Below are 57,050 nucleotides of genomic sequence, written 5' to 3' on the forward strand. Positions count from 1 at the left end.
ATGGGCCGGAATTCTGCAGTGCGCCCCCGGTGCCAGCTGTAGGCGGACACCGGCTTATCGCCAGGCCTGGCGCGGCTTTGCGGCCGATCGCCGCAGCTGCTCAGTGCAGCATCAGGGCGCCGGAGGACTTGCTCTTGCCCGCGCGCGCCGGCGGGTTGCACAGGCCGCAGACGAAGTGGCGTGCGTTCTCGTAGGGCTCGGTGACGAAGTTGCCGCCGCACTGCGAGCACTTGGTCATGCTGAGCATCTGCGCGTCGACGAACTTCACCAGGCGCCAGGCGCGGGTGAAGGAGAGCAGGGCCTCGATCTCGGCGGACTCGACCTGTTCGGCATACAGGCGGTAGGCCTTGGTCAGCACGTCCACCGGGTCGAGCGATGCGCCCTTGGACAGGTATTCGTAGATGTTCAGGAACAGCGAGGAGTGGATGTTCTCCTGCCAGGTCAGGAACCAGTCGGTCGAGAAGGGCAGCTGGCCCTTGGAAGGCGACTTGCCGGCGATCTCCTTGTACAGGCGGATCAGGCGTTCGTAGGACAGCGTGGTTTCCGATTCCAGCACCTGCATGCGGGCACCCATGCGGATCAGCTCGGCGGCGCGTTCGATCTGGCGCGACTCGTTGAGCACACTCTTGACGACGGGGGTGGCGGCTGCGGTGGTCATGGCTTGCGTTCCTGAGGTCTGAAGGGCGGCGCTGTCTTTACCGGGATACCGTGGAGCCGGCTTTGCCGGGCCGCCGGTATCGCCCCTTGAGGGGGGGCCGAAGACACGAAGTGCGTAGGCTGGGGTGGGTCAAAGAACTTCGGAGACCCGGCCGGCCATCAGGATGTTGGCGTGCAGGCGGTTGGTGGCTTCGTTGCCCACCTTCTTCGGCGAATGGTTGGTCAGCAGGCTCCACACCATCTCGTCGTCCATGCGGAAGCGGCACAGCAGGGTGTTGCCCGAGGCCAGCTTCAGGATCTGCGCGGAGGACAGCGATGCCAGCAGGTCCGCGCTCTCTTCGTTCAGGCCCAGGCGGAACACGGCCTCGGCCTTGTCCTGGCGCACCAGGCCCTGGGCCAGCATCAGGTAGGTCAGGTTGGCTTCGCGGATCTCGGCAAGCATTTGTTCGCGGGTCATGGTGGTGGTCCCTCTGGAAGGCTTTTCGGATTCGCAAGCTGCCGTGACACGCTGTCTGCTGCTCGATCCGATGAAATGGATTGTGAAGATGGGCCAAACGGAAATTAAGTCGGGGAACCGTCATCCGCGTTGTCTGGTTTTGCGTCGCCCGTGTAGGAAGTTGCCCTACAGGATATGAAGCCTCTGTACCAGCCTTGCCCGCAGGCGTCACCAGCTGTGATCCGCGGATAACCACGGCTTATGCATGGCTTTTCCCGGTGCTGAAAAAGTAGGCTGCGTCCGACAAAAAAAATCCGGCCTCGGCCGGATTTCATGATCGATGCGACAGCGGCTCTTCAGCGCAGTCCGGCCTCGGGGCCCAGGGCCCGGCGATACCACTCGTGGAAGTGCTGCATGCCGTCTTCCATCGGGCTCTGGTAGGGACCGCGTTCGTCGTCGCCGCGTGCCAGCAGGGCCTGGCGGCCGGCGTCCATGCGCTCGGCGATCTCGTCGTCCTCCACGCAGGTCTCCATGTAGGCGGCCTGCTGGGCCTCGACGAACTCGCGCTCGAAGGCGGCGATCTCCTCGGGGTAGAAGAACTCCACCATGTTGATGGTCTTCGTCGGGCTGACCGGATGCAGCGTGGACACGGTCAGCACATGCGGGTACCACTCCACCATGATGTGCGGGTAGTAGGTCAGCCAGATCGCGCCGTGCTTGGGCGGCACGCCCTTGCGCCAGTTCAGCAGCTGTTCCTGCCAGCGCTGGTAGACCGGGCTGCCGGCCTTGCCCAGGCGGTTGGCGATGCCCACCGTCTGCACCGAGTACTGCTCGCCGAACTCCCAGCGCAGGTCCTCGCAGGTCACGAAGCCGCCCAGGCCGGGGTGGAAGGGGCCGACGTGGTAGTCCTCCAGATAGACCTCGATGAAGGTCTTCCAGTTGTAGTTGCACTCGTGCAGCACCACCCGGTCGCGCACCATGCCGGAGAAATCGAGGTCGGCGCGCGGGCCGAGCTGCGCCAGGTCGGCCGCCACATCGCGCGAGCCGGCTTCGAACAGCAGGCCGTTCCATTCCTGCAGCGGGTAGTTGCGCAGGTTCAGGCAGGGGTCTTCGGCGAAGTGCGGGGCGCCCAGCAAGTGGCCCTGGGGTGCGTAGGTCCAGCGGTGCAGCGGGCAGACGATGTTGCCGCCGGCATGGCCCGGCGCGGTCCGCGCCAGCGAGCCGGCGCCCTTGAGCATCACCGCCTGGCGGTGGCGGCAGATGTTGGAGACCAGTTCGACGCGGTCCTCGGCCGTGCGCACCAGGGCGCGGCCTTCGCCCTCCTGGGGCAGGGCGTAGTAATCGCCCTTCTCGGGAACCGACAGTGCATGGCCGACGTAGCGTGGGCCTTGCTGGAACAGCTGCTCCTTTTCCCGCTGGAACAGCGCTTCATCGAAATAAGTAGCTACAGAAAGTTGGCTTGCGGCCTGCTGCAGTCGAAGACTTAAATCAGACATGGGTGACCTGACCTAAAGACTCCCCACAGGGAGAAACACGGAAGAACAAAGCGTCGAAGCCGACCGGGGCGGCCCGGTCTGAAAAGCGGTGGCTGTTGGACGCGTCGAAAAGAAACGCCGGCTGCTATGGCCGGCGCTGGGAGGGGGATTGTACCCTTGCCCATCTGAAGGAGTGATCGAATGTTCGATATGTCCTGCAATGGTTACCGGAACGCGGGTCAGCCCCTCTAAAATGCCCGGTTTTGCCAAGCGCAAGCACCGTTGCCGTCCATGCCCAAGGCGCCCACCGCCCCCGATTCCGCCAACCCGCTGCAAGACCAGCCCGCCAGCTACGAGGCAGCGCTCGCAGAACTCGAACAGCTCGTGTCCCGGCTCGACGCCGGCCAACTGCCCCTGGACCAGCTGCTGGCCGGCTACCGCCGCGGCGCCGCGCTGCTGGCCTTCTGCCGCGAGCGTCTGCAGGCGGTCGAGGAGCAGGTGCAGGTGCTCGACGGGGCTTCGTCCAAGCCCTGGACGCCGGGCACATGAGTGCCGTGCTGCCCGCCTTCGACCTGCGCGCCTGGAGCCAGGCCGCCCTGTCCCAGGTCGAGTCCGCCATGGCGCTCTGGCTGGCCGAAGGCGCTGTGCCGCAGCTGGAAAGCCTCAATGCGCCGATCCGCTATTCGGTGCTGGACGGCGGCAAGCGGCTGCGGCCCTTGCTGGCGCTGGCCGCCCGCGCGGCCGTGGCCGCCCATGACGGCAAGGCCGCTCCCGCCGACTTCGACACCGCCGCATTGCGCGCGGGCTGTGCCGTCGAACTGATCCATGCCTATTCGCTGGTGCACGACGACATGCCCTGCATGGACAACGACGTGCTGCGCCGCGGCAAGCCCACGGTGCATGTGAAGTTCGGCGAGGCCGGCGCCCTGCTGGCCGGCGATGCGCTGCAGGCCCTGGCCTTCGAGTGGCTGACGCCGGCCGACGACTCCATTCCCGCCGCCACCCAGGCCGTGCTGTGCGCCCGGCTGGCGCGCGCGGCCGGCCGCAACGGCATGGCCGGCGGCCAGGCAATCGACCTGGCCAGTGTCGGTGTCGCGCTCGACGAATCCGCCCTGCGCCATATGCACAGCCTGAAGACCGGCGCACTGCTGCAAGCCAGTGTCGCCATGGGCGCGGCCTGCGGTGCCGCGCCGGCGCGTGCGCTGGCCGCGCTGGAGAGCTTCGGCGCCGCGCTGGGACTGGCCTTCCAGGTGGTCGACGACATCCTCGACGTCACCGCCGATTCGGCCACGCTGGGCAAGACGGCCGGCAAGGATGCCGCGGCCGACAAGCCCACCTATGTCTCGCTGCTCGGGCTCGATGGCGCCCGCGCACGCGCCCGCCAGCTGCATGCCGCCGCGATCTCCGCGCTGGCCGACAGCGGACTGGGCGACACCGCGGCGCTTGCCGCACTGGCCGGCCTGGTGATGAACCGCGACCACTGAAGAAAAAGATCATGTCCTCCGATTCCATCGATCCTTCCGCGCCGCGGCCGCTGCTCTCGCGCATCGACAGCCCCGCCGACCTGCGTGCGCTGCCGCGCGAGCAGCTCGACGCCCTGGCCGGGGAGCTGCGCAGCTATGTGCTGGAAAGCGTGGCGCGCACCGGCGGCCACCTCAGCTCCAACCTGGGCACGGTCGAGCTGACCGTGGCGCTGCACTATGTGTTCGACACGCCGCGCGACCGCATCGTGTGGGACGTGGGCCACCAGACCTATCCGCACAAGATCCTCACCGGCCGGCGCGAGCGCATGGCTACGTTGCGCCAGCAAGGCGGCCTGTCGGGTTTCCCGCAGCGCGCCGAGAGCGAGTACGACACCTTCGGCACGGCGCATTCCTCCACCAGCATCTCCGCCGCGCTGGGGATGGCGATGGCGGCGCGCCAGAAGGGCGAGGACCGCCATGCGATCGCCGTCATCGGCGACGGCGCCATGACCGCCGGCATGGCCTTCGAGGCCATGAACAACGCGGGTGTGACGGACGGCCGGCTGCTGGTGATCCTGAACGACAACGACATGTCGATCAGCCCGCCGGTGGGCGCGCTCAACCGCTACCTGGCGCAGCTGATGAGCGGGCGTTTCTACGCGGCGACCAAGAACGTCGGCAAGTCGGTGCTGCGCGCGGTGCCGCCCTTGTTCGAGCTGGCCAAGCGCTTCGAGCAGCATGCCAAGGGCATGGTGGTGCCGGCCACGCTGTTCGAACAGTTCGGCTTCAACTATGTCGGCCCGATCGACGGCCACGACCTCGAATCGCTGATCCCCACGCTGGAGAACCTGCGCGAGCTGCGCGGCCCGCAGTTCCTGCATGTGGTGACGAAGAAGGGCCAGGGCTACAAGCTGGCCGAGGCCGATCCGGTGGCCTATCACGGGCCGGGCAAGTTCGATCCGGCGGTGGGGCTGGTCAAGTCCGCAACGCCTTCCAAGCCGACCTTCACCAACGTCTTCGGCCAGTGGCTGTGCGACATGGCGGCGCAGGACACACGGCTCGTCGGCATCACGCCGGCGATGCGCGAGGGCTCGGGCCTGGTCGAATTCGAGAAGCGTTTTCCCGACCGCTACTACGACGTCGGCATCGCCGAGCAGCATGCGGTGACCTTCGCCGCCGGCATGGCCTGCGAGGGCGTCAAGCCGGTGGTCGCCATCTATTCGACCTTCCTGCAGCGCGGCTACGACCAGCTGGTGCACGACGTGGCGCTGCAGAACCTGCCGGTGCTGTTCGCGCTGGACCGCGCCGGGCTGGTCGGCGCCGACGGCGCCACCCATGCGGGCGCCTACGACATCCCCTTCCTGCGCTGCATCCCCAACATGGCCATCGCCTGCCCGGCCGACGAGCGCGAATGCCGCCAGCTGCTGAGCACCGCCTACGCGCAGAACGGCCCGGTGGCCGTGCGTTATCCGCGTGGCGCGGGTGTTGGCGCCATACCGCTGGCCTCGCTCGAAGGCCTGCCCTATGGCAAGGGCGAGATCCGCCGCCAGGGCGGCAGCGGCATCGCCATCCTGTGTTTCGGCACGCTGCTCTATCCGGCGCTGGAAGCCGGCGAGAAGCTCGATGCCACGGTCGTCAACATGCGCTGGGCCAAGCCGCTCGACCTGGAGCTGCTGCAGCAGGTCGCAGCCAGCCACCAGGGCCTGGTGACGGTGGAAGAGGGCGCCGTCATGGGCGGCGCCGGCAGCGCGGTCTCCGAAGCGCTGCAAGCCCATGGCATCGTGCGCCCGCTGCTGCAGCTGGGCCTGCCCGATGCCTTCATCGAGCATGGCGACCATGCCCGTCTCCTGTCCCTGGCCGGACTGGATGCGGCGGGCATCGAAGGCTCCATCGTGCAGCGATTCGGTCGCAAGACCATGCTTGCAGAAAGCTGAAGACCGCCGGTCCGCCGAGGGGAAACCCGACGCGGCCCATCGGAAGTCGATTCCTAGAATGCCTGCCGAGGCGCCAGCACGAGCGCCCGGTTCAACACATTCCGTGTCCAACACAGGAGGCATTCATGGATCGTCGTTTCATCATCAAGAACGCGGGTATCGCCGGGGTTCTGGCAGCCGGCGTCGCGCCGGCGGTCCATGCACAGGCGGCAGTGCGCTGGCGCCTGGCATCGAGCTTCCCGAAGTCGCTCGACACCATCTACGGCGGCGCCGAGACCTTCGCCAAGAAGGTCGGCGAAATGACCGGCGGCAAGTTCCAGGTCAGCGTGCATGCGGCCGGCGAACTGATGCCGGCCTTCGGTGTGGTGGACGGGGTGCAGCAGGGCTCGATCGAGGCCGCGCATACCGCGGGCTACTACTTCTTCGGCAAGAACGAGGCCTTTGCCATCGGCGCGGCGATCCCCTTCGGCATGAACTCGCGCCAGCTCACCTCCTGGATGTTCGAGGGCAATGGCCTGAAGCTCACTCGCGAGTTCTACGCCAAGTACAATGCGGTGAACTTCCCCTGCGGCAATACCGGCGCCCAGATGGGCGGCTGGTTCCGCAAGGAGATCAAGGCGCCGGAAGACATCAAGGGCCTGAAGTTCCGCATCGGCGGCTTCGCCGGCCGGGTGATCGAACGCATGGGCGGCGTGCCGCAGAACATCCCTGGCGGCGAGATCTACCAGTCGCTGGAAAAGGGCACCATCGACGCGGCCGAATGGATCGGCCCCTACGACGACCAGAAGCTGGGCTTCAACAAGGTCGCCCCCTTCTACTACTACCCCGGCTGGTGGGAAGGTGCGCTGCAGCTCGATCTCCTGGTCAACCAGAAGGCCTACGACGCGCTCTCGCCCGAGTACAAGGCCATCGTGGAGACTGCCGCTTCCGAAGCCCATGTGGTGATGCAGGCCCGCTACGACGCCCGCAACCCCACCGCACTCAAGCAGTTGGTGGGCGCCAAGACCAAGGTGGTGGCCTTCCCCAAGACGGTGCTGGACGCGTCCTTCAAGACGGCGATGGAGGTCTATGCCGATCTCGACAAGAACAACCCCGACTGGAAGAAGATCTACGGCGACTACCGTACCTTCCAGAAGGACCAGCTGCTCTGGTCGCGTTTCGCCGAAGCGCGTTTCGACAGCTATATGCAGGGCGTGCAGCTGCCCTGAGCGTGTGCGGGCCGCCTGCGGCCGGCGGCTATTTCCAGGCGGCCAGGAAGATCCTGGCCGAGGCGTCCTGCCGGCAGGTCACGGTGGAGAAACCGACCAGCCTGAGCCAATAGAGGTATTGCTCGGCCGAATATCTCACCGAGATGCCAGCCGGGAGCGCCAGCGCCTGAAACGGGAAAGTCGGCGCTTGTTGCACCGCGGGCGGCTCCTCATTGGCCGCGCTGGCCTGGCCATACACCAGCAATCTGCCGTTACGCGGCAAGGCGTCGAAGGATTTCTTCAGCAGCAGGCCAATGCGGTCCGGCGTGAACAGCTCCAGCACGTGCGAGAACTGCATGGCGCGAAAGCCGGTGGGAAACGGGTCGTGGAAAAAATCGCCGGCATGCGCGCCGAGTTCCGCGCCCTGGCCGCTTTCCCGAAAGATATCCAGTGCCCGGTCGCATACCGGCGGCAAATCGAAAACCGTGATGCGTATCGGGGGGTGCTCTTCCTTGAGCAGGCTGGCCACGTAGCCGGGGCCGCCGCCGATGTCGAGCATCTGGTCGATGCGGCCGAATTCGGGGGCGTCGAAATAGAAGGGCCGACAACTGCGATGCACCGGCGGCGGGGCGGTTTCGCAAAGCCCCTCCTGGAATGCGATCGCGGGAATCAGCTGCCTGATTTTCTCGAGCTTTGCGGTGTGGTTCGACACGGCGGGTCCATTCCATCAAAACGAAGATATGTCCTGAACCGCGAAAACGGCCGCCCCGCATTTGCGGGGCGGCCGAGCCGTGGCCAGGTTTCTGGCTCCATTTTGATTCGCGCCCGGCGCCGCATCACCCTCCGGTGCGAGAAAAAACCATTGAGAGACAAATGCTTGCGTAATCGCTTGCTGTAAATATTCGAAGATATTTAATGTTTATCTAGTTGTTTTAAATCCATGGGAGTATGTACGGCGCCGCGGTAATCAGTAACTGCTGCTGGCGCCCGGTTTCGCTGCCGCCTGCGTGCGAAACCGCGCCGCCGCCGCATCCAGGCCGTTGCGCAGGATCAGCAGGTCGAGCGCCACGGCGACGAACTGGGCGCCGAGCGCCAGGCATTCGCGGGCCCGGGTCTCATCCACCATCAGGATGCCCGGCGCCTTGCCGCAGGCGCGGATGCGGCCGATAGCATCGTCGATCGCGGCATCGACTTCCGGATGCCGGGCTTGGCCCGGATGGCCCATGCTGGCCGACAGGTCGGCCGGTCCTATGAAGATGCCGTCCACGCCATCGACCGCCGCGATGGCCTCGATCTCGGCCAGCGCCTCGCGTGTCTCCACCTGCACCAGCACGCAGATTTCCTCGTTCGCCCGGGCGATGTAGTCGGCGGTGCGGCCGTAGTTGGAAGCGCGGGTGGAGCCGCCCATGCCGCGGATGCCGTGCGGCGGATAGCGGGTGGCGCGCACGGCGGCGCGGGCTTCCTCGGCGTTCTGCACGAAGGGCAGCAGCAGGTTCTGCGCGCCGATGTCGAGGTAACGCTTGATCAGCACCGGATCGTTCCAGGCCGGCCGCACCACCGCGGCGATCGGCGAGCTGCCATCGAGCGTGACGGCCGCGGCGGTGGCCTGCAGCTGCTGGGCCATCAAGGGCACATCGCTCGGCGTGTGTTCGGTGTCCAGCAGCACCCAGTCGTAGCCGGCGCCGCCGATGAGTTCCGAGACATAGGGCGAGGGCAGGGTGGACCAGAGTCCGATCTGCGCCTGTCCGGCGGCGAGGGCTTGCTTGAAACGGTTGGCGGGATGTCGCATTTGTCCTGGTTCTGCTGAGTTGTTCCAGCCCACATCCTAGGCACTATTGGTCTGGCACAACGCTTGCGTGGCTTGCTGTACGCCGGGTACAGAAATATTCTTTCCGAAGCCCGCGCAGCACAGGACACCAGAATGAGCTCCACCATCCCGATCCAGACGCCCGGCCAGGAGCGTGTGGTGCACGGCACCTGTCCGCACGATTGCCCCGACACCTGCGCCATGCTGATCACCGTGAAGGACGGGGTGGCGACCAAGGTGAAGGGCGACCCGGCGCATCCGACCACGCAGGGCGCCCTGTGCACCAAGGTGTCGCGCTACCTGGAGCGCACCTACAGCCCGGACCGCCTGCTGCATCCCATGCGCCGCGTCGGCCCCAAGGGACCGGGGCAGGGCCGCTTCGAACGCATCGGCTGGGACGAGGCGCTGGACACCATCGCCGCGCGCTTCAAGGCCATCGCCGCCGAGGACCCGCAGGCCATCCTGCCCTATGCCTATTCCGGCACCCTGGGCCTGGTGCACAACTTCGGCATGCCGCGCCGCTTCTTCCACCGCCTGGGCGCTTCGCTGCCCGAGCGGGTGCTGTGCGCCACGGCCGGCCGGCTGGGCTACAACACGGTGATCGGCGCGCAGGTCGGCATCGACATCGTGCATTTCCCCGAGGCCCGGCTGATCCTGCTGTGGGGCACCAACCCCATCACCTCCAACCTGCACCTGTGGACCCGCATCGCCGAGGCCAAGCGCAACGGGGCGCGCATCATCGCCATCGACCCCTACCGTTCGCTGTCCGCCGACAAGGCCGACTGGCACATCGCGCCGCTGCCCGGCACCGACGGCGCGCTGGCCTTCGGGCTGATGCACCTGCTGATCCGCGACGGAAATCTCGACCGCGACTACATCGAACAACACACCCTGGGCTTCGACGCACTCGCCGCCCGCGCCGCCGAATTCCCGCCGGAACGCGTCGCCGAACTCACCGGCCTGCCGGCCGAGACCATCCTGCGCCTGGCCGCCGAATACGGCGCCGAACGCCGCTCGGCCATCCGCGTCAACTTCGGCATGCAGCGCCATGCCGGCGGCGGCAACGCCATGCGCGCCATCGCCTGCCTGCCGGCGCTGACCGGCGCCTGGCGCGAGGTCGGCGGCGGCGTGCTGATGGATGTGGCCGGCGCGCATGCGGTCGACCTGGCCGCGCTCGACGGCCGCCACATGCTGCCCGACCCGCCACCGCGCAACGTCAACATGGCGCAGATCGGCAAGGCCCTGACCGAGCTGAACGATCCGCCGCTGAAGGCGCTCTTCGTCTACGCCTCCAACCCGGTGGCGGTGGCGCCGAACAACGCCCTGCTGCGCCAGGGCCTGCTGCGGCCGGACCTGTTCACGGTGGTGCACGAGATCTTCCTGACCGACACCTGCGACTACGCCGACATCGTGCTGCCCGCCACCACCCAGCTGGAGCAGTTCGACGTGCACCGGCCCTACGGCACTCTGTACACCATGCTCAACCAGCAGGCCATTGCGCCGCTGGGCGAGGCCTGCTCCAACGCCGAACTGTTCCGTCGCCTGGCCGCGCGCATGGGCTTCGACGAGCCCTGCTTCCGGCAGTCCGACGAGGAGATCGCCCAGCAGGCGCATGACCGCGGCGCGGCCGTCAATGCCACGCTGGACTTCGAGCTGCTGCATCGCCAGGGCTGGCAGCGGCTCGACCTGCCCGAGCGCTACGCGCCCTTCGCCGAGGGCCGCTTTCCCACGCCGTCGGGCAAATGCGAGTTCGAAAGCGCCTCGGCCGCGGCCCAGGGCTGGAGCGCGGTGCCCGAGTTCATACCGCCGCGCGAGTCGGCCGCCGGCGATCCGGCCCTGGCCGCGCGTTTTCCGCTGATGCTGCTGACCCCGCCGGCCCGGCACTACCTCAACTCGAGCTTTTCCGGCGTCGCCTCGCTGGTGCGCGACGTGGGCGAGCCCTGGGTGGAGATCAGCGCGGGCGATGCGGCCCGCCGCTGCATCGCCGAAGGCGACCGGGTGCAGGTCTTCAACGAGCGCGGCGCCTTCTCGGTGCGGGCCGTCGTGAACGACCGCACGCGCGACGGCGTGCTGGTCGCCCCCTCGATCTGGTGGCTGAAGAAATCGGCCGACGGCGAGAACGCCAATGCCGTCACTTCCGACGGCCTGACCGACATCGGCCGCGGCGCCACTTACTACGACACGGCGGTGGAGATCCGCAAGCTGCCGGCACTGTCATGAGCCCGGCTGAAGCTCCTGCACGCAATAGGCGATGAGCGCCTCGGTTTCGCTGGCCTTGTCGAAGAAGGCGTTCGCGCCCAGCCGCAGGCAGCGCTCGCGCAGATCGGAAGTGGCATGCGAGGTGAGAACCACCACCCGCTGTCCCGGCTGGCGGCTGTCGCGGCAGGCGGCCAGCACGCCCAGGCCGGTGCCTTCCTTGAGGAACATGTCCACGATCGCCAGCATCCAGCCGGACGGGTTCTCGTTGAGCCAGGCCACCGCGCCGCGTTCGGTTTCGGCGAAATCCACCACTTCCATCGCGCCAGCGTCGGCCAGGCCCAGCGTCAGGGCCATGCGGACCGTGGCGCTGTCTTCGACCAAGAACACTTTTTGGCCCATGCCAGCCCCTTCTTTGCTGATCGGCAGTATGAGGCCCCGCCGCATGTCCACCCAGGCGGCCATCCCGGGGTCTTAGCGCGCCGGCCCTGCCGTGAAATGCCGATACAGCCTATGCTACCCGCCATGATCGCCGGTGCACGCTTGTACGCCATCCAGGCCGCCCTGGCTCAGGGCAGTCTGGCCGATGCGCTGTCCCTGCTCAACAAGGGGGTGGTGCACCGCTTCACGGCCGCGTATCACCTGCAGGACGGCGTGCTCTACAACCGCGGCCTGGTCGACAAGCTGGGCAAGCCCATGCCCGAACTCATGCGGGCGGTGCCGGTGGAGCACAGCTTCTGCCAGTTCGTGATGCGCGACAACTTCTTCCAGACCACCGACTCCACCCGTGACCCGCGCCTGCAGGGCCACCGCCTGCAGGGCGTGATCCACTCCTATACCGCCGCGCCCATCACCGATTCGAGCGGGCATTTCGTGATCGGCAGCATCTGCCACTTCGATTTCGTGAGGCAGGTGCTGTCGCTGGACGAGGTCGATCTGCTCAAGCGCGCCGGGCGGCTGGTGACCGGCCGCATGCTGTTCGAGGCCGGGGCGCCGTCGGCCTGACTCAGATCGGCTGGAAGTGGTGGGTGCCGTCGCGCCGCAGCTGCGCGACCAGGCCGAACTCCAGGAAGCGCCCATATGGCATGAACCCTGTGGGTGCTGCGCGCCGAAGTCGGGTAAAAGTCCGGGCACCATGCCTGCATCCCCCGTATCCCCGGACATCGCCCCGCTGCGCGAATTCGTCACCGCCTTCGGCCGCCTCCTCGACGAGGCCCCCGACGAACCCCGTGTGCTGCGGGAGGGCGGCGCGCTGCTGCGCCGCCTGGTCTCGCGCGACGACTGGCTGCCCGAGGCCTTCGCCCAGCCGCATCCCGAGTACTACCGGCAGTACCTGCTGCATGCCGACTCGACCGAGCGCTTTTCCGTGGTGAGTTTCGTCTGGGGTCCGGGCCAGGCCACGCCGGTGCACGACCACACGGTGTGGGGCCTGATCGGCATGCTGAGGGGTTCGGAAGAGAGCCAGGGCTATGCCGAGCAGGACGGCCGCTGGCTGCCCCATGGGGCAGCGTCGCGGTTGGCGCCGGGCGATGTGGAACCGGTCTCGCCCACCGTGGGCGATGTGCACCGGGTGCGCAACCTGTTCGAGGACCGGGTGTCGGTCAGCATCCATGTCTACGGCGCCAACATCGGTGCGGTGCGCCGGCACACCTATCCGGCCGAGGGTGGACGCAAGCCCTTCGTCTCGGGTTATTCGAACAGCCTGCTGCCCAATCTCTGGGACCGTTCGGCCGAGCTGCGCGGCGCCTGAAACCCGAGGCGCGGCCTCAGACCAGCGGCGGCAGCAGATTCAGCAAGAGCACCATCACCAGCCCGACCACGGCCACGATGGACTGCACCACCGAGATGGTCTTGGTCGCCTCGCCCATGCTCATGCCGAAGGATTCCTTCACCAGCCAGAAGCCGGCGTGGTTGGCATAGTTGAAGAACAGCGAGCCGCAGCCGATGGACAGCGCCAGCAGCGGCTGGTTGACCGCCGCGCCCGAGGCCGCCAGCGGCGCCAGCAGCCCCGCCGCGCCCACGATGCCGACGGTGGCTGAGCCGGTGGACACCGACAGCAGCATCGAGATCAGCCAGCCGAGCACCAGCGGCGACAGCGCCAGCTGGTGGCTCATGTGCACGATGGCATCGCCCACATGGGCATCGGTCAGCACCTGCTGGAAGGCGCCGCCGCCGGCGATGATCAGCAGCACGTTGGCGACCGGCTTGACGCTCTGGCTGAGCGCCTTGCGCACCGCTTCGGGCTGACCCGGACGCAGCACCAGCACCGCGAAGATCACGCCCAGCAGCATCGCCACGATCGGGTTGCCCACGAAGGCGGCGACATGCAGCAGGGAGGAGTCCTTGGCCAGCATCACTTCGCCCAGCGCATGCAGCAGCATCAGCACGGCGGGCAGCAGCGCCGTCAGCAGGCCCAGGCCGATGCCGGGGGGCGACTTGCGCGGCGCGGCGTCCGGGCTGTCGGCATCCGGCGCGTACTGGGCCACCAGGGCGTCGTCGGGGCGCACCGTCATGCGCGGCGCGATGAAGGCGCCGTAGATCGGGCCGGCCAGCACGATGGCCGGGATCGCGCAGATGAAGCCGTAGAGCATGGTCGCGCCCACGCTGGTCTTGAGCGTGGCGATGGCGGTCAGCGGCCCGGGGTGCGGCGGCACCATGCCGTGCATGGCCGCCAGCGCGGCGATCACCGGCACACCCACATACACATAGGCCGAGCCCTTGCCGGGCTGTTCGGCTTCGAGCTTGCGCGCCACGCCGAAGACCAGCGGCAGCAGCACCACCAGGCCGACCTCGAAGAACATCGGAATGCCGATGATGAAGGCCACGCCCGTCATGGCCCAGGGCAGGGCCTTGCGCGATGCGCGGCTCACGATGGCATTGGCCACGCTGTCGGTGACGCCCGAATCCGCCAGGATCTTGCCCAGCATGGCGCCCAGCGCCACCACCAGCCCGACGGCGCCCAGCGTCTTGCCGGCGCCGCCGGAAATCGCGTGGACCAGCTTGTCCAGCGGCATGCCGGTGGCCAGGCCCACGGCCGCCGAGACGATCAGCAGGGCCAGCAGCGGATGCAGTTTCGGCTTGAGCACGATGAGCGCGACCAGCCCGAGAACGCTGGCCAGTGCCGTGACCAGCAGCGCAATATCCTGTGAATTCATGTTGAGAGGCTTGGTTTGCGTGAGAAGCGTCGGTGCCGGTGTGGACCGTACGCGAATGCAGGGAAAGAGGAGCGACCGGGTTTTCACCGATGCGGCGCCCATGCGGCGCCGGTCGCTTATTGTGCTGCGCGTGAAGCCGGCGTTCCGGATGCGGGGGTTTCGGGCCCTGCGCTTTCGGCGTATGGTGGTCCGATGCATGAAAAAGACCCGGTCAAGCCTCCTGCCCGCAAGCCTTCCCGGCCGTCGTGGGTGGACTCGGCCTATCTCAAACGCATGACCGAGGCCGGCAACGAAACCTGGCTGGACCGCCCGGTCACCCGCTGGATTCTCGGCATCGTGGCGGCGCTGCTCGTGTTGGCGATCCTGACCCATGCGCTCGATCTCTGGAACTTCCCCGGCGAGGCCTAGTCGTCCAGCCGCTACAATGCGGACGCTTCGGGCTCGCCGCCAGCGTTCAGCGGCGGCCAGATGCGGGTGTAGTTCAATGGCAGAACGGCAGCTTCCCAAGCTTCATACGAGGGTTCGATTCCCTTCACCCGCTCCAGGCTTCTATTCCTCCCCATATTCGACGACGCAAAAAAAGAGCCGCGTGAGCGGCTCGTAACGAATGCAGTATGGCTCAGCTAAGAAGGAATGGAGTCCCGTCCGTCCTCATCAGCCGCGGAATATCACGCTGCGCTTCGGATAAATCGTTGCACTAGTCAACGACGGTTGCGTCTCCGTTGGACGACGGCTCCCATCATACCCAGTCCTGCGAGCAACATGGCAAGGGTTTCGGGTTCCGGAACTGGTGCGAGCGCAATCACGCCGGCGTAGCTCGAATTGCCTATTCCGGTACCCGTAACGAACAAGGTGTAGTCCTGACCGGCCGTGAGGACTGGCGTACTCCCGGCCAGGGTTTGCACCAGGAAGGTCGCGCCGCCAGTGCCGACCGGGTTGCTGGTCGATACGGTTCCTGTCGCTATTGCCGGGCCCAAGGCATCGGCGACGCTGCTCAAGTCTCCCGCGTACAGCGCGGCGCCCGAGATGCCGGCGGAAGCGCTCGAATCGATCTCCAGCAGAACAAAAACAGTGCTGTTGCTTGTCGCCAGCGAGAAGCTGAAGGGCTGATCGTACGGGCCTGCCGTCGTGCTGCCGGAGAAAGTCGTCGTACCCGAGATGACCCCCAGTGACGTTGCCTGGGCTCCTGTTGCCATCGCTAACGAAAATATCAGAGAACCGACTATAGTGGCCTTCTTCACTAATGATTTCATGGTGATATTCCTTTGGTTAAATGGGGCGGGTAGAAACACCCGCCAAGGAAATGTCACATACACCACCAGTGAGGCTCAATAGACCGTCCGGCTTAGTAACTCATTAATCGAGATGCTCGCAATTGAATAATCGCGTGCATTGAGTAAGTAAATGCGTATATTCCGCCATTCGAGACACTGGCCCAAGCGAATGCCTGCCGGAAGCCGGCCAGCGCCGGCAGCGCTCAGAACTCGCTGTGCAGGCGCATCGAGAAAATGCGCACCGGTCCGCGGTCGGCGTTGTAGCCGGGGTTGCGGATGTGCTGGAAGCCGAAGCTGATCGCGTTCTCCAGCTTCTTGATCGCCGGCAGGGCGAAGCGGTAGTACACCTCGGCGATGGTCTCGGGCTTGTAGTTCAGCCGGCCGTCGCCGACGAAGAAGCCCGCGCCGCCCGCGGCCAGGAAGGCCCTGTGCTCCTGGGACAGCCCGTTCTGCGCCAGCGCCACGCCCAGCGCATCCTGCGCGCGGCCCCAGCGGCCACCTTCGAGGGTGGCGCCGAAGGAGACCGAGCGGTCGATCTCGGCGAAGGCATAGGTCTCCGACTTGCCGTCGTTGCGCGCCAGCCGGGTGAACACACCCAGGCCGTCGGCGACTTCCTGCTCCAGGTTGATGCCCGCGCCGATCTTGGTGCGGCGCTCGCGCACCGGCGCCACGTCGGGCACGGTGCCGTTGGCAGCGGCGTAGTTCAGCGCGTCCTGGAAGCCGCCCATCACCGCCACGTTGCGAAAGGCCAGCAGCCGCAGCGTGCCCGGCCGGTTCCAGGCGGTGTAGCGCCGCTCCAGCTCGACCTGGTCGCCGTAGTGGCTGAAGAACTTGTGGTCCAGCTTCAGGCCGTTGGATTCGATCGGCTGCAGCGAGCGGCCGGCGCGCAGAGTCCAGTCGTCGTCGTGGCGGTATTCCAGCGCCACGCCCCAGGAGTAGCCGCGCGAATCGGCGGCGAAGTCGTAGGCGCCGTGGGTCAGCAGCGACCAGTTGAGGAACTGGGTGCGCGCGTCGTGCGCATGGGCGCTGTTGTCGAAGATGTCGGAGACGGCGAAGTTGCCGGCCGTCAGCGTCAGCCGGCGCTTGTCGTAGCGGCTGGCCAGCTGGTTGGCATCGCCCTCGACGAATTCGCTGCCGCCGCCCAGGCCCCAGGTGTGGCGCACGAAGAGCCGGGCGCGGTAGATGACGGGGTTGGTGCCGGCGGTCTTCTGCAGCTCGCCGTTGGTCAGGCCGCCCAGGCCGGTCAGGCGCGACAGCGGCAGGCCCTGCACCAGTTCGGGGTTGAAATACAGCTCGGTCTGCGGCGCCAGGCGCATGCCCAGGTAGGCGGTCGAGGTGAAGGAGTAGCTGCGTTCGGCCTCGGGCGAGAGGCTGTTGACGCCGGAGTAGGCCGCGTCGAAGGAGGGCTTCTTCTGGAAGACGTAGGTCGCCTGCCCGTGCACCGAGAAGTCCTCGACCTCCTGCTCCCCGGGTCGGCCGTCTGTGCCCGCGAGGACGACGGGAAGAAGCTGGCGGCGAGCAGCAGCACCAGAAAGGCGTGCTTCGAAAAAGGGGGGCGAGACACGCGGTGGCTTGACATGGGCGGCGGAGTATAGGCGGCGGGCCGTGGCGCCCATGTGACACGGGGCTGCAAACAAAAAAGGCCGGCACCCCCAGGGGCACCGGCCGTGAACTCCGACGAGCGGAGAGAGCTATCTCTTCAGGTGGCTTGTTCGATCTGGCGCGCCGCCACATGGGCGCTGGCCAGGACCTCTTCGGCCACGGATTCATCCGGCTTGCCGCGCTTCCTGCCGCGCCAGGCCGACCAGGTCACGCCGATCAGCAGCATGCAGCTGATGGCGATGAAGGTGCCGCTGATCGGACGCTGCACGAAGATCGCCAGGTCGCCGCGCGACAGCAGCAGGGCACGGCGGAAGTTCTCTTCCACCATCGGCCCGAGCACGAAGCCCAGCATGATCGGCGCGACCGAGAAGTTCAGGTAGATCAGGATGGCGCCGATGATGCCGAAGGCCAGCACCTCCCAGATCTGGAACAGGTTGTTCTGGGTGGAGAACACACCCACCGCGATGAAGAACATGGCGGACGGGAACAGGTAGCGGTAAGGCACCTGCAGCAGCTTGACCCAGACACCGATCATCGGCACGTTCAGCACGATCAGCAGCGCATTGCCGATCCAGAAGCTGGCGATCAGGCCCCAGAAGATGTCCGGATGCTCGCTGATCAGCTGCGGGCCGGGCTGGATGCCCTGGATCATCAGCGCGCCCAGGATCAGCGCCATCACCGCGTCGCCGGGGATGCCCAGGCTCATGGTGGGGATGAAGTCGACCTGCGTCTTCGAATGCGAGGCCGCCTCGGGCGAGGCCACGCCGCCGATCACGCCGGTGCCGTACTTCTCGGGCGTCTTGCTGATCTTGCGCTCCAGCGCATAGGCGATGAAGGTGGTGATTGTCGGGCCGGTGCCGGGCATGGCGCCGAAGACGGTGCCCACGGCGGTGCCGCGGATCATCGGCCAGATCGCCTGCTTCAGCTCTTCCTTGCTCGGCCGCATGTCGCGGATGCGCAGGTTGGTGTTGCCGGTGGAGATCACCTTCATGCGGTTGACGTTGAGCAGGAAGTCGGCCACGCCGAACAGGCCCATGGCGATGGCCACCAGCTCCAGGCCGTCGCTGAGTTCCGGCACGTCGAAGGAGAAGCGGAAGGCGCCGCTGTTGACGTCGGTGCCCACGCAGCCGCAGAGCAGGCCGAAGAGGGTCATGGCCACGCCCTTGAGCGGCGAGCCGCGCGACATGGTGGAGCCGGCCAGCAGGCCCAGCAGCATGATCGAGAAGATCTCGGTCGGCCCGAACTTGAAGGCGATCTCGGTCAGCAGCGGCGAGGCGAAGACCATCACCAGGATGCCGACGGAAGCCGCGAAGAAGGAGCTGATCATGGTGATGCCCAGCGCCGTGCCGCCCTTGCCCTGCTTGGTCAGGGGATAGCCGTCCAGGCAGGTCACCGCATGCGGCGGATGCGAGGGCAGGTTCAGCAGGATGGCACCGATGGCGCCGCCGTACTGCGAGCCGTAGAAGATGCCGGCCAGCATCAGGATGGCGGGCACCGGATGCATCGCGTAGGTCAGCGGCAGCAGGATGGAGATGGCCGACAGGGCGCCCATGCCCGGCAGCACGCCGATCAGGTTGCCGACCAGCACGCCGAAGAAGGACCACATCAGGTTGGTGCCCTGGAAGGCGACACCGAAACCAAACCACAGGTCATGAAGAGACTGCATCATGGCTTCAGGCCCCCCACTTGATCAGGGGCAGCTGCAGCTGCAGCGCCCACCAGAAGACCACGGTGGCGATCACCATCATGGCCACCGACAGCACGAAGGCCTGCAGCACCGTATTGCTGCGGTCGCCCAGGGCACAGATGAAGACGATGGCGAAGGTCGCCGGCAGCAGGCCGCAGTAGTTGCCCAGCACCAGGAAGGCCACGGTGCCGGCGACGATGCACAGGCCGCCGCGCAGGTCGGGCAGGCCGGTGGGGTGGTGGCCGCCGGTCTCGGCCTGGGGCTTTTCGCCGCGCGCCGACAGGGCGATCAGCAGGCCCGACAGGGCCAGCAGCGCACCCACGGCGCAGGGGAAGAATCCCGGGCCCATGCGTTGCAGCGTGCCCAGCTTGTACTGGATGCTGGCATACACCGCGGCCAGGCCGATGATCACCATCAGCGCGCCGCCGTAGTAGTCCTTGTTGAAGGATTTGGTAGGTCTCATGTGCTCTCTCTTTCCGACGTTCCATGGACATGGCCCAGGGGGGCCGTCCAAGTCGGGCGAGTCTAGGAATCGAGCCTTCCAAACGGCTTCCGATGCCGGCACACGGTCCAAAAATACGTGTTATTCCGAATGCGGAAGGCCTGTTTTTCCTAGGGAAAACACCAGCTTCGCCAGCAGGCCGGAGCTGCCGTCGGCGGGGGCGTCGAACACGATGTCGCCGCCATTGCGCCGGGCGTAGGCGCGTGCGATGGCCAGGCCCAGCCCGGCGCCACCGCCGTGCGCGCCGGCACCGCCATTGCCTCGGTTGAAGCGCTCGAAGACCGCGTCGCGGCGATCGGCGGGAATGCCGGGTCCGCTGTCGGCCACCTCGGCCACGGCCTGGCCGGCTTCGCGCCGCACGGCCACGTTGATGCTGCCGTTGCGCGGCGTGTGGCGGATGGCGTTGTGCAGCAGGTTGGACAGGGCCTCGTGCAGCTCGGCGGCCTCGGCCCGGATCGGCACCGCGGGCGTGCCGTCGGACTCGTCGGCATCCTCGCCGCGGGCATCGGTCCAGCCCAGGTCGATGTTCTTCTCGCGCGCCAGCGGCAGGTGCTGCAGCACCACCTCGCGGGCGATGGCGTTGAGGTCGGCGGGCGGGCGGGGCGCGTCGTCCTCGCCGCGGCTGGCATGGGCCATGGCCAGCAGCTGGTCGGACAGGCGGCGGCTGCGTTCCAGCTGTCCGGCGATGGCGGCCAGGCTTTCGCGCATGGTCGCGGCCTCGTTCTGGCGCAGCGCGTAGCCGGCCTGGGTCATCATGATCGCCAGCGGCGTGCGCAACTGGTGCGAGGCATCGGCCAGGAAGCCCGCCTGCCGCTCCAGCACCGCGCGGTGGTCGGCGATGTGGTGGTTGACCGCATCGACCAGCGGCTCCACTTCCGCCGGCACGGCGCCGGCCTCCAGCGGCCGCAGGTCATTGGCCTGCCGGCTGCGCAAGGTCGCACGGAGCCGCCGCAGCGGATTCAGCGCCCAGGCGATGCCCAGCCACACCAGCAGCACCATGAAGGCCAGCATGCGCAGGCCATGCCAGATCTCGGCATGCAACAGGCCCTGGCGCGCGGCATTGCGGTTGCCGGTGCTCTCGGCCGCACGCAGCAGCACCTGCCAGCGCTGCCCGCGGCCGTCGTACATGCGGCGCTGCATGGCGGCGACACGCACCGGGTAGCCCCGGTAGTCGGCGTTGTAGAAGACCACCCGGGCATCGGCCGATGTGCCCAGGGAGGCCGGCGCCGGTTCCACCGGCGCACCGGGCGGCGCCGCGGGCAGGTCGTCCACGCCCAGCAAGGTCTCGGCGGGCCGGGCGGCCTCGCCGCCGGCCTCTTCGGGTACGGCGAGCACCTGCAGGTGCTTGTGGCGGGCCTTGAGCGATTCGAACATCGCCTGGATCGGGAAGGCTTCGTTGACCGTCAGCGCGCCGCCGCTGTCGGTGGCCAGCCCTGCGTCCAGCGCGGAGATGGCTTCGAGCAGGCTTTCGTCGTAGGCCGATTCCAGGGTGCGCGCCGTGGCGTGGTAGTCGGTCCAGCTGTCGAGGGCCAGCAGGGCGGCCATGCCCGGCAGCAGCAGCATCAGCAGCTGCGCGCGTATGCCGGCTCGCCAGGGGCGCCGCGGCTCAGCCGGCCCGCTCTGCGGCATGCCCGGCGTTTTCCATCATGTAGCCCAGGCCGCGCACAGTGACGATGCTGACGTCGCTGCCGGCCAGCTTGCGGCGCAGGCGGTGCAGTACCAGCTCGATCGCATCGGGGCCCACGCTGCTGTCCTGCGGGAAGACCTTGTCCGAGAGCTGCGACTTGCCGACAGGGGAGCCGGCGCGCATCAGCAGCGCCGTCAGCGCGGCCTGCTCGCGCGGCGTCAGCTGCAGCAGCTCGCCGGCCAGGGTGAAGGCATGGTTCTCGCCGTCGTAGGCCAGCGAGGCGCACTGCAGACGGGCATGTTGCCGGCCATGGCTGCGGCGCACCAGGGCCAGCAGGCGGGCTTCGAGTTCCTCGATGGCGAAAGGCTTGGCCAGGAAGTCGTCGGCGCCCAGGTTCAGGCCGCGCACCCGGTCGGGCAGGCTGCCTTGCGCGGTCAGCACCAGCACCGGCACGGCGTTGCCGGCATCCCGCAGGCCGGAGAGGACGGCGAAGCCGTGTTTGTCCGGCAGGCCCAGGTCCAGCACCACCGCGTCGTAGGCGGTGCCCACGCCCAGCAGGGCTTCCGCCGTGCGGGCGTCGGGCGCGTGGTCGGACACGAAGCCGCTCTGCTTCAGTGCCCGTTGCAGCCATGCGGCCATCTCGGCCTCGTCTTCGACCAGCAGGATGCGCATGGCTTTCTCTCTTTCTTGCTTACTTCTGGATATCGCCCAGGCAGAGGTACTTCAGCTCGACATAGTCGTCGATGCCGTGGTGCGAACCCTCGCGGCCCAGGCCCGATTGCTTCACGCCGCCGAAGGGCACGTGCTCGGTGGCGATCACCCCGGCGTTGATGCCCACCATGCCGTATTCCAGCGCCTCGGCCACGCGGAAGATGCGGCCCACGTCGCGGCTGTAGAAGTAGCTGGCCAGGCCGAACTCGGTGTTGTTGGCCGCGTCGATGGCTTCCTGCTCTTCCTTGAAACGGAAGACCGGAGCGAAGGGACCGAAGGTCTCCTCGCGGGCGCACAGCATGTCCGGCGTGGCATCGGCCACCACGGTCGGCTGGAAGAACTGGCCTTCCATCTTCTCGCCGCCCGCGGTGATGCGCGCGCCCTTGGCCAGCGCATCGTCCAGATGCTTCTGCACCTTGGCGATGGCCGCCGGCTCGATCAGCGGGCCCTGCACCACGCCCTCGTCGAAACCGTTGCCCACCTTCAGGCTCTTGACCTTGGCCGAGAACTTCTCGATGAACTGCTCGTACACGCCGTCCTGCACATACAGCCGGTTGGCGCAGACGCAGGTCTGGCCGGCATTGCGGTACTTGCTGGCGATGGCGCCTTCCACGGCCGAATCGATGTCGGCGTCATTGAAGACGATGAAGGGTGCGTTGCCGCCCAGTTCCAGCGACATCTTCTTGACGGTGGGCGCGCTCTGCGCCATCAGGATGCGGCCCACTTCGGTGGAGCCGGTGAAGCTGATGTGGCGCACGATGTCCGATGCGCAGAGCACCTTGCCGATGGCGATGGAGTTGTCGCTGTCGGCCGTCAGCAGGTTGAGCACGCCCTTCGGAATGCCGGCGCGAACCGCCAGTTCGGCGGCTGCGAGCGCGGTCAGCGGCGTGAGTTCAGCGGGCTTGATGACGACCGGGCAGCCGGCGGCCAGGGCCGGCGCGACCTTGCGGGTGATCATGGCCAGCGGGAAGTTCCACGGCGTGATCGCGGCGCAGACACCCACCGATTGCTTGAGCACCAGCAGGCGCCGGTTGTTGTCGAACTGCGGCAGGGCCTCGCCGTTGATGCGCTTTGCTTCTTCCGCGAACCATTCGACGAAGCTGGCCGCGTAGCTGACCTCACCCTTGGCCTCGGCGAAGGGCTTGCCCTGCTCGGCGGTCATGATGCGGCCCAGGTCTTCCTGGTTGGCCATCAACAGCTCGAACCACTTGAGCAGGATGGCGTGGCGCTGCTTGCCGGTCTTGGCGCGCCAGGCGGGCCAGGCGGCGTTGGCGGCGTTGATCGCGTACTCGGCATCGGCCGGGCCGAGGTTGGGTACGTCCGCGAGCTTGAGGCCGGTGGCCGGATCGTTCACGTCGAAGCGCGCAGCGCCCTTGACCCACTGGCCGTCGATCAGCGCATCGGTCTTGAGCAGGCTCGGGTCGTTGAGCAGGGAAAGCGGGGATGTCTTCATGTCCATGGCGTATTCCTTCTTGATCGTTGCAGGCGTGACGGGCGGCTGCCGGCCAGCGGAAGATTCTCGCATCCGCGCCGTACCCCGTGAATGCCCTGCGCCGGGAAACCCCTCTGGACGCTCATGGGTCGGCCAAGCTGCAATGGACCGCCATCCAGTGAGTACATGCCAACATGAAAATCCGTGCCGCTGTCCTGTCCCAGATCGGAGCGCCCAAGCCCTTCGCCAAGAGCCAGCCGCTGCAGATCGCCGAAGTCGATCTGGCGCCGCCCGGGCCGGGCGAGGTGCTGCTGCGCATCCTGGCCTCGGGGCTGTGCCATTCCGACCTGTCGGTGATCTCGGGCGACCGGCCGCGGCCGGTGCCCATGGTGCTGGGCCACGAGTCCTGCGGCGAGGTGCTCGAATGCGGCCAGGGCGTGGCGGACCTGCGGCCGGGCGACCGGGTGGTGCTGGTCTTCATGCCCAGCTGCGGCAGCTGCATCCCCTGCGCGGAAGGCCGGCCGGCCCTGTGCGAGCCGGGCGCCGATGCCAATGCCGCCGGCCACCTGCTCGGCGGCGCGCGGCGGCTGTCGCGCGGGGGCGAGGCGGTGAATCACCACCTGGGCGTTTCCTGCTTCGCCGACCACGCGGTGGTCTCGCGCCGCTCCTGCGTGAAGATCGATTCGACCATCGGCGATGCCGAGGCCGCGCTCTTCGGTTGCGCCGTGCTGACCGGCGTGGGCGCGGTGGTCAATACCGCGCGCATGCAGGCCGGCAGCCGCGCGGCGGTGCTGGGGCTGGGCGGAGTGGGGTTCAGCGCTCTGCTGGCGGCGGTGGCCGCCGGTGCACGCGACGTGGTGGCGATCGACCTCGACCCCTCCAAGCTGGCGCTGGCGCGGCGGCTGGGCGCCACCGCCACCGTCAACGCCTCCGACCCGGCGGCCAGCGAGGCGGTGCGCGACATCACCCACGGCGGCGTCGACTTCGCCTTCGAGATGGCCGGCGCGGTGCCCGCCATGGAGTTGGCCTGGAAGATCACCCGCCGCGGCGGCACGACCATCAGCGCCGGCCTGCCGCATCCGGCCCTGCGTTTCCCGCTGCCGCCGGTGCAGCTGGTGGCCGAGGAGCGCACCCTGCGCGGCAGCTACATCGGATCGGCCGTGCCGGCGCGCGACATCCCGCGCTACATCGACCTCTACCAGCGCGGCAAGCTGCCGATCGACCGCCTGATGGGCGAGCGCCTGCCGCTGGAAGACATCAACCGCGGCTTCGACCGCCTGGCCTCGGGCCACTCGCTGCGCGACCTGGTCATGCCGACGCAGGCGGTGAAGGCGCAGGCCGCCGGCTAAAATCGCCGATTGCCCTGGACCTGCCGCGGCACTTGTGAAAGCCGCCCGCGGCCCGCAGGTGTCCTGCCCGCCAGGACGCCTGCCATTCGACACTGCCGCCACCATGACGACCCGATCGACCCCACCCGTTACCGTCGCTGAAATCCGCAAGAGCTTCCTCGACTTCTTCGCCAGCAAGGGCCACACCGTGGTCCCCTCCAGTTCGCTGGTGCCGGGCAACGATCCCACGCTGATGTTCACCAACTCCGGCATGGTGCAGTTCAAGGACGTGTTCCTGGGCAGCGACAAGCGCTCCTACAACCGTGCCACCTCGGTGCAGGCCTGCCTGCGTGCCGGCGGCAAGCACAACGACCTGGAGAACGTCGGCTACACCGCGCGCCATCACACCTTCTTCGAGATGCTGGGCAACTGGAGCTTCGGCGACTACTTCAAGCGCGAGTCGCTGAAGTGGGCCTGGGAGCTGCTGACCGAGGTCTACCAGCTGCCGGCCGAGCGCCTGCTGGCCACCGTCTACGAAGAGGACGACGAGGCCTACGACATCTGGACGAAAGAGATCGGCCTGCCGCCCGAGCGTGTGATCCGCATCGGCGACAACAAGGGCGGCCGCTACAAGTCCGACAACTTCTGGATGATGGCCGACACCGGCCCCTGCGGCCCCTGCTCGGAGATCTTCTACGACCACGGCCCGCACATCCCCGGCGGCCCCCCGGGCAGCCCGGATGAGGACGGCGACCGCTTCATCGAGATCTGGAACAACGTGTTCATGCAGTTCGACATGGCCGAGGACGGCAGCGTCAGCCGCCTGCCCGCGCCCTGCGTGGACACCGGCATGGGCCTGGAGCGCCTGGCGGCCATCCTGCAGCATGTGCACAGCAACTACGAGATCGACATCTTCGCGGCGCTGATCCGCGCCGCCTCGCGCGAGACCGGCTGCACCGATCTGGAAAACAAGAGCCTGCGGGTGATCGCCGACCACATCCGCGCCACCGCCTTCCTGGTGGCCGACGGCGTGGTGCCCAGCAACGAGGGCCGCGGCTATGTGCAGCGCCGCATCGTGCGCCGGGCGATCCGCCACGGCTACAAGCTGGGCCAGAAGAAGCCCTTCTTCCACAAGCTGGTGCCCGACCTGGTGGCGCTGATGGGCGAGGCCTATCCCAAGCTGCAGGCCGACCAGCAGCGCATCACCGACATCCTGAAGACCGAGGAAGAGCGTTTCTTCGAGACCCTGGCCAACGGCATGGAGATCCTGGACGCGGCCCTGGCCGGCGGCGCCAAGGTGCTGCCCGGCGACGTGGCCTTCAAGCTGCACGACACCTTCGGCTTCCCGCTGGACCTGTCGGCCGACGTCTGCCGCGAACGCGAGGTGGGCGTGGACGAGGAGGGCTTCAAGGCCGCCATGGAACGTCAGAAGGCCGCGGGCCGCGCGGCCGGCAAGTTCAAGATGGACCGTGCGCTGGACTACAGCGGCGCCGGCAACCTGTTCACCGGCTACGAGATGCTGGAGGAGGCCGCTTCGGTGGTCGCGCTCTACCACGAAGGCACGCCGGTGCAGCAGCTCGCAGAAGGCCAGAGCGGCGTCGTCGTGCTCGACACCACCCCCTTCTATGCCGAGAGCGGCGGCCAGGTCGGCGACCAGGGCCAGCTCGCGGCCGAAGGCGTGCTCTTCGGCGTGGCCGACACGCAGAAGATCAAGGCCGATGTCTTCGGCCACCACGGCACCCAGACCCAGGGCACGCTCAAGGTCGGCGACAAGCTCACCGCCCGCGTCGATACGGCGCTGCGTGCCGCCACCCAGCGCAACCACAGCGTCACCCACCTGATGCACAAGGCGCTGCGCGAGGTGCTGGGCACCCATGTGCAGCAGAAGGGTTCGCTGGTCAACGCCGAACGCACCCGTTTCGACTTCGCCCACAACGCGCCGGTCAGCGATGCGCAGGTGCGCGAGATCGAGGCCCGCGTCAATGCCGAGATCCTGGCCAACGAGGCGGTCGCCGCCCGGGTGATGGACATCGAATCGGCCCAGCAGACCGGCGCCATGATGCTGTTCGGCGAGAAGTACGGCGAGACGGTGCGGGTGCTCGACATCGGCTCCAGCCGCGAACTTTGCGGCGGCACGCACGTGGTGCGCACCGGCGACATCGGCCTGTTCAAGGTGGTCAACGAATCCGGCGTGGCCGCGGGCGTACGCCGCATCGAAGCGGTGACCGGCGCCAATGCGCTGTCCTACCTGCAGCAGCTCGAATCCACGGTGCACACCGTGGCCGCCACCCTCAAGGCGCCGGCCGCCGAGCTGGAAAGCCGCCTGGGTTCGGTGCTGGAGCAGGTGCGTTCGCTGGAGAAGGAAGTCGCCGCGCTCAAGGGCAAGCTGGCCTCCTCGCAGGGCGACGAACTGCTGCTGCAGGCCATCGACATCAAGGGCCTGAAGCTGCTGGCCGCCCAGCTGCCGGGCGCCGATGCCAAGGTGCTGCGCGACACCATGGACAAACTCAAGGACAAGCTCAAGACCGCCGTCATCGTGCTGGCCTCCACCGAGGGCGGCAAGGTGCAGATCGCGGCCGGCGTCACCGCCGACAGCATCGGCCGGGTGAAGGCCGGCGAGCTGGTGAACTTCGTGGCCCAGCAGGTTGGTGGCAAGGGCGGCGGCAAGCCGGACATGGCCATGGCCGGCGGCACGGATGCGGCGGCGCTGCCGGCGGCCTTGCAGTCGGTTCAGGCCTGGGTCACGGAAAGAGCCTGAACCCCGCCCGCCTCCGCCCCAGCGGGCGAGGCGGCGAGGCTACGCCGAGCAGCGGGCCGCCCCTTGAGGGGGAGGCGAAGACACGAAGTGCGTAGCCTGGGGTGGTCTAAAACAATTCGACGTCGTTCTGCGCGGCCTCTGTTGCCTGCAACTGGCCGCCCTTCATCAACTCTTCGTAGTAGCAGACCAGGTTGCGGCCGTTTTCCTTGGCGTGGTAGAGCGCCTGATCGGCATGGCCCATGATCTCCACCGGCGCGCCGGCATTGGCGCTGGTGAAGCCCACGCTGATCGTCACCCGCCCGACCTGCGGAAAGCGGAACTGCTCGATGTTCGTGCGCAGCCGATTGAAGATGAGCCGCGCCTGCTCCAGCGAGGCCTGGCGCAGCAGCACCACGAACTCCTCGCCGCCGAAGCGGAAGATGCGGTCCTGGCTGCGGAAGGAGGACTTCAGCAGATTGGCCACCAGGATCAGCACCTCGTCGCCATACACATGGCCGAAGCGGTCGTTGACCTGCTTGAAGTGGTCGATGTCGATGACGGCCAGCCAGTGCGCCTCGGTGGAGTCCTCGCCGGCGGCCGCGGCCGTGCCGGCATCGCGGGTATGGCGGGAGAACTGCTCGTCGAAGGTCTTGCGGTTGAACAGGCCGGTGAGGGCGTCGCGTTCGCTGTAGTCGAGCAGGCTCTGGTAGTTGCGGTAGACCTCGACGATGCCGTTGATCACGTCCAGCGTCTGCTGGGTGTAGGCGGTGTCGGTGGCGATCTCCAGGCAGGCCACGGTGCGGTCGTTGAGCTGCACCGGGAACCACAGCCGATAGCTGCCGTCCGCATAGGTGTGCTGCACGCTGTTGCTGCGCTGCTCCAGACCCTTGACCAGTTCGGGGTAGCTGGCCAGCGGCAGGCACTGTTCCTCGCACACGGCGGGGCGGTCCGGCGCCACCATCTCGCCGTCCAGCAGCAGGGTGAAGGCCCGTACATAGGTGACGTCCTTCTCGACGAAGAACTCCAGCTTGCGCACCTCCCGCATGCCCACCAGATGCCGCAGCGCCGAGATGACCGAATACTCGAGCCGCGTGTGGTCACGGTGGCCGGTGATCTCGATGAGGTGCTGAAGGATCGGTGAGGGATTGGTTGGTGTCATCAGCGGCGATACGCATGCGCCGGATGGCCAGCGTTCGATTCCAGGTCGGACTGTTCCCATGCACTTTGCGTACCCGATCCTGTTTGCCAGGAAGGCATGTACGCATCTGAATCGAAGATGATCGCATGTGCTGCGGGCCGGCCGCAAGTCTGCAGCCACTCACCCACGGGGATGTCGGCGCCGGGCCGTCAGGCCTTGCGGAACACCAGGTCCCACACGCCGTGGCCCAGGCGCAGACCGCGGTTCTCGAACTTGGTCAGCGGCCGGTAGCCCGGGCGCTCGGCATAGGCCTCTGCCGTGTTGGCCAGTTGCGGCTCGGCCGACAGCACTTCGAGCATCTGCTCGGCGTAGGGCTGCCAGTCGGTCGCGCAGTGCAGGTAGCCGCCGGGCGCCAGGCGGCTGGCCAGGCGTGCGATCAAGCCGGGCTGCACCAGGCGGCGCTTGTGGTGGCGCTTCTTGTGCCAGGGGTCGGGAAAGAAGATGTGCACGCCGGCCAGCATGCCGGGCTGCAGCAGGTGGTCGATGACCTCGACCGCGTCGTGCCGCAGGATGCGGATGTTGTGCAGGTCCTGTTCGCCGATGCGCTTGAGCAGGGCGCCGACGCCGGGCTCGTGCACCTCGCAGCACAGGAAGTTGTCGTCCGGCCGCACGGCGGCGATGTGGGCGGTGGCTTCGCCCATGCCGAAGCCGATCTCCAGGATCAGCGGCGCGGTGCGGCTGAAGGCGGCGGCGGGATCGAAGGCGCCTGGCCGATACGGCAGCAGGAACTTGCCGCCCAGCTCCGACAGCGCGCGCGCCTGGCCGGTGGTGGTGCGGCCGGTGCGCAGCACGAAGCTCTTGATGGTCTTGCGGTAGACCGGGGCCGCGGCCTCGCCAAGGGGTGCTGCTGGGGTGTCGGGCGCCGGGGCGGCGGGCGAAAGGGGGGTCTCGGAAGAGTCGGAAGAGGCGTTCACCCCTGGATTGTAGAAGGCGCGATCCAGGCGGCCCGCCAGGGTTCCACCCAGCCCGCCAGCAGTTCGGCCGGGCCGCGCCCGGACTGCGGCAGGGGCAGGCCCAGCAGGCGGGCGGCGGCGCTTAATGCCTCGCCGGGGCGGCTCTCGTCGAAGGCCTCGGCGCCGTTCTGCTTGGACAGCTTCTCGCCGTCCGGCGCCAGCACCAGCGGGGTGTGCAGGTAACGCGGCGTGGGCACGCCCAGCGCCTGCTGCAGCAGGATCTGGCGGGCGGTGTTGTCGAGCAGGTCCTGGCCGCGCACCACGTCGCTCACGCCTTGCCAGGCGTCGTCCACGACCACGGCCAACTGGTAGGCCCACAGCCCGTCGGCGCGGCGCAGCACGAAGTCGCCGACCTCCTGCTCCACGTCCTGCGACTGCGGGCCGGCGGCGCGGTCGGTCCATCGCAGCGGGGCTGCGGCCCGGTCGGTGCGCAGCCGCCAGGCCCGGGCCGTACGGCCCTGCAGGCCGTCGCGGCAGGTGCCGGGATAGGGCAGGGCGGCATGGCGGCGGTGCACGATGCCGCGCGCCGCCTGGGCGCGGGCGATGTCCTGGCGCGAGCAGGCGCAGGGGTAGGCCAGGCCGGCGTTCAGCAGACCGTCGAGCGCGGCCTGGTAGGCGGCGCCGCGGCTGGTCTGGCGCACCGGCGTTTCGTCGGGCAGCAGAGCGCAGGCCTGCAGCTGCGCCAGGATGCGTTCGGCCGCGCCGGGCACGCAGCGCGGGGTGTCCACGTCCTCGATGCGCACCAGCCAGCGGCCGCCGTGCGCGCGCGCATCCAGCCAGCTGGCCAGGGCGGCGACCAGCGATCCGGCATGCAGCGGACCGGTGGGCGAGGGCGCGAAACGCCCGACATATGCCCGGCCGCTCACGCCAGCGCCTCCGGCTGACGCGGCCGGTCCAGCAGCGCGGCGCGGGTGGCCGGGCTTTCCAGCTGCTGCAGCCACCACTGCAGGGCGCGGCCGGGGCTGTTGCCGCGCCAGGCATAACCGACGTGATAGATACGCGGCGGCCGGTCCAGCTTCTTTTCCACCAGCCGGCCCGAACTCACGAAAGGCCGCGCCAGCGGAGCGGGAATGGCGCCCGCCCCCAGCCCGCGCAGCTGGGCATCGAGCTTGGCCTGCATCGAGGGCACGGTCAGCACCTCCTGCCCCGCGAACAGGCCGACGGTGGCGGCATCGCCGCGCTGCACCGTATCGGCCACCGCCACCGCGCGGTGGGCCCGCAGATGGGCATCGCTCAGCAGGCCGGACACCTCGGCCAGCGGATGGTGCGGCGCCACCACGTAGATGAACTCCACCGAGCCCAGCGGCCGGAAGTTCAGCGACGAGCTGTTGGCCATGTCCACATTCACCCCGATCGCCAGATCCGCCTGCCCCAGGTTGAGCGCCTGCAGCGTGCCGGTGAGGATCTCGTCGCGCAGCTTGAGCTGCGTCGGCGGCGCCTGGCCGAAGAAGGCCTCGGTCAGCTCCATCACCGTGACCCGTTCGATCAGGCCATCGACGGCGATGGTGAGTTGCGGCTCCCAGCCCGTGGCCACGCGGCGCACCCGGTTGGCCACCGCGTCGATCTCGTCGAGCAGGCGCGCGCCCTCGCGCAGCAGCTCGGTGCCGGCGGCGGTCAGGCGCGCCTGGCGCGAGCTGCGGTCGAAGAGCAGGGCGTCCAGCGCGTCTTCCACCTGGCGCACCCGATAGGTGAGCGCGCTGGGCACCAGGCCCAGGCTGCGGGCGGCGGCGGCGAAGCTGCCTTCCCGGGCGATGGCCTGCAGCAGGGACAGGGTGTCGGGCGTCAGCACATCGCGGGCGGATTGCATCGATCAGGGCTTGGGAGTTCGAATTTTTTGAATGATGCCATCAAAAGCGGAGCACCCCGGCGGCGGCTGCCGGTCCTAAAGTTTGTCCATCGCGGCACAACGCCGCAGCTACATGCAGGAGTCAGACATGCTCACCATCCGTCCTTCGAACGAGCGCGGCTATGCCGACCACGGCTGGCTCAAGTCCTTCCACAGCTTTTCCTTCGCCGGCTACTACGATCCTCAACACATGGGCTTCGGCAACCTGCGGGTGATCAACGAGGACCGGGTGGCGGCCGGCGGCGGCTTCGGCACCCATGGCCACCGCGACATGGAAATCATCAGCTATGTGCTCGACGGCGAACTCGCCCACCGCGACAGCATGGGCAACGTCAAGGGCATCCCGCCCGGCGACGTGCAGCGCATGAGCGCCGGCAGCGGCGTGCAGCACAGCGAGTTCAACCATGCCGAAGGCAAGCAGACGCATTTCCTGCAGATCTGGATCGAGCCCGACAAACGCGGCATCCCGCCGAGCTACGAGCAGAAGGCCTTTCCCACCGAGGAGAAGCGCGGCCGGCTGCGCCTGGTGGCCTCGTCGGACGGCCAGGACGGCTCGGTGCACATCAACGCCGACGCCGCGCTCTATGCCGGCCTGTTCGACGGCGCCGAATCCGCCCAGGTGACGATCGATCCGAAACGCAAGGCCTATGTGCACCTGGTGCGCGGCGAGGCCAGCGTCAACGGCGTGGAGCTGCATGCCGGCGACGCCGCGATGATCGAGGCCGAGGCCTCGGTCAGGATCGACCACGGCCGCGATGCCGAAGTGCTGGTCTTCGACCTGGCCGCCTGAAGCATCGCGTGAATATTGCTATGGTCGGCGCCGACGCCGGCCCTGGCGCCCGTCTTTTTTTTCGACCAGTCCAACAGGGAGTTTTTCCATGACCCGTACCGTTGTCGTCTTCCATTCCGGCTATGGCCATACCCAGCGCCTGGCGCAGTCCGTCGCAGAAGGCGCGGGCGCCGAACTGATCGCCATCGACGCCGAAGGCAACCTGCCCGAAGGCGGCTGGGAGACCCTGGCCGCGGCCGACGCCATCATCTTCGGCTCGCCGACCTACATGGGCGGCGCGAGCTGGCAGTTCAAGAAGTTCGCCGACGCGTCGTCCAAGCCCTGGTTCGGCCGCGCCTGGCAGGACAAGGTCTTCGGCGGCTTCACCAACAGCGCCAGCCTCAACGGCGACAAGGGCTCGACCCTGGCCTACTTCGTCACCCTGGCCTCGCAGCACGGCGGCGTCTGGGTCAGCCTGGGCAAGCTGCCCTCGAACGCCAAGGCGGCGCAGCGCAACGACGTGAACAACCTGGGCGGCTCCATCGGCGCTCTGGCGCAGAGCCCGTCGGACGCCAGCGTGGCCGAGATGCTGCCGGGCGACCTGGAAACCGGCCGCCTCTACGGCGAGCGCGTGGCTTCCATCGCCGCCCGCCTGAGCAAGGCGGCCTGAGCATGAGCGCCGCCTCTGCGGACCATCTCACCCTGGTTCCCAAGTCGCACGACCTGGGCGGTGGTTTCGTGGTGCGGCGCACCTTGCCGGCCGCGGCCAAACGCTCGGTCGGCCCCTTCATCTTCTTCGACCACTTCGGGCCTGCCGAAGAACGGCCGGAGGAGCTGCACGACGTGCGGCCGCATCCGCATATCGGGCTGGCCACGGTGACCTATCTGTTCGAGGGTGCGATCCACCACCGCGACAGCATCGGCTCCGACCAGGTCATCGAGCCCGGCGCCGTCAACTGGATGAGTGCCGGCCGCGGCATCGTGCATTCGGAGCGCCGGCCCGAGCGGCTCCAGCACAGCATCTACACCAACCACGGCCTGCAGCTGTGGGCGGCGCTGCCGGCGGCGCTGGAGGAGTCCGATCCTTCCTTCACCCATGTGGCCGCGGCCGAGATCCCGGCGCTGGTGCGCTACGGTGTGGCGATCCGGGTGCTGATCGGCGAGGTCTTCGGCGTGAAGTCGCCGGTGCCGGCGGCCGGCGGCACGGTGTTCCTCGATATCGAAATGCCCGTCGGCGGACGGCTGGAGCTGCCGGCGCTGGCCCAGGAACTGGCGGTCTATCCGGTCGCCGGCAGCGTCACGGTGGATGGCGAGGCCTTGCCGACTGCTTCGATGTCGGTGCTGCCGCCCGACAGCGGCGCCCTGCTGGAAGCCGCCGCGCCGGTGCGCCTGGTGGTGGTCGGCGGCGATGCCCTGCTCGAACACCGCTACCTGTGGTGGAACTTCGTCTCCACCCGCAAGGAACGGGTGCGCCAGGCCGCGCAGGACTGGGCGGCCGGCGCCATGGGCGAGGTGCCGGGCGACATCGAATTCATCCCGCTGCCCGACCGGCCCCTGCCGGCCTGATCAGATCCCGCGGGCGCTCAGCTGCGCCTCGACGAAGCCGGCGAGCAGCGCCTGCATGCGGCTGGCCGGATGCAGGTGGTCGGCGAACATGTACGTCTGGTCCGCCTGCGGCGCGACCAGGGTGCTGGCCGAGCAGAGCAGCGCCCAGCCATGGTTCTCCACGAAGGCCTGCGGATCGGGCACGCCCAGCTGCGCCGCCTCGTTCAGGATGGCCGGCAGGCTGCAGGCCACATCGGTGTTGGCGACCTGGAAGCCGTATTGCCGGTAACGCGCCAGCGCGTCGGCGTAGAAGCCGTAGGCATCGATCAACACGAAATGCGCCGGCTTGGGCTGGACGCCCAACTGGGCCTGCAGGGTGTCGTTGAACAGCTGGGTCATCTGCGAGAGCGCGCCCGCCAGGTCCGGGTTCTGCACCGCGAAAGGCGAGGCGCCGATATCGGACATGTTCAGCACCGCGATGTTCTGGCCGCCGGCCGCGGCCACACGGTCCACCAGCCGCGCCAGATCGGTGGCGGCAGCGGCGACCAGCGGCGCCACGGCGTCCTGCGGGATATAGCCGTAAGCCGCGGCAATCACGGCATGGATAATGTCGTTGCCGCCTCCCTGCAACAGAATCAGCTGATTGGGGTTGAAGCCGCCATAGGCCGAAAGGTAATGGTCGAGCTGGCTGGTGAGCGGTTGCGCGAGCGAGTCCGAATAATCGCTGGCGCCCGGCGCCGAAACCCGTGCGCCGCCCTGTGCGAAACCCAGGCCCTGCAGATTCACCGGCGCATCGCCGAAACCGCCCTGCAGCGCTGGCGTGAGCCGGTCGCCATAGTAGGCGGCGACCAGTTCGGTCCAGACGGCGCCCGGGTTGGTGGTGTAGCGCCCGGCCGCGAAGCGCAGCGGGCCGACCGGGGGGCTGCCGTTGACGGCATAGGTGCCCACATCCGACAGGCTGTCCCCGAAGGAGACCACCTGCCGCGGCGGGCTGACATATGCGTCTCCATCGGAGCCGCCGCATGCCGCGAGAAAATGAACCAGGACGAATGTTGCCAGAAGCCGGATTTTCATCGGTTTACTCCAGTTGGGTCGCTGGAATGTAAACAGGAGGTTCAAGAAATAAGCGGGCTACATTCGAAAGATATTCTCAATAATGCAAGGATAAATATCCCGCGTTGGTCGATGTTATTTCCCGGCACTTGTCGTGTTCAAGCCAGGCGGGCTTCCTGCAGGTCCAGCTTGCGCACCACCTCGCGGCAGACCTCGTCGGATATCTCGCGCCTGCGCGCCAGCCGGAACAGTTCCTCGCGCGAAGCCTGCAGCGCCGCCACATGCAGCACCTGGGCGATGGCGCGCTGCTTGTCCCGGCGGGCGGCATCGGTGTCGCCCTCGGGCAGGGCGGCCTGCGGCGTCAGCGATTCGATGATGCGGCTGGCCACCTCGGTATAGAGCTGCGGATCGGTCTGGGGATGGGCCTCGACCAGCTGGCGCAGCTTCTTCTCGATGGCCACGATGCCGGCCCGCCGGGCCGCCTGGTGGGCCAGGTCCTGCTGGGCATGGTGCTCGGTCTCGGGCGGCACCTCCAGCCCGTTCAGCAGGCGCGGCAGGCCGATGCTGGCGACGATCAGCGAGACGATGATCACCGTCGCCGCCAGGAAGATCGCCAGGTCGCGCGCCGGAAAGGCCGAGCCGTCGGCCAGCGCCACCGGCAGCGTCAGCACGCCGGCCAGGGTGATGGCGCCGCGCACGCCGGCCAGCGACACCGCCGCGATCATGCGCAGGCTGGCCTTGGGCGCCTGCCGGCCGTGGCGGGCGGCCGTGCGCATGGAGATCTGCAGCGACACCCAGACCCAGGCGAAACGCAGCAGCGCCAGCGCCGCGCTGATCGCCAGGGCGTAGGCCAGCAGCCACCAGGGATTTTCGTGGCCGGTCTGCTCCACCACGCCGACCGCGCCGCGGAAGATGTCCGGCAACTGCTCGCCCAGCAGCACGAACATGATGCCGTTGAGCGCGAACTGCAGCGTGTTCCACACGGCAGTGCGCTGCACCCGGGTGACGGCCGAGGCCCGGCCCGACAGCTCGGCATAACTCATCATCACGCCGGCCGCCACGGCCGCCAGGATCTCGGAGGCATGCACCAGCGCCGCCGCCTCGTAGGCGCCGAAGGGGATCAGCAGGCTCATCAGGATCTGCGCGCCGGGCTCCTCGCCGAAGCGGCGCGAGAAGCGGTCGCGCGCCGCCGTCACCAGCCAGGTGAAACCGGCGCCCACCGCCAGCCCCGCCACCGCCACCCAGAGGAAGGACAGCGTGGCCGAGGCCAGCGAGAAGCTGCCGGTGACGGCCGCCGCCACCGCGAAGCGGAAGGCCACCAGGCCGCTGGCATCGTTGAGCAGCGACTCGCCCTCCAGGATGTGCATCACCCGCGCCGGCATCGGCACCCGCGCGGTGATGGCCGACACCGCCACCGGATCGGTCGGCGAGACGATGGCCGCCAGCGCGAAGGCCACCGGCCAGGGCACGGCCGGGATCATCCAGTGGATCAGCGCGCCCAGCCCGACCACGGTGAAGATCACCAGCCCGAAGGCCAGCTCCAGGATGGTGGCGCGGTCGCGGAACAGGCCTTCCTTCGGGATGCGCCAGCCGTCCAGGAAGAGGAGCGGCGGGATGAAGAGCAGCATGAAGAGCTCCGGCTCCAGCCGCACGCCGCGGCCGAACACACCGGCGATCACCGCCCCCATGGCGATCTGCACCAGCGGCACCGGCACGGCCACCGGCAGCACCCGTACGGCGAATGCGCTGGCGATCACGGCCAGCAGCATGGCGAAGCTAATTCCCAAGGCATCCAAATCTGCGTTCCTCCAAAGAACCCGCGAGGCTACACGCTAGGGGAAACCCGAGGCGGATGGCTGCGTTCGGACACGCGGCGTTTACCGCCGGCCAAGACAATCGCCGGTCCCCACGCAGATGCCCCCATGACCGACACCCCCACCGCCCCCGCGCCCGCGCCGCAGACCTTCACGCCCGCCGAGCGGCGCATCACCATGGCCGCGCTGATGATCGTCTTCATGCTCTCGGCGCTGGACCAGACCATCGTGGCCACCGCCATGCCGCGCATCGTCAGCCAGCTCTCGGGCCTGGACCTGTATGCCTGGGTGACCACCGCCTATCTGCTGGCCTCCACGGTGATGGTGCCGATCTACGGCAAGCTCTCCGACATCTACGGGCGCAAACCCATCCTGGTGGGCGGCATCCTGATCTTCCTGGCCGGCTCGGCCCTGTGCGGGCTGGCCGGCGAGTTCGGCGCGCTGCCGCTGCTGGGCGGCGGCATGGTGCAGCTGATCGTGTTCCGGGCCCTCCAGGGCCTGGGCGGCGCGGCCCTGATCACCAGCGCCTTCGCCCTCATCGCCGACCTCTATCCGCCGCGCGAGCGGGCCAAGCTGGGCGGGCTGTTCGGCTCGGTGTTCGGGCTGGCCAGCGTGGTCGGGCCGGTGCTGGGCGGCTTCTTCACCGACATGGGCAGCGTGCAGCTGCTGGGCCACGAGGTGGCGGGCTGGCGCTGGGTGTTCTACATCAACCTGCCGCTGGGGGCGCTGGCGCTGTTCATGATCCTGGTGAAGACACCGCCGCTGACGCACCGCATCGGCGGACGCATCGACTTCGCCGGTGCCGCCTTGCTGCTGACCACCTTCATCCCGCTGCTGCTGGCGCTGAGCTGGGGCGGCACGCGGGGCTGGGCTTCGGCGCCGGTGCTGGGGCTGTTCGGGCTGGCGCTGGCCGGTTTCGTGGCCCTGCTGGTGGTGGAGTCGCGGGTGGACAACCCCATCGTGGCGCTCTCGCTGTTCCGCAACCGGGTCTTCGCCACGGCCAGCCTCGCCTCCTGCCTGATCTTCATGGCCTTCATGGGCCTGGCCTCCTTCCTGCCGCTGCTGATCCAGCTCGGCCAGGGCATGCCGGCGACGACCAGCGGCCTGGTCATGCTGCCGCTGACCTTGGGCCTGATCGCCGCGGCCTCGCTCAGCGGACTGTTCGTGGGGCGGGTGGGCCGCTACAAGGCGGTGATGGTGGGCGGCGCGGCGCTGACCACGGTGGGCGCCTTCCTGCTGTCGCGCCTGCCGGTCGATGCCGGCATCTGGGGCCTGGTGTGGCGGGTGGCGCTGCTGGGCATCGGCCTGGGGCCGGCGCAGAGCGTGTTCAACATCGCCATGCAGAACGCGGTGGAGCGGCGCTACCTGGGGGTGGTGACCAGTGCCGGGCAGTTCTTCCGGCAGGTGGGCTCGACCATCGGCGTGGCGATCTTCGGCGCGGTGCTGACGCACCAGCTGGCGGTCGGCAGCGTGGCGCCCACCGAGCCAGCACAGCCGGGCGCGGTGGTGCACACCTTGACCCTGGCCGAACTGGAGCGCATGGCCCTGGCCAGCCATGTGCCGGGCGGCACTTCGGCAGCACCGGCGGTGGATGCCGCCGTGCGCACCACCGTCACCACCGCCGTCAAGGGTGTGATCGGCGCCGGCACCCTGGTCTGCCTGCTGGCCTTGCTGGCCACGCTCTTCGTGCCGGAGATCCCGCTGCGCTCGCAGGCCGAGCGCACACGCAAGCCGGAGCCCGAGCCCGTGGCTTAAGCGGCAGCGAGGTCCAGCGGAAACACCGGGTGCCGGACCTTGGAGAAGGGGAACAGGCTGTAGTCGGAACTGGTCACGCCCGGGCTGTCGCATTCCACCAGCCCGGCCGAGATCGGTCCGAACACCGGCCGGCAGTACATGCGGGACTTCAACAGCAGGAAACGTTCGGTGCGCGGGTCCAGTCCGGTGCAGGTGAAGACACCCAGGTCCCAGGGCTCCTGCGTGCGTTCGGTCACCACGATGCGGGCGGCGCCGATGTCGAAGAGCACGGTGCGCCCCATGCTGCTGCGCTGGCCGGTGTAGGTGGGGCCGCTGATGATGTAGTCGCCGTCGCAGATGCTGCGCACGGTGCCGGTCAGCACCACCGGTGTCTTCGACAGGCCGATGCCGGCCAGCGAGACCTTGTTGCCCAGCGCCACCGTCACTTTCGCACCTTCACCCGCCGCGATCAGCTGGGCCACCGCCTCGGGATCGCACAGCGGGCCGACGCCGATGCCGTCCAGGCCCTGGGCCAGTGCTTCCTGCAGCACGTCCATGGTGTCGCAGCTGCCGCCGGACATGCAGTTGTCCCCATGGTCCAGCAGCAGCACCGGCCGGCTCTGGCCCTCGGCCATTTTGCGGGCGCGCGCCACCGAATCGGCCAGCGCTTCGCTGCGGTAGATGAACTGCTCACGTTCGGCCCAGATCTGCCCGGCGATGCGGTCGGCCGTGGCCTGGGCCTTTTCGGCGGAATCGTCCACGACGATGACACTCATGCAGGGCGCCTCGATATCGGCCAGCGAGAAGCCGGCGAAGATCGACGCGGCCAGCGTTCCGCTCGCCTCGGCCGCGCGCGCGGCGTCGATGGCCCGCTGCATGGCGCCGGTGAAGGAGGCGCTGCGCAGGGTGTGGGCCATCAGCGGCAGGGCATGCCAGCGGGTGACCGGCTCGCGGCGGCCGGCGAGCTTCTCGAACATCAGTCGGCCGGCATGTTCGCCGGTCTCGTACATGTCGATGTGGGGATAGGTCTTGAAGCCGACGATCACGTCGGCGTTGTCCACCATGGCCGGCGTCACGTTGGCGTGCAGGTCCAGCGCCACGGCGATCGGCACGCCGGGCAGGGCCTGGCGCAGGCGGCGCAGCAGATCGCCTTCGCCGTCGGGGCTGTTCTGCGCCACCATGGCGCCGTGCAGGTCGAGCAGCAGGGCGTCGCAGCCCGGCGCGGCATCGACGATGCATTGGGTGAGCAAGTCATAGGCGGCTGCATCCACCGGCCCGCTGGGATTGGCCGAGGCCGAGACCGGGGTGACGATTTCGGCACCCGCCGCTTCCGCCAGGTCGATGAAGGCCGACATGGCGGTGCGCATGCCCTTGTTGTCACGATAAGCCTGCTCGCCGAAGGTCGGGCCGTCGGGCCCGAAGGCCGACAGCGGCGTGGGCACCGGCGAGAAGGTATTGGTCTCGTGGTTGAGGCGGGCGATCAGGACTTTCACCGGGCACCTCCGGCGCTGGCCACCATGGCCTGCAGCAGCACGTTGCAGCCGGCTTCGAGGTGCGCGGGCTCGGCATCCTCGATCTCGTTGTGGCTGATGCCGTCCAGGCAGGGCACGAAGATCATGGCGGTGGGGCAGACACGGGCCAGGTAGACGGCGTCGTGGCCGGCGCCGCTGACGATGTCCATCCAGCCCAGGCCCTGGGCCTGCGCGGCATCGCGCACGGCGGCCACCAGTTCGGGCGCGAAGGGCTGCGGCGGGAAATACACCACCTGTTCGACCGAAGCCTCCACCTTGCGGGCGGCGGCGGAGCGCTGCACCGCGGCCTTCAGTTCGGCGTCCATGGCCGAGAGCACCGCGTCGTCGGCCGCGCGGAAATCCACGCTCATACGCACCCGGCCGGGGATGACGTTGCGCGAGTTGGGATAGGAGTCGATGAAGCCCACCGTGCCGCGGGCATGCGGCGCATGGTCGAGGGCGATGCGGTTGACTTCCAGCACGATCTCCGAGGCGGCCAGCAGCGCGTCGCGGCGCAGCTCCATCGGCGTGGGGCCGGCATGGGCTTCCATGCCCTGCAGCACCAGGTCGTACCAGCGCTGGCCGAGGGCGCCCTCGACCACGCCGATCACCTGCCGGTTGGCTTCCAGCACCGGGCCCTGTTCGATATGCGCCTCGAAATACGCGCCCACCGGCGAGACGTCGGCCGATGCCAGCGCGGGGCCCGCATAGCCGATGGCCTGCAGCGCCTCGGCCACGCTGGTGCCCGACTGGTCGCGCTGGGCCAGGGCATGTTCCAGGGTGAAGGCGCCGGTGAAGACACCCGAGCCCATCATCACCGGCACGAAACGCGAGCCTTCCTCGTTGGTCCAGACGGCGATCTCCAGCGGCGCCTGGGTGACCAGGCCCGCATCGTTGAGCGAGCGGATCACCTCCAGCCCGGCCAGCACGCCGTAGTTGCCGTCGAACTTGCCGCCGGTGGGCTGGGTGTCGATATGGCTGCCGGTGGTGATCGGCGGCAGGCTGTCGTCGCGGCCGGCGCGGCGGGCGAAGATGTTGCCGATGGCGTCGATGCGGATGCTGCAGCCGGCCTCTTTGGCCCAGCGCACGAAGAGGTCGCGGCCCTGGCCGTCGAGTTCGGTCAGCGCCAGGCGGCAGACGCCGCCTTTTTCGGTGGCGCCGATGCGGGCCAGCTGCATCAGCGAATCCCAGAGGCGAGCGCCGTCGATGCGCAGCGCGGTGGCGGGGAGGGCGGTGGTGGAGGTGGTCATGGGGGACTCCTGCGAATGGGGGGTGGTCAAGCCAGGCCGACGCCCAGATAGCGGTCCTTGACCTCGTGGTCGGCGATGAAGGCGGCATTGCCCGCCTCGTGCACCACGCGGCCCTGCTCGACGATGTAGTGGCGGTCGGCCAGCTGTACGCAGACTTCCAGGTTCTGCTCGACCAGCAGGATGGCCACACCGGCGGCCTTGATGGTCTTCAGTTGCGCCACGATCTCCTCGACGATGACGGGCGCCAGGCCTTCGACCGGCTCGTCCAGGATCAGCAGGCGCGGATGGTTCATCAGCGCCCGGCCGATGGCCAGCATCTGCTGTTCGCCGCCCGAGAGATTGGCGCCGCCGTTGCGACGCCGCTCCTTCAGGCGCGGGAAGATGCGGTAGATGTCGTCCAGCTGCCAGGGCGATTCGCGTCGGCGGCCCAGCAGCAGGTTCTCCTCCACCGTCAGCAGCTTGAAGATGCCGCGGTTCTCGGGCACCAGGCAGATGCCCTGCGCGGCGATGCGGTGGGCCGGCTGGCCGGCGATGTCGCGGCCCTGGAAACGCACCTGCCCGCCGCTGGGCGTGACGGCGCCGGCGATGCTTTTGAGCGTGGTCGACTTGCCCGCGCCGTTGCGCCCCAGCAGGGTGACCAGCTCGGCCTGGCCGACCCGCAGGCTCACGCCCTGCAGCACATGGCTCTTGCCGTAATGGGCGTGCAGGGCCTGCACTTCGAGGATGGGCGTGCTCATGCCTGGCCTCCGGTGATCATGTTGCCGAGGTAGGCGCTGCGCACCCGCGCGTCGGAGCGGATCTCGCCCGGCAGGCCCTCGGCCAGCACCCGGCCAAGCTGCATCACGGTGACGGTGTCGGAGATGTCCATCACGATGTTCATGTTGTGCTCGATCAGCACCACGGTGTGCTGGTCGCGCAGGCTGGCGATCAGGCGTTTCATGTCGTCCAGGTCGTCGATGCCCATGCCGGAGGTCGGCTCGTCCAGGAAGATCGCTTGCGGCTTCGCTGCAAGCGCCATGCCGACTTCCAGCCGGCGCTGCTGGCCGTGCGAGAGTTCGCTGGCCGCCGTGCCCGCCAGGCGCTCCAGGCCGACGCGCTGCAGCACCTCGGCCACGGTGTCGCCGGCGGACAGGTCGCCGACCGGTGCTCGCCAGCAGTTCATCGCCCGGCCCGGCGCGATGCCTTGCGCCGCTACCCGCAGGTTCTCGCGCACCGACAGGCTGCCGAACAGGCTGGTCACCTGGAAGGAGCGCGCCATGCCGCGCTGCACCCGGCGGTGGGCGGGCAGGGCGGTGACGTCCTGGCCGTCGAACAGGATCTGGCCGCCGGTGGTGCTGCCGGTGCCGGTCAGCATGGCGAAGAGGGTGGTCTTGCCGGCGCCGTTGGGGCCGATCACCGAATGCACCGTGTTGCGGCGGATCTTCAGGTCCACGCCGCCCAGGGCGGCGAACTTGCCGTAGTGCTTGGTCACGCCCACGGCTTCGATCAGGATGTCCTGGCTCATGCTTGTTCTCCCCGGACCGCCGGCTGCGCTGGCTTGCGCTGGAAGACGCGGCGCCAGGCCGCCTCGCACAGGCCCCACAGGCCGCGCTGCATGCCCACACTCACGCCGATCAGCAAGAGGCCCAGCAGCAGCAGCCAGCGCGGCCACAGGGTGGAGAGCCAGTCGGCCAGCAGCACATAGAAGACGGAGCCGAGCACCGAGGCGAAGAGGTTGCCGGTGCCGCCGATGACGGTGATCAGCAGGATCATCTCGCTCGTGTGGTACTCGGCGTTCGACAGCGGCGCGATGCCGGTCATCATCGAATGCAGGCCGCCGGCGAGACCGGTGACGGAGCCGGAGATGACGAAGGCCAGCAGCTTGAAGCGCTTCAGGTCATAGCCGGCGGCGGCGGCGCGGTCTTCGTTGTCGCGGATGGCCAGCAGGGTGCGGCCGAAGATCGAATCGGTCACCCGCAGCAGCAGGCCGAAGGTCAGCAGAAAGAGGAGGGCGACGAAGGCGTAGTAGCGCCAGGGGGTGTCCATGAAGCCGGGGCGGGGCACGTCGAGCAGGCCGTTGTCGCCGCCGGTCAGGTCCGAAGCCGTGTAGGCGGCGAAATAGAACATCTGCGCGAAGGCCAGCGTGAGCATCACGAAGTAGGTGCCGCGCTGGCGGATCGCCACCCAGCCCACCAGCGCCGCGCCGAGCGCGCCCATGGCCACGGCCGCCAGCAGGGCCAGCGGCATCGGCAGGTGCAGGCGGGTCAGCAGGATGGCGATGGTGTAGCTGCCGAGGCCGAAGAAGATGCCCTGGCCGAAGGACAGCAGCCCCGTGTAGCCCAGCAGCAGGTTGCAGGCCAGCGCCGCCATGGCGTAGATCAAAACCTCGCTGGCCAGCGTGCCCGATCGCAGCACCAGCGGCAGGCCCAGGGCCACCAGCAGGGCCAGCAGGAAGGTGAATTTCTTGGGCATGGCGCGGCTCATCCTCTGCGGCCCAGCAGGCCATGCGGTCGCAGCAGCAGCACGGCCGCCATCGCGATATAGATCATCAGGCTGGCGCCGGGCGCCCAGATGGTGCTCATCAGGCTCTGCACGATGCCGATCAGCAGGCCGCCGACAAGCGCCCCGCCGAAGCTGCCCAGCCCGCCGATCACCACCACCACGAAGGCGACGCTCAAGGCCTCCACGCCCATGAAGGGCTCGGCCCCGCGGATGGGCGCCGCCAGCACGCCGGCCAGGGCGGCGGTGGCCGCGCCCAGCGCGAACACCAGGCTGAACACACGGAAGACGTTGATGCCCAGCAGCGAGACCATCTCGGTCGATTCGCTGCCCGCCCGCACCGCGCTGCCCAGACGCGTGCCCTCCAGCACCCACCACAGCAGCACCGCCAGCACGGCGGTGAAGCCGATCACGAACAGCCGGTACTTGGGATAGATGAAGCTGCCCCACATCACCACGCCCTGCAGCAGCTCCGGCGGCTGCACGTTGTTGCCGAGCGGGCCCCAGAACACGATCACCAGCTCCTGCACCACCAGGGCCAGGCCCACGGTGACCAGGATGTGGAACTCGTGCGGCTTGGCGTAGACCCGCCGCAGCAGCAGCTTCTCGGCCAGCCAGCCGAGCAGGCCGACGAAGAGCGGCACCAGCACCAGCGCCGCCCAGAAATTGAGGCCCCACTGAAGCGCCTGGAAGCAGAGATAGGCGCCCAGCAGATAGAAGGCCCCGTGCGCGAAGTTCACGAACCGCAACAGCCCGAAGACGATGGACAGGCCCACGGCCAGCAGGAAGTACAGCATCCCGATGCCGACGCCGTTGATGGTCTGGAGGAGATAGACGGTCATGGATTTCGCGGACGCGGCAAGAGGGAGTCGGTCAGGCCAGCTTGCAGCCCGTCTTGTCGACTGGCAGGAAGGACTTGCCGGAGCTGACGACGTCCACGTAATCGGCGGCGTCCTTCATCTTCGACTTGGCCTTGCCCTTGAGCAGGTAGTAGTCCTTGATCACCTGGTGGTCGTCCTTGCGGATCTCCTCCATGCCGGTCAGGCCCTCGTACTTCATGCCTTCGAGGGCGGCGATGACCGCCTTCTGGTCCACCGTGCCGGCCTTGATGATCCCGTCGATCAGGATCTTGGTGCAGACGTAGGAGCCGGCCAGGCTGTAGTTGGGCACGATCTTGAGTTTGTCGGCCGTGCGCTTGACCAGGTCCTGGTTGAGCGGCGCGCTGGCCGTGTGCCAGTACTGCGCACCGAAGTAGACGCCGTCGCACAGGTCCGCGCCCAGCGCGTCGAACTGCTCCAGGCCCGAGGCCCAGGCCATCAGGATGGTCATGTTCTTGTTCATGCCGAAGCTGATCGCCTGGCGCAGGGTGTCCGACGACTGCGCACCGAAGTTGAGCAGCAGCAGCACATCGGGCTTGGCGGCGGCGGCGTTGGTGAGGTAGCCGCTGAACTCCTTTTCGTTGAGCGAGTGGTAGCTGTTGCCCACGTGCTCGATGCCCTTCTCCTGGAAGATGGACTTGGCCGCGCTCAGCAGGCCTTCGCCGAAGACGTACTGCGGCGTGATGGTGTACCAGCGCCTGGCCTTGGGCATGGCGGCCACCAGCGGGCGCACCGTCTGCTCGATCGCACCGAAGGTGGGCACGGACCAGCGGAAGGTGGCGCTGTTGCAGTCCTTGCCGGTGATCTCGTCGGCACCGGCGGTGGTGATGAACAGGCCGCCGGCCTTCTCGGCTTCCTTGCCCATGGCCAGGGCTTCGGAGGACAGGATGCCGCCGGCGAAGAATTTGGTGTTCTGCTGCTGGGCGGCTTCCTGCAGCTTGCGCACGGCGGTGGCGGGCTTGCCTTCGGTGTCCTGCACCGTATAGGCCAGGGGGCGCTTCAGCGCACTCCCGTATTGCTCTATGGCCAGCTTCATGCCCAGGTCCGCAAACTTGCCGTTGGCGGCGAACGCGCCGGACATGGGCACCGGGCAGCCGAAACGGATCGCGTCCGTGGCCTGGGCGATGGCCGAACGGCCGCCCAGCAGGAAGGCGGGGGCGGCGGATGCGGCGGCGATCTGGAGAAGGTTTCTGCGTTGCATGGTGGCTCCGGTCGTGGGGCGGTTGGGGTGGGGGGCAGGTCCTAAGTCGCCGGCAATCTAACCGGATAAATAGGATTAATATGCTGGTAAAAACCCGCTAGCAAATGCTGTGCCATGGCCGTGCCCAAAACCCCTTCGAAGCTCGTCCCGAGCCCGTTTAAGATCGTTCGGAGATGCGCATCCCGCGCAGCGCCCGCAGGGCATGGAGCGTCGGCATGACAGTGGGGCAAAACCGCCCGAAACGACAGAAGCTATCGGACCTCATCGTCGAGGACGTCAAGCGCTGGATCGTGGCCGAACGCAAGCAGCCGGGCGACCGCCTGCCCAACGAGAAGGAGCTGATCGAACTCTTCGGCTACTCCAAGAGCACCGTGCGCGAGGCGCTCAAGGCGCTGGAGGTGCGGGGGCTGATTTCGATCCGCACAGGCCCCGGCGGCGGCGCCTTCCTGCAGCAGGTGTCGGTGGAGCATGCGAGCGAGCCGCTGCGCAACTTCCTGCATTTCCATCACCTGGACGGCCACCACATCTACCAGTTGAGGAAGGCGCTGGAGCCCGAACTCGCCGCGAGTGTGGTCGGCCGGCTGACCGAGGAGCAGTTCGAGCGGCTGCAAGCCAATGTGCACGTGTGCAAGGTGGAGCCGCAGTCCGAGGACGAGCTGCGTGCCCAGCGCGAGGCCGAGCTCGCCTTCCACACCATCCTGGCCGAGAGCTGCCCCAACCCGGTGCTGTCCTTCATGTGCCGTTTCCTCAACGACCTGCTGCGCGACCTGGTGGTCTACAAACGCGCCATGGAGCACCACCATTTCGGCCAGGCCAACGTGGACTACCACACGCTGCTGCTCAAGGCCTATCGCCAGGAAGACGCGGTGGAGGTGCGGCGCCTGATGGCCGAGCACATGGTCGATGCCGAGAACCACATGCACGAGATGGAGGCGCACATCGGCGCCAAGCATCTGCTGCTGCCCAGCGGGCAGCGCTGAGGGCCGCTCGCGCTAGAACGCGCGGCTGGCCACGGCCAGCCCGGCCGCCACGCCACCGAAGAGGTCGCCCTCGACCAGTGCCACGTCCGGGAAGGTGTGGCGCAGCACGTCCTGGAAGGGCTTCAGGGCGGAGGAGCCGCCGGTGAGGTAGAGCGCATCGGGCATGGTGCCCGAGACCCGGGCGCATTCCAGCGCGCAGGCGGCCACGCGGTTGAGCAGGCTGTGCAGGTCCAGCGCCAGTTCCGGCGGCTCGATGGTGGCGAACAGGCCGGATTCGGCTTCGCCCAGGTCGATGGCGGCGGCATGTCCGCCGGAAGACGCGGTGATCTTCGCGGCCTCCACCGCATGCGCCAGCCGGTGGCCGTGGCGGCCTTCGACGATCCTGGTCAGGCGTTCGTGCAGCTGCCGGTCGCTGTAGGAGAAACGCAGCTCGCGCACCGCACGCAGGGCGGCGGGCGTGGCGGTGCGGTGGATCAGGTGCCAGGTGGCCAGCTCGAAGAACACGGTGCTCGGCACCTCGCGGCCGGTGCCGCCCTTGTGGCCCAGGCCCAGCAGGGGCATGACACGGGCCAGGTTCAGGGCGCGGTCGTAGTCGGTGCCGCCGATGTGCACGCCGGTGGTGGCCAGGATGTCGCTGCGGCGGTCGGTTTGGGCGACCCGGTCCGGGCCCAGGCGCACCAGGGTGAAGTCGGAGGTGCCGCCGCCGATGTCGACCACCATCACGCGGGTTTCCTTCGTCACCCGGCGTTCGTAGTCGAAGGCCGCGGCGATCGGCTCCAGCTCGAAGCGCACTTCCTCGAAGCCGGCGCTGCGGGCGCAGTCGGCCAGGGCCGCTTCGGCGGCGGCGTCGCGGGTCTCGTCCTCGTCCACGAAATGCACCGGGCGGCCCATCACCGCGCGGCGCGGCCGGGCGCCGAGCTGGGCTTCGGCGCGGGTGGCCAGTTCCGACAGGAAGCGGGTCAGGATGTCGCGGAAGGGCACGGCCTCGCCGAGCACGGCGGTGCGTTCGTCGATCAGCGAGCTGCCCAGCAGGCTCTTGAGCGAACGCATCAGCCGGCCTTCCTCGCCGGCCAGGTACTGCTGCATGGCGGCGCGGCCGAAGAAGGTCGCCTGATCCTCGTCGCGGAAGAACAGGGCGGTCGGCAGCGTGGTGTGGGCGTCCTCGATCGGCAGGGGGCGGATCGAACCGTCCGGCAGGGCGGCGGCGACGGCGGAATTGGAGGTGCCGAAGTCGATGCCGACGGCGGGAGCGGAACGGAGGGACATGCAGGAGAGTCGGTGGGGGGCGGCGAGTCTAGCAGTCAGTCGGAGGACGGGGCGGCGGCGGGCGCGGCCAGCGAGGCATCGAGCACCCGCCGGTCGTCGAAGACGAAGCAGCCGCCGCGGTAATGCGCGCCGCCCTGCTCCTCGAAGTATTTCAGGATGCCGCCTTCGAGCTGGTAGACATGCTCCAGGCCTTCCTCGGCCATCAGGATCGCCCCTTTCTCGCAGCGGATGCCGCCGGTGCAGTAGCTGACCACGGTCTTGCCGGCGAATTCCTCGCGGTGCTCGCGCAAGGCCGCGGGGAATTCGGTGAATTTCTCGATGCGCCAGTCGATGGCGCCCTCGAAGGCGCCATGGTCCACCTCGAAGGCATTGCGGGTGTCGAGCAGAACCACCTCGCGGCCCTCGTCGTCCTGTCCGGCATCGAGCCAGCGGCGCAGCGTGGCGCTGTCCACCGCCGGGGCGCGGCCGGCCTGCGGCCGGATGGCCGGATGGTTCATGCGGATGATCTCGGGCTTGACCTTGACCATCATGCGGCCGAAGGGCTGCCTGTCGGACCAGCTCTCCTTGGCTTCGAGCCCGGCGAAACGCGGATCGAGCCGCAGATCGTCGAGGAAACGGTGCACGTCCTCGGCCGGCCCGGCCAGGAAAAGATTGATGCCTTCGCCCGCCAGCAGGATGGTGCCGCGCAGGCCCAGCGCCAGGGCCCGGTCCAGCAGCGGCTGGCGCAGCGCCTCGGCATCGGGCAGGGCGATGAAGCGGTAGGCGGAAATGTTCAGGATGGAGTTCACCCCCCGATTTTAGAAACCTGAAGGAACCGGGGTCGGCGCGGACGCCGATCGGCCAAGGTTCTTAAAATGCCCCGATGTTTGTACACCTGCGCCTGCACACCGAGTTTTCCGTCGTCGACGGCACCAACCGGATCGACGATGTCGTCAAGGCCGCTGCCCGCGACGGCCAGCCCGCTCTTGCCATCACCGACCTCGGCAACCTCTTCGGGGCGGTCAAGTTCTACAAGGCCGCGCGCGGCAAGGGCGTCAAGCCGATCATCGGCGCCGAGCTCTATCTGGAAGGCATAGGCGCCGATCCGGCGGTGCTGTCGAAGGTGGTGGTGCTGGTGCAGGACTGGAAGGGTTATCTCAACCTGTCCGAGCTGATCGCCCGCGCCTGGACCAAGGGCGTGGTGAAGGCCCTGGCCGTCTGCAAGCTGGAATGGCTGCGTGAACTCAACGAGGGCATGATCCTGCTGGCGGGCGCCCAGGCCGGCCCGGTGGGCCAGGCGCTGATCCGCCAGGACGATTCCGCCGCCGCCGATGCCGCGCTGCTGCTGGCCGGCATCTTTCCGCATCGCTTCTACCTGGAGATCCAGCGTGCCGGCCGGGTGGACGACGAAGCCCACACGGTGGCCGCCGTGCAGCTGGCCGCGCGCCTGAACCTGCCGGTGGTGGCCACCCATCCGACGCAGTTCACCGAAGTGGACGACTACGAGGCCCACGAGGCGCGCGTCTGCATCTCCGAAGGCGAGATCCTGGGCAACCAGCGCCGGGTGCGCAAGTTCACCCGTGAGCAGTATTTCAAGAGCACCGCGCAGATGGAGGCGTTGTTCGCGGACGTGCCTTCGGCCATCGCCAACACGGTGGAGATCGCCCGCCGCTGCAGCATCGTGCTGGACCTGGGGAAGCCGCAGCTGCCCGACTTCCCCACTCCCAACAACGTGCCGATCGCGGACTATTTCCGCATCGCCTCCTTCGAGGGCCTGGAGGTGCGCCTGGCCCACCTCTATCCGGACCTGGCCAAGCGCAACGCCAAGCGCCCGGAATACGTGGAGCGGCTGGAGTTCGAGATCAACACCATCCTGAAGATGGGTTTCCCGGGCTACTTCCTGATCGTGGGCGACTTCATCAACTGGGCCAAGAACAACGGCTGCCCGGTGGGCCCGGGCCGGGGTTCCGGCGCCGGCTCGCTGGTGGCCTACGCACTCAAGATCACCGACCTGGATCCGCTCGAATACAAGCTGCTGTTCGAGCGCTTCCTGAACCCGGAGCGGGTGTCCATGCCCGACTTCGACATCGACTTCTGCCAGGGCAACCGCGACCGCGTCATCGACTACGTCAAGGACAAGTACGGCAAGGACGCGGTCAGCCAGATCGCCACTTTCGGCACCATGGCCGCCAAGGCGGCGATCCGCGACGTGGGCCGGGTGATGGACATGAGCTACACCTTCGTGGACGGCATCTCCAAGCTGGTGCCGGCCAAGCCGGGCATGTCCTACACCCTGGCCTATCCGCCCGAGACCAAGAAGGACGGCGACAAGAACAACTACGCGCTGGAGCTGGAGCCCATGCTCTACGAGCGGGTGCGCAAGGAAGAGGACGTCAAGACCGTCATCGAGATGGCGCAGAAGCTCGAAGGCATGACCCGCAACATCGGCATGCATGCCGGCGGCGTGCTGATCGCCCCGGGCAAGCTGACCGACTTCTGCCCGCTCTACCAGCAGCCGGGCAGCGATTCGGCAGTGAGCCAGTACGACAAGGACGACGTGGAGGCCATCGGCCTGGTCAAGTTCGACTTCTTGGGCCTGGCCACGCTGACCATCCTGGAGATCGCCCGCGAGTTCATCAAGAAGCGCCACAAGGGCCAGGAGCTGTTTGCCTACGAGAACATCGCGATCGACGACACGGCCACCTACCGGCTGTTTGCCGAGGGCAAGACCGAAGCCGTGTTCCAGTTCGAATCCCGCGGCATGCAGGGCATGCTGCGCGACGCCAAGCCGACGCGGCTGGAAGACCTGATCGCCCTGAACGCGCTGTACCGCCCGGGCCCGATGGACCTGATCCCCAGCTTCGTGGCCCGCAAGCACGGCCGCGAGACGGTGGAGTACCCGCATCCGCTGGTGGCCGACATGCTGTCGGAGACCTACGGGATCATGGTCTACCAGGAGCAGGTGATGCAGACCGCCCAGATCCTGGGCGGCTATTCGCTGGGCGGCGCCGACCTGCTGCGCCGCGCCATGGGCAAGAAGAAGCTCGAAGAAATGGCGATGCACCGCGAGATCTTCCGCAAGGGGGCCGCGGTCAACGGGATTGCGCAGGACAAGGCCGACGAGATCTTCGACCTGATGGAGAAGTTCGCGGGCTACGGCTTCAACAAGTCGCATGCCGCCGCCTATTCGCTGCTGGCGTATCACACCGGCTGGCTCAAGGTGCATTTTCGGGCGGAGTTCTACTGCGCCAACATGACGGTGGAAATGGACGACACCGACAAGCTGCGGGTGCTCTTCGAGGATGCGCAGAAGCTCGGCATGACGTTCGAGCCGCCGGACGTCAACCGCGGCGGCTACCGCTTCGAGCCGGTCAGCAACACCGTGATCCGCTACGGCCTGGGCGCCGTCAAGGGCACCGGCCAGTCGGCCATCGAGGCGGTGGTGGCGGCGCGGGAGGAGGGCGGTGCCTTCTCCAGCCTGTTCGACTTCTGCAACCGGGTGGACCGGCAACGCATCAACAAACGCACGGTGGAGGCGCTGATCAAGGCCGGCGCCTTCGATGCGATCAACCCGCACCGCGCCTCGATGGTGGCCTCCATCGACCGCGCCTTCGAATACGCCGCCGCGCAGGCCGCCAACGTCAACCAGGGCGGGCTGTTCGACATGATGGACGACGGCCACGGCTCCAGCGCGCAGGAGCCCGACCTGGTCGAGGCCCGGCCCTGGGGCATCAAGGAGCGGCTGGTGCTGGAGAAGACGGCCGTCGGCTTCTATCTCTCCGGCCACCTGTTCGACGAGGTCTCGCGCGAGGTGCGCCAGTTCGTGCGCCGCGAGATCGGCGAGCTGGCCGATTCGCGCGAGCCGGTCACGCTGGCCGGCATCATCCTGGAGCTGCGTGTCATCAACGGCCAGCGCGGCAAGCTGGCGCTGATGAAGCTGGACGACAAGTCCGGCGTGATCGAGGCGACGGCCGACGAAGGCGTGCTCAACACCTACCGCAATCTGCTCAAGGACGACGAGATGGTCATCATCTCCGGCAAGCTGCAGCCCGACCGCTTCACCGGCGGCGTGCGCCTGAAGGTGGAACATGTCTGGGACCTGGCCACCGCGCGCTGCCGCTTCGGCAAGTTCCTGCGGGTGGCGGTCAACGGCAAGGCACCGGACATCCAGCGCATCGTGCGCGACCATCCGCCGGTGCGCGAGGTGTCCGAACAGGGCGAACTGCTGCGCGGGCTGGAGGTGCGCCTGTCGGTGCGCCGCGAAACGGCCGGCATGGAAGTCGGCGTTGACTTAAAGTTGGACGAGCGTTCCCTGTTCTTCCCGACCGACGCCGCATTGTCGAGCTGGATGGCCCAGGCCGAGGGCGGAAAAGCGGTCATCGTGTACGAATGAGATCCCAGCCCTTGAAGTTGCCGAAATACCACCAAAATCCCTGCTTGCTGCAGCGCGCAATTCCCACCGATAGAATGAATTTCATGGCGACCCAGTCCCCGTCCCCACCGCCGGTCAGCCCGGCAAATCCGGCCATCAAGCCGGCTCCCGCGCGGGACGATGGCGACTCGGTCGTGCTCGAGCGCCGCACCCAGCGCACCCAGCCGCCGCAGATGTTCCAGGTCGTCATGCTCAACGACGACTACACGCCGATGGAGTTCGTGGTCATGGTGATCCAGCAATTCTTCAGCAAGGACCGCGAGCAGGCGACCCAAATCATGCTCAAGATCCATCTCGACGGAAAAGGCGTCTGCGGCGTCTACTCGCGCGACGTGGCCGCGACCAAGGTCGACCAGGTCATGGACGCGGCGAGCAAGGCCGGACATCCGCTGCAGTGTGTGAGTGAACCGGTTGAATAAAGCCGGATCCATCCCTAATTACTGGCCATATTTTTACCGCTCGGCAAAGGAAATCTCATGATTGCCCAGGAACTGGAAGTCAGCTTGCATATGGCCTTCGTGGAGGCCCGGCAGCAACGACACGAATTCATCACCGTCGAGCACCTGCTTCTGGCACTGCTCGACAACCCGAGCGCCGCCGAAGTCCTGCGTGCCTGCTCGGCCAACATCGACGACCTGCGCAAGTCGCTGTCAAACTTCATCAAGGACAACACGCCCCAGGTGGCCGGCACCGACGAGGTGGACACGCAGCCGACGCTGGGTTTCCAGCGCGTCATCCAGCGCGCCATCATGCATGTGCAGTCCACCGGCAACGGCAAGAAGGAAGTCACCGGCGCCAACGTGCTGGTGGCGATCTTCGGCGAGAAGGACTCGCACGCCGTCTACTACCTCCACCAGCAGGGCGTGACCCGTCTGGACGTGGTGAACTTCATCGCCCACGGCATCAAGAAGGGCGAGCCGCCGGAACCCACCAAGTCCGGCGAGCCGCAGGCCGAGAGCGAAGAGACCCAGGCCGAGAAGAACGAGAAGGCTTCTCCGCTGGAGCAGTTCACCGTCAACTTGAACCAGCAGGCCAAGGAAGGCAAGATCGATCCGCTGATCGGCCGCGAGTACGAGGTCGAGCGGGTCATCCAGATCCTCTGCCGCCGCCGCAAGAACAACCCGCTGCTGGTGGGCGAGGCCGGCGTGGGCAAGACGGCCATCGCCGAGGGCCTGGCATGGCGCATCACGCAGAAGGACGTGCCGGAGATCCTGGCCGACTCCCAGGTCTACTCGCTGGACATGGGCGCGCTGCTGGCCGGCACCAAGTACCGCGGTGACTTCGAGCAGCGCCTGAAGGGCGTGCTCAAGTCGCTCAAGGACAAGCCGAACGCCGTGCTGTTCATCGACGAAATCCACACCCTGATCGGTGCCGGCGCGGCATCGGGCGGCACGCTGGACGCGTCCAACCTGTTGAAGCCCGCGCTGTCCTCCGGCCAGCTCAAGTGCATCGGCGCGACCACCTTCCAGGAATACCGCGGCATCTTCGAGAAGGACGCGGCCCTGTCGCGTCGTTTCCAGAAGGTCGACGTGGTCGAGCCGACGGTCGAGCAGACGGTCGAGATCCTCAAGGGCCTGAAGTCGCGCTTCGAGGAACACCACAGCGTGAAGTACGCGGCCGCCGCGCTGCAGGCTGCCGCCGAGCTGTCGGCCAAGTACATCAACGACCGCCACCTGCCCGACAAGGCGATCGACGTGATCGACGAGGCCGGCGCCGCCCAGCGCATCCTGCCGCCCAACAAGCGCAAGAAGACGATCACCAAGACGGAAGTCGAGGAGATCGTGGCCAAGATCGCCCGCATCCCGCCCGCCAACGTCAGCAACGACGACCGCGGCAAGCTGCAGACGATCGAGCGTGACCTGAAGAGCGTGGTCTTCGGCCAGGACAAGGCACTCGAAGTGCTGGCCTCCTCGGTCAAGATGGCGCGCTCGGGCCTGGGCAAGGGCGACAAGCCAATCGGCGCCTTCCTGTTCAGCGGTCCCACCGGCGTCGGCAAGACCGAAGCGGCCAAGCAGCTCGCCTACATCATGGGCATCGAGCTGATCCGCTTCGACATGTCGGAGTACATGGAGCGCCATGCGGTGAGCCGGCTGATCGGCGCGCCTCCGGGCTACGTCGGTTTCGACCAGGGCGGCCTGCTGACCGAGGCGATCACCAAGAAGCCGCACTGCGTGCTGCTGCTCGACGAGATCGAGAAGGCGCATCCGGACATCTTCAACGTGCTGCTCCAGGTCATGGACCACGGCACGCTGACGGACAACAACGGACGCAAGGCCGACTTCCGCAACGTCATCCTGGTGATGACGACGAATGCCGGCGCCGAGACGATGAACAAGGCGACCATCGGCTTCACCAACCCGCGTGTGGCGGGCGACGAGATGGCCGACATCAAGCGCATCTTCACGCCCGAGTTCCGCAACCGGCTGGACGCGATCGTCAACTTCAAGCCGCTGGATGAGAACGTCATCCTGCGGGTGGTCGACAAGTTCCTGCTGCAGCTGGAGCAGCAGCTCGCCGAGAAGAAGGTGGAAGTCACCTTCACCGACGTGCTGCGCAAGCATCTGGCCAAGAAGGGCTTCGACCCACTGATGGGCGCACGGCCGATGCAGCGGCTGATCCAGGACACGATCCGTCGTGCGCTGGCCGACGAGCTGCTCTTCGGTCGCCTGACCGAAGGCGGCCGCCTGACGGTGGACCTGGAAGATCCGACGGCCGAAAAGCCCGAGGTGAAGCTCGACATCACGCCGCTGCCCAAGCGCGAACGTGGTCAGAAGTCTGAGCCGGCCGAGCCGGAAGAAGCGACGACCGACTGATCGCGGCAAGCTCTTCGAGAGCTTCTCCGACAAGGGTTGGCAATGCAAATTGCCAGCCCTTTTTCGTTTTTTTACAGTGTCAAAACTTGCTATCAAAAGAGTCGTATGAGTGTGTGCATTTACTCACTACATTCTCGGCTTCTTCAACTTTTGATTCGCAAGAAGCATGAAATTTATCGAATCCCTACGCCGAAACGGACATCCCTTCCTTTTGCTTATGGCCGCTGCTGCTGCATTGACAGCATGCGGAGGAGGCGATGGCAAGACATCCACGGAGGCGTCGCCGTCATGGACCGACTACGTAGGTGACTACACCACCACCTGCCTGGCCAACTCGCAAGACGACGGCTCTCACCAGATCACCGGAACCCTGGCCGTCGATGCCAATGGCAAGTACACGGCCATCGCGCGTCTGGTGACGTACTCGAGCGCGTTCTGCAACACCGCGACGATCACTTCCGAAGTACAGGCGGGCTTCGATCTCAAGCCTCTGGACGGCGTGAAGAACATCGTCTCCACCGACCCCACGCGCCCGTCCGGCCCGGCCAACAAGCTCGAAGCGACCCTGGTCAATGCCACGGCAAAGATGGGCCAGATGAGCGGCAGCACTCCCGTGCTCGGCGTGAAGCTGACCGTCGGCTACATGCTGCGCGACAAGTCCATCCGTTTCCTCTCCGGCACGCGTGAGGCCGACGGCCTGGGCAAGTTCTTCAGCAGCGCCGTGCTGACCAAGGTCGAGCCGCCGCCTGTGCAGCCTCAGCCAGAGGCTTCCGGGTCCTGATCCCGGCGGACGGCGCGGAGCTTGCACCACGCCGTCCTGTACATTTGCGGCGCCTGGAGCTGGCATCTACATCCATGACCGACATCACTTTTCTCTGGCACGACTACGAAACCTTCGGCACCAATCCGCGCCGCGACCGGCCCTCGCAATTCGCCGCCATTCGAACCGATGCCGAACTGCGTGAAATCGGCGAACCCTTGATGGTGTATTGCCGGCAGACCGACGATTACCTGCCCGATCCGCAAAGCTGCCTGATCACCGGCATCGTGCCGCAGACCTGCATGGAGCGGGGCATTGCCGAAATCGAATTCGCAGGCCGGATCGAAGCCGCTTTCTCGGTGCCCGGCACCATCGGCGTGGGCTACAACACCATCCGCTTCGACGACGAAGTCACGCGTTTTCTTTTCTGGCGCAACCTCATCGATCCCTACGCCCGCGAATGGCAGAACGGGTGTGGCCGCTGGGATCTGCTCGACGTGGTGCGTCTGGCCTACGCCCTGCGACCGGAGGGCATGGAATGGCCCTTGAAGCCTGACGGCAAACCCAGTTTTCGCCTGGAAGACCTCACCCGGGCCAACGGCCTGGTTCATGAGGCCGCGCACGATGCCTTGTCCGACGTCAGGGCGACGATCGCGCTGGCCCGGCTGCTGCGCGAAAAGAACCCGCGCCTCTTCGACTTCGCGCTTGGCTTGCGCGCCAAGGACCGGGTCGCCCAGGAACTCGGCCTGCCCACCACTGCGCAGACGGCTCGGCCTTTTCTGCACGTCTCGGGCATGTTTGCAGCTGAGCGCGGCTGCCTCGCGGTCATGTGGCCGCTGGCGATCCATCCGACGAACCGCAACGAAGTGCTTGCCTGGGATCTGTCGCAGGATCCAGCCATCCTGGCAACGCTGGGAATCGAGGAGATCCGCCAGCGCCTTTTCACCCGCGCGGCCGACCTGCCAGAAGGCATGAGCCGTCTGTCGCTCAAAAGCGTGCACCTGAACAAATCCCCGATGGTGGTCGGCAACCTGCGCACCCTGCGGCCCGAAATGGCACAGCGCTGGCAGCTGGACCTGGAGCAGGCGGCGCTGCATGCGCAGGCGGCTGCCGCCTTGCCCGACATGAGTGCGATCTGGCAGGAGGTGTTCAAGCGCCCGGCCAGCGAGCCGGCCGACGTGGAAGAAGACCTGTACGGTGGTTTTGTCGGCAACAACGACCGCCGCAAGCTCGGCCAGTTGCGTGGGATGTCGCCCGGCCAGCTGGCCTCCGCCCGCACGGGTTTCGAAGACGCCCGCCTGGAGGAAATCGTCTTCCGCTTCCGCGCACGCAATTACCCGGACTCCCTGACCGAGGAGGAGGGTGCACGCTGGCAGGAAC

At 67.7% G+C, this 57,050-nt stretch carries 50 protein-coding genes and 1 tRNA gene (2 of these 51 only partly in view); 21 read left to right on the top strand and 30 right to left on the bottom strand.

Annotated elements, in window-relative coordinates:
* The 4 genes from GT347_RS24140 to GT347_RS24155 form a co-directional block, all read right to left on the bottom strand.
* Nucleotides 1-2: a 2-nt sliver of an AI-2E family transporter gene (locus tag GT347_RS24140; RefSeq protein WP_160554611.1), read on the bottom strand. The gene continues 1,228 nt to the left of window position 1, outside the view; only 2 of the gene's 1,230 nt are visible here; its start codon straddles the left edge of the window (only 2 of its three bases are visible, at nt 1-2); its stop codon lies off the left edge, out of view.
* A 98-nt stretch (nt 3-100) separates the two neighbouring features.
* A complete protein-coding gene (gene flhC, locus GT347_RS24145) occupies nt 101-658 on the bottom strand; it encodes a flagellar transcriptional regulator FlhC (RefSeq protein ID WP_160554612.1) in 558 nt (185 codons plus the stop codon).
* A 129-nt stretch (nt 659-787) separates the two neighbouring features.
* Entirely contained in the window at nt 788-1,114 is a 327-nt protein-coding gene (flhD, locus tag GT347_RS24150; RefSeq protein WP_160554613.1) for a flagellar transcriptional regulator FlhD, read from the bottom strand.
* A 335-nt stretch (nt 1,115-1,449) separates the two neighbouring features.
* Nucleotides 1,450-2,589: an aromatic ring-hydroxylating oxygenase subunit alpha gene (locus tag GT347_RS24155; protein WP_160554614.1), complete on the bottom strand. Its 1,140-nt coding sequence runs from the start codon at nt 2,587-2,589 to the stop codon at nt 1,450-1,452.
* A 270-nt stretch (nt 2,590-2,859) separates the two neighbouring features.
* Here GT347_RS24155 and GT347_RS24160 point away from each other — a divergent pair, with 270 nt between their 5' ends.
* The 4 genes from GT347_RS24160 (at nt 2,860) to GT347_RS24175 (ending at nt 7,173) form a co-directional block, all read left to right on the top strand.
* The gene (locus GT347_RS24160; protein WP_160554615.1) at nt 2,860-3,117 is read left to right on the top strand and encodes an exodeoxyribonuclease VII small subunit; all 258 of its coding nucleotides are present in this window, start codon (nt 2,860-2,862) and stop codon (nt 3,115-3,117) included.
* Nucleotides 3,114-4,052 (top strand): polyprenyl synthetase family protein, encoded by a 939-nt coding sequence (locus GT347_RS24165; protein ID WP_160554616.1) that lies wholly within the window; start codon nt 3,114-3,116, stop codon nt 4,050-4,052. Before GT347_RS24160 ends, GT347_RS24165 begins: the two co-directional genes overlap by 4 nt.
* Nucleotides 4,053-4,063: 11 nt before the next feature.
* Nucleotides 4,064-5,965, top strand: coding sequence for a 1-deoxy-D-xylulose-5-phosphate synthase (gene dxs / locus GT347_RS24170; RefSeq protein WP_160554617.1), 1,902 nt, complete (start codon nt 4,064-4,066; stop codon nt 5,963-5,965).
* A gap of 125 nt (nt 5,966-6,090) precedes the next feature.
* Nucleotides 6,091-7,173 carry a TRAP transporter substrate-binding protein gene (locus GT347_RS24175; protein ID WP_160554618.1) on the top strand — a complete coding sequence of 361 codons (1,083 nt, stop codon included), beginning with the start codon at nt 6,091-6,093 and terminating at the stop codon, nt 7,171-7,173.
* Nucleotides 7,174-7,201: 28 nt separating this feature from the next.
* Here GT347_RS24175 and GT347_RS24180 read toward each other — a convergent pair whose 3' ends face one another.
* The gene (locus GT347_RS24180; protein WP_160554619.1) at nt 7,202-7,864 is read right to left on the bottom strand and encodes a methyltransferase; all 663 of its coding nucleotides are present in this window, start codon (nt 7,862-7,864) and stop codon (nt 7,202-7,204) included.
* 255 nt (nt 7,865-8,119) lie between these two features.
* Nucleotides 8,120-8,941: an aldolase/citrate lyase family protein gene (locus GT347_RS24185; RefSeq protein WP_160554620.1), complete on the bottom strand. Its 822-nt coding sequence runs from the start codon at nt 8,939-8,941 to the stop codon at nt 8,120-8,122.
* A gap of 132 nt (nt 8,942-9,073) precedes the next feature.
* Between GT347_RS24185 and GT347_RS24190 the strand changes: the two genes are divergently transcribed.
* Nucleotides 9,074-11,179, top strand: coding sequence for a molybdopterin-containing oxidoreductase family protein (locus GT347_RS24190; protein ID WP_160554621.1), 2,106 nt, complete (start codon nt 9,074-9,076; stop codon nt 11,177-11,179).
* Here GT347_RS24190 and GT347_RS24195 read toward each other — a convergent pair.
* Nucleotides 11,174-11,557: a response regulator gene (locus tag GT347_RS24195; RefSeq protein WP_160554622.1), complete on the bottom strand. Its 384-nt coding sequence runs from the start codon at nt 11,555-11,557 to the stop codon at nt 11,174-11,176. The genes GT347_RS24190 and GT347_RS24195 overlap by 6 nt on opposite strands.
* Nucleotides 11,558-11,680: 123 nt before the next feature.
* On the opposite strand from GT347_RS24195, the gene GT347_RS24200 reads away from it, so the two are divergent.
* Together GT347_RS24200 and GT347_RS24205 are read left to right on the top strand one after the other, a co-directional pair.
* A complete protein-coding gene (locus GT347_RS24200) occupies nt 11,681-12,160 on the top strand; it encodes a GAF domain-containing protein (protein ID WP_160554623.1) in 480 nt (159 codons plus the stop codon).
* Between the two features lie 130 nt (nt 12,161-12,290).
* Nucleotides 12,291-12,905, top strand: coding sequence for a cysteine dioxygenase family protein (locus tag GT347_RS24205; RefSeq protein WP_160554624.1), 615 nt, complete (start codon nt 12,291-12,293; stop codon nt 12,903-12,905).
* A 16-nt stretch (nt 12,906-12,921) separates the two neighbouring features.
* Here GT347_RS24205 and GT347_RS24210 read toward each other — a convergent pair whose 3' ends face one another.
* Entirely contained in the window at nt 12,922-14,310 is a 1,389-nt protein-coding gene (locus GT347_RS24210) for a GntP family permease (protein WP_160554625.1), read from the bottom strand.
* 192 nt (nt 14,311-14,502) lie between these two features.
* Here GT347_RS24210 and GT347_RS24215 point away from each other — a divergent pair, with 192 nt between their 5' ends.
* Together GT347_RS24215 and GT347_RS24220 are read left to right on the top strand one after the other, a co-directional pair.
* On the top strand, nt 14,503-14,718 hold the full coding sequence (locus tag GT347_RS24215; protein WP_160554626.1) for a hypothetical protein: 216 nt from the start codon (nt 14,503-14,505) through the stop codon (nt 14,716-14,718).
* A 62-nt stretch (nt 14,719-14,780) separates the two neighbouring features.
* Nucleotides 14,781-14,854 (top strand) — tRNA-Gly (locus tag GT347_RS24220).
* Nucleotides 14,855-15,011: 157 nt separating this feature from the next.
* Here GT347_RS24220 and GT347_RS24225 read toward each other — a convergent pair.
* The 7 genes from GT347_RS24225 to GT347_RS24255 form a co-directional block, all read right to left on the bottom strand.
* Nucleotides 15,012-15,563, bottom strand: coding sequence for an FxDxF family PEP-CTERM protein (locus GT347_RS24225; RefSeq protein WP_160554627.1), 552 nt, complete (start codon nt 15,561-15,563; stop codon nt 15,012-15,014).
* Nucleotides 15,564-15,787: 224 nt separating this feature from the next.
* Nucleotides 15,788-17,026, bottom strand: a complete 1,239-nt coding sequence (locus GT347_RS24230) for a carbohydrate porin (protein ID WP_229722478.1) — start codon at nt 17,024-17,026, stop codon at nt 15,788-15,790.
* A 257-nt stretch (nt 17,027-17,283) separates the two neighbouring features.
* A complete protein-coding gene (locus GT347_RS24235; protein WP_160554629.1) occupies nt 17,284-18,855 on the bottom strand; it encodes a tripartite tricarboxylate transporter permease in 1,572 nt (523 codons plus the stop codon).
* Between the two features lie 4 nt (nt 18,856-18,859).
* Nucleotides 18,860-19,336 carry a tripartite tricarboxylate transporter TctB family protein gene (locus GT347_RS24240; protein ID WP_160554630.1) on the bottom strand — a complete coding sequence of 159 codons (477 nt, stop codon included), beginning with the start codon at nt 19,334-19,336 and terminating at the stop codon, nt 18,860-18,862.
* Between the two features lie 120 nt (nt 19,337-19,456).
* Entirely contained in the window at nt 19,457-20,938 is a 1,482-nt protein-coding gene (locus tag GT347_RS24245) for a sensor histidine kinase (protein ID WP_229722479.1), read from the bottom strand.
* A 43-nt stretch (nt 20,939-20,981) separates the two neighbouring features.
* Nucleotides 20,982-21,674 carry a response regulator gene (locus GT347_RS24250; protein ID WP_160554632.1) on the bottom strand — a complete coding sequence of 231 codons (693 nt, stop codon included), beginning with the start codon at nt 21,672-21,674 and terminating at the stop codon, nt 20,982-20,984.
* Nucleotides 21,675-21,693: 19 nt separating this feature from the next.
* A complete protein-coding gene (locus GT347_RS24255) occupies nt 21,694-23,172 on the bottom strand; it encodes an NAD-dependent succinate-semialdehyde dehydrogenase (protein WP_160554633.1) in 1,479 nt (492 codons plus the stop codon).
* Between the two features lie 167 nt (nt 23,173-23,339).
* Between GT347_RS24255 and GT347_RS24260 the strand changes: the two genes are divergently transcribed.
* On the top strand, nt 23,340-24,494 hold the full coding sequence (locus tag GT347_RS24260; RefSeq protein ID WP_160554634.1) for a zinc-dependent alcohol dehydrogenase family protein: 1,155 nt from the start codon (nt 23,340-23,342) through the stop codon (nt 24,492-24,494).
* A gap of 103 nt (nt 24,495-24,597) precedes the next feature.
* Nucleotides 24,598-27,231, top strand: a complete 2,634-nt coding sequence (gene alaS / locus GT347_RS24265; protein WP_160554635.1) for an alanine--tRNA ligase — start codon at nt 24,598-24,600, stop codon at nt 27,229-27,231.
* Between the two features lie 106 nt (nt 27,232-27,337).
* On the opposite strand, the gene GT347_RS24270 is transcribed toward alaS, so the two are convergent.
* From GT347_RS24270 to GT347_RS24285, 4 genes are all read right to left on the bottom strand, one after another.
* Nucleotides 27,338-28,369 (bottom strand): GGDEF domain-containing protein, encoded by a 1,032-nt coding sequence (locus GT347_RS24270; protein WP_160554636.1) that lies wholly within the window; start codon nt 28,367-28,369, stop codon nt 27,338-27,340.
* Nucleotides 28,370-28,557: 188 nt separating this feature from the next.
* A complete protein-coding gene (gene trmB, locus GT347_RS24275; RefSeq protein ID WP_160554637.1) occupies nt 28,558-29,322 on the bottom strand; it encodes a tRNA (guanosine(46)-N7)-methyltransferase TrmB in 765 nt (254 codons plus the stop codon).
* The gene (gene gluQRS, locus GT347_RS24280) at nt 29,319-30,227 is read right to left on the bottom strand and encodes a tRNA glutamyl-Q(34) synthetase GluQRS (protein ID WP_160554638.1); all 909 of its coding nucleotides are present in this window, start codon (nt 30,225-30,227) and stop codon (nt 29,319-29,321) included. Before gluQRS ends, trmB begins: the two co-directional genes overlap by 4 nt.
* Nucleotides 30,224-31,168 (bottom strand): LysR family transcriptional regulator, encoded by a 945-nt coding sequence (locus tag GT347_RS24285; RefSeq protein ID WP_160554639.1) that lies wholly within the window; start codon nt 31,166-31,168, stop codon nt 30,224-30,226. The genes gluQRS and GT347_RS24285 overlap by 4 nt, the downstream gene beginning before the upstream one ends.
* A gap of 127 nt (nt 31,169-31,295) precedes the next feature.
* Here GT347_RS24285 and GT347_RS24290 point away from each other — a divergent pair, with 127 nt between their 5' ends.
* The 3 genes from GT347_RS24290 (at nt 31,296) to GT347_RS24300 (ending at nt 33,542) form a co-directional block, all read left to right on the top strand.
* A complete protein-coding gene (locus GT347_RS24290; RefSeq protein ID WP_160554640.1) occupies nt 31,296-31,997 on the top strand; it encodes a pirin family protein in 702 nt (233 codons plus the stop codon).
* A gap of 88 nt (nt 31,998-32,085) precedes the next feature.
* On the top strand, nt 32,086-32,646 hold the full coding sequence (locus tag GT347_RS24295; protein WP_160554641.1) for a flavodoxin family protein: 561 nt from the start codon (nt 32,086-32,088) through the stop codon (nt 32,644-32,646).
* Between the two features lie 2 nt (nt 32,647-32,648).
* Complete coding sequence (locus GT347_RS24300; protein WP_160554642.1) at nt 32,649-33,542, top strand: pirin family protein; 894 nt, start codon at nt 32,649-32,651, stop codon at nt 33,540-33,542.
* Here GT347_RS24300 and GT347_RS24305 read toward each other — a convergent pair whose 3' ends face one another.
* Nucleotides 33,543-34,499, bottom strand: a complete 957-nt coding sequence (locus GT347_RS24305; RefSeq protein WP_160554643.1) for an SGNH/GDSL hydrolase family protein — start codon at nt 34,497-34,499, stop codon at nt 33,543-33,545.
* Between the two features lie 233 nt (nt 34,500-34,732).
* The gene (locus tag GT347_RS24310; protein ID WP_407704120.1) at nt 34,733-36,361 is read right to left on the bottom strand and encodes a Na+/H+ antiporter; all 1,629 of its coding nucleotides are present in this window, start codon (nt 36,359-36,361) and stop codon (nt 34,733-34,735) included.
* 135 nt (nt 36,362-36,496) lie between these two features.
* On the opposite strand from GT347_RS24310, the gene GT347_RS24315 reads away from it, so the two are divergent.
* Entirely contained in the window at nt 36,497-38,143 is a 1,647-nt protein-coding gene (locus tag GT347_RS24315) for an MDR family MFS transporter (protein WP_160554645.1), read from the top strand.
* Here GT347_RS24315 and GT347_RS24320 read toward each other — a convergent pair.
* The 7 genes from GT347_RS24320 to GT347_RS24350 are packed head-to-tail and all read right to left on the bottom strand — an operon-like array spanning nt 38,140 to nt 45,440.
* Nucleotides 38,140-39,615: a M81 family metallopeptidase gene (locus GT347_RS24320; protein WP_160554646.1), complete on the bottom strand. Its 1,476-nt coding sequence runs from the start codon at nt 39,613-39,615 to the stop codon at nt 38,140-38,142. The two genes, GT347_RS24315 and GT347_RS24320, sit on opposite strands and share 4 nt — an antisense overlap.
* Nucleotides 39,612-40,883: a Zn-dependent hydrolase gene (locus GT347_RS24325; protein WP_160554647.1), complete on the bottom strand. Its 1,272-nt coding sequence runs from the start codon at nt 40,881-40,883 to the stop codon at nt 39,612-39,614. Before GT347_RS24325 ends, GT347_RS24320 begins: the two co-directional genes overlap by 4 nt.
* 26 nt (nt 40,884-40,909) lie before the next feature.
* Nucleotides 40,910-41,620: an ABC transporter ATP-binding protein gene (locus tag GT347_RS24330; protein WP_160554648.1), complete on the bottom strand. Its 711-nt coding sequence runs from the start codon at nt 41,618-41,620 to the stop codon at nt 40,910-40,912.
* Nucleotides 41,617-42,387: an ABC transporter ATP-binding protein gene (locus GT347_RS24335; RefSeq protein WP_160554649.1), complete on the bottom strand. Its 771-nt coding sequence runs from the start codon at nt 42,385-42,387 to the stop codon at nt 41,617-41,619. Before GT347_RS24335 ends, GT347_RS24330 begins: the two co-directional genes overlap by 4 nt.
* Complete coding sequence (locus tag GT347_RS24340) at nt 42,384-43,334, bottom strand: branched-chain amino acid ABC transporter permease (RefSeq protein WP_160554650.1); 951 nt, start codon at nt 43,332-43,334, stop codon at nt 42,384-42,386. Before GT347_RS24340 ends, GT347_RS24335 begins: the two co-directional genes overlap by 4 nt.
* Before the next feature lie 8 nt (nt 43,335-43,342).
* The gene (locus tag GT347_RS24345) at nt 43,343-44,203 is read right to left on the bottom strand and encodes a branched-chain amino acid ABC transporter permease (protein ID WP_160554651.1); all 861 of its coding nucleotides are present in this window, start codon (nt 44,201-44,203) and stop codon (nt 43,343-43,345) included.
* A 31-nt stretch (nt 44,204-44,234) separates the two neighbouring features.
* On the bottom strand, nt 44,235-45,440 hold the full coding sequence (locus GT347_RS24350) for an ABC transporter substrate-binding protein (RefSeq protein WP_160554652.1): 1,206 nt from the start codon (nt 45,438-45,440) through the stop codon (nt 44,235-44,237).
* A 215-nt stretch (nt 45,441-45,655) separates the two neighbouring features.
* Here GT347_RS24350 and GT347_RS24355 point away from each other — a divergent pair, with 215 nt between their 5' ends.
* Entirely contained in the window at nt 45,656-46,420 is a 765-nt protein-coding gene (locus tag GT347_RS24355; RefSeq protein ID WP_160554653.1) for a FadR/GntR family transcriptional regulator, read from the top strand.
* Between the two features lie 12 nt (nt 46,421-46,432).
* Here the strand turns inward: GT347_RS24355 and GT347_RS24360 are convergent, their stop codons facing one another.
* Both GT347_RS24360 and GT347_RS24365 read right to left on the bottom strand, forming a co-directional pair.
* Nucleotides 46,433-47,686 carry an Hsp70 family protein gene (locus tag GT347_RS24360; RefSeq protein ID WP_160554654.1) on the bottom strand — a complete coding sequence of 418 codons (1,254 nt, stop codon included), beginning with the start codon at nt 47,684-47,686 and terminating at the stop codon, nt 46,433-46,435.
* A 35-nt stretch (nt 47,687-47,721) separates the two neighbouring features.
* Nucleotides 47,722-48,474 (bottom strand): sulfurtransferase, encoded by a 753-nt coding sequence (locus GT347_RS24365; RefSeq protein ID WP_160554655.1) that lies wholly within the window; start codon nt 48,472-48,474, stop codon nt 47,722-47,724.
* A 74-nt stretch (nt 48,475-48,548) separates the two neighbouring features.
* Here GT347_RS24365 and dnaE point away from each other — a divergent pair, with 74 nt between their 5' ends.
* The 5 genes from dnaE to sbcB all read left to right on the top strand — a co-directional run.
* The gene (dnaE, locus tag GT347_RS24370) at nt 48,549-52,058 is read left to right on the top strand and encodes a DNA polymerase III subunit alpha (RefSeq protein WP_160554656.1); all 3,510 of its coding nucleotides are present in this window, start codon (nt 48,549-48,551) and stop codon (nt 52,056-52,058) included.
* Between the two features lie 74 nt (nt 52,059-52,132).
* Nucleotides 52,133-52,516 carry an ATP-dependent Clp protease adapter ClpS gene (gene clpS / locus GT347_RS24375; protein ID WP_160555502.1) on the top strand — a complete coding sequence of 128 codons (384 nt, stop codon included), beginning with the start codon at nt 52,133-52,135 and terminating at the stop codon, nt 52,514-52,516.
* Between the two features lie 57 nt (nt 52,517-52,573).
* Nucleotides 52,574-54,910, top strand: a complete 2,337-nt coding sequence (gene clpA, locus GT347_RS24380; protein WP_160554657.1) for an ATP-dependent Clp protease ATP-binding subunit ClpA — start codon at nt 52,574-52,576, stop codon at nt 54,908-54,910.
* A gap of 166 nt (nt 54,911-55,076) precedes the next feature.
* Entirely contained in the window at nt 55,077-55,691 is a 615-nt protein-coding gene (locus GT347_RS24385; RefSeq protein WP_160554658.1) for a hypothetical protein, read from the top strand.
* A gap of 74 nt (nt 55,692-55,765) precedes the next feature.
* Nucleotides 55,766-57,050, top strand: the 5' portion of a protein-coding gene (gene sbcB, locus GT347_RS24390; protein WP_160554659.1) for an exodeoxyribonuclease I. 182 nt of this gene lie beyond the right edge of the window; only the first 1,285 of its 1,467 coding nucleotides appear in the window; the start codon lies at nt 55,766-55,768; the stop codon falls past the right edge of the window.

The organism is Xylophilus rhododendri, from assembly GCF_009906855.1.
GTDB classification, from domain to species: domain Bacteria; phylum Pseudomonadota; class Gammaproteobacteria; order Burkholderiales; family Burkholderiaceae_C; genus Xylophilus; species Xylophilus rhododendri.

Bases quoted from the DNA above. Each gene is read 5' to 3' on its own strand.
- flhC (WP_160554612.1), bottom strand. From the start codon at position 658: ATGACCACCGCAGCCGCCACCCCCGTCGTCAAGAGTGTGCTCAACGAG.
- flhD (WP_160554613.1), bottom strand. From the start codon at position 1,114: ATGACCCGCGAACAAATGCTTGCCGAGATCCGCGAAGCCAACCTGACC.
- GT347_RS24155 (WP_160554614.1), bottom strand. From the start codon at position 2,589: ATGTCTGATTTAAGTCTTCGACTGCAGCAGGCCGCAAGCCAACTTTCT.
- GT347_RS24160 (WP_160554615.1), top strand. From the start codon at position 2,860: ATGCCCAAGGCGCCCACCGCCCCCGATTCCGCCAACCCGCTGCAAGAC.
- GT347_RS24165 (WP_160554616.1), top strand. From the start codon at position 3,114: ATGAGTGCCGTGCTGCCCGCCTTCGACCTGCGCGCCTGGAGCCAGGCC.
- dxs (WP_160554617.1), top strand. From the start codon at position 4,064: ATGTCCTCCGATTCCATCGATCCTTCCGCGCCGCGGCCGCTGCTCTCG.
- GT347_RS24175 (WP_160554618.1), top strand. From the start codon at position 6,091: ATGGATCGTCGTTTCATCATCAAGAACGCGGGTATCGCCGGGGTTCTG.
- GT347_RS24185 (WP_160554620.1), bottom strand. From the start codon at position 8,941: ATGCGACATCCCGCCAACCGTTTCAAGCAAGCCCTCGCCGCCGGACAG.
- GT347_RS24190 (WP_160554621.1), top strand. From the start codon at position 9,074: ATGAGCTCCACCATCCCGATCCAGACGCCCGGCCAGGAGCGTGTGGTG.
- GT347_RS24195 (WP_160554622.1), bottom strand. From the start codon at position 11,557: ATGGGCCAAAAAGTGTTCTTGGTCGAAGACAGCGCCACGGTCCGCATG.
- GT347_RS24200 (WP_160554623.1), top strand. From the start codon at position 11,681: ATGATCGCCGGTGCACGCTTGTACGCCATCCAGGCCGCCCTGGCTCAG.
- GT347_RS24205 (WP_160554624.1), top strand. From the start codon at position 12,291: ATGCCTGCATCCCCCGTATCCCCGGACATCGCCCCGCTGCGCGAATTC.
- GT347_RS24210 (WP_160554625.1), bottom strand. From the start codon at position 14,310: ATGAATTCACAGGATATTGCGCTGCTGGTCACGGCACTGGCCAGCGTT.
- GT347_RS24215 (WP_160554626.1), top strand. From the start codon at position 14,503: ATGCATGAAAAAGACCCGGTCAAGCCTCCTGCCCGCAAGCCTTCCCGG.
- GT347_RS24225 (WP_160554627.1), bottom strand. From the start codon at position 15,563: ATGAAATCATTAGTGAAGAAGGCCACTATAGTCGGTTCTCTGATATTT.
- GT347_RS24235 (WP_160554629.1), bottom strand. From the start codon at position 18,855: ATGATGCAGTCTCTTCATGACCTGTGGTTTGGTTTCGGTGTCGCCTTC.
- GT347_RS24240 (WP_160554630.1), bottom strand. From the start codon at position 19,336: ATGAGACCTACCAAATCCTTCAACAAGGACTACTACGGCGGCGCGCTG.
- GT347_RS24245 (WP_229722479.1), bottom strand. From the start codon at position 20,938: ATGCTGCTGCTGCCGGGCATGGCCGCCCTGCTGGCCCTCGACAGCTGG.
- GT347_RS24250 (WP_160554632.1), bottom strand. From the start codon at position 21,674: ATGCGCATCCTGCTGGTCGAAGACGAGGCCGAGATGGCCGCATGGCTG.
- GT347_RS24255 (WP_160554633.1), bottom strand. From the start codon at position 23,172: ATGGACATGAAGACATCCCCGCTTTCCCTGCTCAACGACCCGAGCCTG.
- GT347_RS24260 (WP_160554634.1), top strand. From the start codon at position 23,340: ATGAAAATCCGTGCCGCTGTCCTGTCCCAGATCGGAGCGCCCAAGCCC.
- alaS (WP_160554635.1), top strand. From the start codon at position 24,598: ATGACGACCCGATCGACCCCACCCGTTACCGTCGCTGAAATCCGCAAG.
- GT347_RS24270 (WP_160554636.1), bottom strand. From the start codon at position 28,369: ATGACACCAACCAATCCCTCACCGATCCTTCAGCACCTCATCGAGATC.
- GT347_RS24285 (WP_160554639.1), bottom strand. From the start codon at position 31,168: ATGCAATCCGCCCGCGATGTGCTGACGCCCGACACCCTGTCCCTGCTG.
- GT347_RS24290 (WP_160554640.1), top strand. From the start codon at position 31,296: ATGCTCACCATCCGTCCTTCGAACGAGCGCGGCTATGCCGACCACGGC.
- GT347_RS24295 (WP_160554641.1), top strand. From the start codon at position 32,086: ATGACCCGTACCGTTGTCGTCTTCCATTCCGGCTATGGCCATACCCAG.
- GT347_RS24300 (WP_160554642.1), top strand. From the start codon at position 32,649: ATGAGCGCCGCCTCTGCGGACCATCTCACCCTGGTTCCCAAGTCGCAC.
- GT347_RS24315 (WP_160554645.1), top strand. From the start codon at position 36,497: ATGACCGACACCCCCACCGCCCCCGCGCCCGCGCCGCAGACCTTCACG.
- GT347_RS24325 (WP_160554647.1), bottom strand. From the start codon at position 40,883: ATGACCACCTCCACCACCGCCCTCCCCGCCACCGCGCTGCGCATCGAC.
- GT347_RS24330 (WP_160554648.1), bottom strand. From the start codon at position 41,620: ATGAGCACGCCCATCCTCGAAGTGCAGGCCCTGCACGCCCATTACGGC.
- GT347_RS24335 (WP_160554649.1), bottom strand. From the start codon at position 42,387: ATGAGCCAGGACATCCTGATCGAAGCCGTGGGCGTGACCAAGCACTAC.
- GT347_RS24340 (WP_160554650.1), bottom strand. From the start codon at position 43,334: ATGCCCAAGAAATTCACCTTCCTGCTGGCCCTGCTGGTGGCCCTGGGC.
- GT347_RS24345 (WP_160554651.1), bottom strand. From the start codon at position 44,203: ATGACCGTCTATCTCCTCCAGACCATCAACGGCGTCGGCATCGGGATG.
- GT347_RS24350 (WP_160554652.1), bottom strand. From the start codon at position 45,440: ATGCAACGCAGAAACCTTCTCCAGATCGCCGCCGCATCCGCCGCCCCC.
- GT347_RS24355 (WP_160554653.1), top strand. From the start codon at position 45,656: ATGACAGTGGGGCAAAACCGCCCGAAACGACAGAAGCTATCGGACCTC.
- GT347_RS24360 (WP_160554654.1), bottom strand. From the start codon at position 47,686: ATGTCCCTCCGTTCCGCTCCCGCCGTCGGCATCGACTTCGGCACCTCC.
- dnaE (WP_160554656.1), top strand. From the start codon at position 48,549: ATGTTTGTACACCTGCGCCTGCACACCGAGTTTTCCGTCGTCGACGGC.
- clpS (WP_160555502.1), top strand. From the start codon at position 52,133: ATGAATTTCATGGCGACCCAGTCCCCGTCCCCACCGCCGGTCAGCCCG.
- clpA (WP_160554657.1), top strand. From the start codon at position 52,574: ATGATTGCCCAGGAACTGGAAGTCAGCTTGCATATGGCCTTCGTGGAG.
- GT347_RS24385 (WP_160554658.1), top strand. From the start codon at position 55,077: ATGAAATTTATCGAATCCCTACGCCGAAACGGACATCCCTTCCTTTTG.